Annotated in this window: 52 protein-coding genes, 2 tRNA genes and 1 pseudogene (1 of these 55 cut by a window edge); 32 read left to right on the plus strand and 23 right to left on the minus strand. The window is 66.7% G+C overall.

The annotated features are described in order from the left end of the window. Positions 1-118 precede the first annotated feature (118 nt). On the minus strand, positions 119-1,129 hold the full coding sequence (locus ACCC97_RS16280; RefSeq protein WP_413333878.1) for an HlyD family efflux transporter periplasmic adaptor subunit: 1,011 nt from the start codon (positions 1,127-1,129) through the stop codon (positions 119-121). 103 nt (positions 1,130-1,232) lie between these two features. On the opposite strand from ACCC97_RS16280, the gene ACCC97_RS16285 reads away from it, so the two are divergent. Next, entirely contained in the window at positions 1,233-1,904 is a 672-nt protein-coding gene (locus ACCC97_RS16285; RefSeq protein ID WP_413333880.1) for a TetR/AcrR family transcriptional regulator, read from the plus strand. On the opposite strand, the gene ACCC97_RS16290 is transcribed toward ACCC97_RS16285, so the two are convergent. The 3 genes from ACCC97_RS16290 to ACCC97_RS16300 are packed head-to-tail and all read right to left on the minus strand — an operon-like array spanning position 1,882 to position 5,116. Then, positions 1,882-3,261, minus strand: coding sequence for a phospholipase D-like domain-containing protein (locus tag ACCC97_RS16290; RefSeq protein ID WP_413333882.1), 1,380 nt, complete (start codon positions 3,259-3,261; stop codon positions 1,882-1,884). The genes ACCC97_RS16285 and ACCC97_RS16290 overlap by 23 nt on opposite strands. A gap of 30 nt (positions 3,262-3,291) precedes the next feature. After that, complete coding sequence (locus tag ACCC97_RS16295; RefSeq protein WP_413333883.1) at positions 3,292-3,966, minus strand: glutathione S-transferase family protein; 675 nt, start codon at positions 3,964-3,966, stop codon at positions 3,292-3,294. 28 nt (positions 3,967-3,994) lie between these two features. Next, entirely contained in the window at positions 3,995-5,116 is a 1,122-nt protein-coding gene (locus ACCC97_RS16300; RefSeq protein WP_007830629.1) for a 5-methyltetrahydropteroyltriglutamate--homocysteine S-methyltransferase, read from the minus strand. 277 nt (positions 5,117-5,393) lie between these two features. Between ACCC97_RS16300 and ACCC97_RS16305 the strand changes: the two genes are divergently transcribed. From ACCC97_RS16305 to ACCC97_RS16325, 5 genes are all read left to right on the plus strand, one after another. Continuing rightward, entirely contained in the window at positions 5,394-6,566 is a 1,173-nt protein-coding gene (locus ACCC97_RS16305; protein WP_007830630.1) for an ABC transporter substrate-binding protein, read from the plus strand. Between the two features lie 138 nt (positions 6,567-6,704). Further along, entirely contained in the window at positions 6,705-7,577 is an 873-nt protein-coding gene (locus tag ACCC97_RS16310) for a branched-chain amino acid ABC transporter permease (protein ID WP_007830631.1), read from the plus strand. After that, positions 7,578-8,576 carry a branched-chain amino acid ABC transporter permease gene (locus tag ACCC97_RS16315; protein WP_007830632.1) on the plus strand — a complete coding sequence of 333 codons (999 nt, stop codon included), beginning with the start codon at positions 7,578-7,580 and terminating at the stop codon, positions 8,574-8,576. Next, a complete protein-coding gene (locus ACCC97_RS16320) occupies positions 8,573-9,334 on the plus strand; it encodes an ABC transporter ATP-binding protein (RefSeq protein ID WP_007830634.1) in 762 nt (253 codons plus the stop codon). The genes ACCC97_RS16315 and ACCC97_RS16320 overlap by 4 nt, the downstream gene beginning before the upstream one ends. Further along, complete coding sequence (locus ACCC97_RS16325; protein ID WP_413333886.1) at positions 9,327-10,031, plus strand: ABC transporter ATP-binding protein; 705 nt, start codon at positions 9,327-9,329, stop codon at positions 10,029-10,031. Before ACCC97_RS16320 ends, ACCC97_RS16325 begins: the two co-directional genes overlap by 8 nt. Here the strand turns inward: ACCC97_RS16325 and ACCC97_RS16330 are convergent. The 3 genes and pseudogenes from ACCC97_RS16330 to ACCC97_RS16340 all read right to left on the minus strand — a co-directional run bounded on the left by ACCC97_RS16330 (position 10,028) and on the right by ACCC97_RS16340 (position 12,614). Beyond that, positions 10,028-10,684 (minus strand): DsbA family protein, encoded by a 657-nt coding sequence (locus ACCC97_RS16330; RefSeq protein ID WP_413333888.1) that lies wholly within the window; start codon positions 10,682-10,684, stop codon positions 10,028-10,030. The genes ACCC97_RS16325 and ACCC97_RS16330 overlap by 4 nt on opposite strands. Then, positions 10,678-11,571: pseudogene (locus ACCC97_RS16335) on the minus strand (MBL fold metallo-hydrolase); the annotation flags it as partial. The gene ACCC97_RS16330 and the pseudogene ACCC97_RS16335, both read right to left, overlap by 7 nt. A 140-nt stretch (positions 11,572-11,711) precedes the next feature. Further along, positions 11,712-12,614, minus strand: a complete 903-nt coding sequence (locus ACCC97_RS16340) for a LysR family transcriptional regulator (RefSeq protein ID WP_413333890.1) — start codon at positions 12,612-12,614, stop codon at positions 11,712-11,714. Between the two features lie 100 nt (positions 12,615-12,714). Here ACCC97_RS16340 and ACCC97_RS16345 point away from each other — a divergent pair, with 100 nt between their 5' ends. The 3 genes from ACCC97_RS16345 to ACCC97_RS16355 are packed head-to-tail and all read left to right on the plus strand — an operon-like array spanning position 12,715 to position 15,919. Next, a complete protein-coding gene (locus tag ACCC97_RS16345) occupies positions 12,715-13,662 on the plus strand; it encodes a hydroxymethylglutaryl-CoA lyase (protein WP_007830641.1) in 948 nt (315 codons plus the stop codon). After that, positions 13,659-14,867 carry a CaiB/BaiF CoA transferase family protein gene (locus ACCC97_RS16350; RefSeq protein ID WP_413333892.1) on the plus strand — a complete coding sequence of 403 codons (1,209 nt, stop codon included), beginning with the start codon at positions 13,659-13,661 and terminating at the stop codon, positions 14,865-14,867. Before ACCC97_RS16345 ends, ACCC97_RS16350 begins: the two co-directional genes overlap by 4 nt. Before the next feature lie 41 nt (positions 14,868-14,908). After that, positions 14,909-15,919: a tripartite tricarboxylate transporter substrate binding protein gene (locus ACCC97_RS16355; protein WP_413333894.1), complete on the plus strand. Its 1,011-nt coding sequence runs from the start codon at positions 14,909-14,911 to the stop codon at positions 15,917-15,919. A 130-nt stretch (positions 15,920-16,049) separates the two neighbouring features. On the opposite strand, the gene ACCC97_RS16360 is transcribed toward ACCC97_RS16355, so the two are convergent. The 3 genes from ACCC97_RS16360 to rpoD all read right to left on the minus strand — a co-directional run bounded on the left by ACCC97_RS16360 (position 16,050) and on the right by rpoD (position 20,715). After that, entirely contained in the window at positions 16,050-17,177 is a 1,128-nt protein-coding gene (locus tag ACCC97_RS16360; protein ID WP_413314550.1) for an HPP family protein, read from the minus strand. 14 nt (positions 17,178-17,191) lie between these two features. Beyond that, positions 17,192-18,427: a multidrug effflux MFS transporter gene (locus tag ACCC97_RS16365; protein WP_413333895.1), complete on the minus strand. Its 1,236-nt coding sequence runs from the start codon at positions 18,425-18,427 to the stop codon at positions 17,192-17,194. Between the two features lie 101 nt (positions 18,428-18,528). Beyond that, positions 18,529-20,715 carry an RNA polymerase sigma factor RpoD gene (gene rpoD / locus ACCC97_RS16370; RefSeq protein ID WP_235507900.1) on the minus strand — a complete coding sequence of 729 codons (2,187 nt, stop codon included), beginning with the start codon at positions 20,713-20,715 and terminating at the stop codon, positions 18,529-18,531. Between rpoD and ACCC97_RS16375 the strand changes: the two genes are divergently transcribed. Continuing rightward, positions 20,708-21,040: a hypothetical protein gene (locus tag ACCC97_RS16375; RefSeq protein ID WP_235507901.1), complete on the plus strand. Its 333-nt coding sequence runs from the start codon at positions 20,708-20,710 to the stop codon at positions 21,038-21,040. The two genes, rpoD and ACCC97_RS16375, sit on opposite strands and share 8 nt — an antisense overlap. Positions 21,041-21,163: 123 nt before the next feature. Here the strand turns inward: ACCC97_RS16375 and dnaG are convergent, their stop codons facing one another. Continuing rightward, positions 21,164-23,188 carry a DNA primase gene (gene dnaG / locus ACCC97_RS16380; RefSeq protein WP_007830661.1) on the minus strand — a complete coding sequence of 675 codons (2,025 nt, stop codon included), beginning with the start codon at positions 23,186-23,188 and terminating at the stop codon, positions 21,164-21,166. 80 nt (positions 23,189-23,268) lie between these two features. Here dnaG and ACCC97_RS16385 point away from each other — a divergent pair, with 80 nt between their 5' ends. After that, positions 23,269-24,216 carry a YihY/virulence factor BrkB family protein gene (locus ACCC97_RS16385; RefSeq protein WP_007830662.1) on the plus strand — a complete coding sequence of 316 codons (948 nt, stop codon included), beginning with the start codon at positions 23,269-23,271 and terminating at the stop codon, positions 24,214-24,216. On the opposite strand, the gene ACCC97_RS16390 is transcribed toward ACCC97_RS16385, so the two are convergent. Beyond that, positions 24,164-24,922 carry a 3-hydroxyacyl-CoA dehydrogenase gene (locus ACCC97_RS16390; RefSeq protein WP_413333898.1) on the minus strand — a complete coding sequence of 253 codons (759 nt, stop codon included), beginning with the start codon at positions 24,920-24,922 and terminating at the stop codon, positions 24,164-24,166. The two genes, ACCC97_RS16385 and ACCC97_RS16390, sit on opposite strands and share 53 nt — an antisense overlap. Before the next feature lie 130 nt (positions 24,923-25,052). Further along, positions 25,053-25,604, minus strand: a complete 552-nt coding sequence (locus tag ACCC97_RS16395) for a phasin family protein (protein WP_007830664.1) — start codon at positions 25,602-25,604, stop codon at positions 25,053-25,055. Between the two features lie 186 nt (positions 25,605-25,790). On the opposite strand from ACCC97_RS16395, the gene ACCC97_RS16400 reads away from it, so the two are divergent. Beyond that, positions 25,791-26,234 (plus strand): acyl-CoA thioesterase, encoded by a 444-nt coding sequence (locus ACCC97_RS16400; protein ID WP_007830665.1) that lies wholly within the window; start codon positions 25,791-25,793, stop codon positions 26,232-26,234. On the opposite strand, the gene ACCC97_RS16405 is transcribed toward ACCC97_RS16400, so the two are convergent. Together ACCC97_RS16405 and ACCC97_RS16410 are read right to left on the minus strand one after the other, a co-directional pair. Next, positions 26,224-26,658 carry a hypothetical protein gene (locus ACCC97_RS16405; RefSeq protein WP_007830666.1) on the minus strand — a complete coding sequence of 145 codons (435 nt, stop codon included), beginning with the start codon at positions 26,656-26,658 and terminating at the stop codon, positions 26,224-26,226. The two genes, ACCC97_RS16400 and ACCC97_RS16405, sit on opposite strands and share 11 nt — an antisense overlap. A gap of 41 nt (positions 26,659-26,699) precedes the next feature. Beyond that, positions 26,700-26,933, minus strand: coding sequence for a CsbD family protein (locus ACCC97_RS16410; RefSeq protein ID WP_413333900.1), 234 nt, complete (start codon positions 26,931-26,933; stop codon positions 26,700-26,702). Positions 26,934-27,117: 184 nt separating this feature from the next. Between ACCC97_RS16410 and pncB the strand changes: the two genes are divergently transcribed. The 5 genes from pncB to ACCC97_RS16435 are packed head-to-tail and all read left to right on the plus strand — an operon-like array spanning position 27,118 to position 33,332. Then, positions 27,118-28,338, plus strand: a complete 1,221-nt coding sequence (gene pncB / locus ACCC97_RS16415) for a nicotinate phosphoribosyltransferase (RefSeq protein ID WP_007830668.1) — start codon at positions 27,118-27,120, stop codon at positions 28,336-28,338. Between the two features lie 35 nt (positions 28,339-28,373). Beyond that, positions 28,374-29,786, plus strand: a complete 1,413-nt coding sequence (locus ACCC97_RS16420; RefSeq protein WP_413333901.1) for a sodium:proton antiporter — start codon at positions 28,374-28,376, stop codon at positions 29,784-29,786. Between the two features lie 11 nt (positions 29,787-29,797). Beyond that, complete coding sequence (locus tag ACCC97_RS16425; protein WP_007830683.1) at positions 29,798-30,784, plus strand: 2-hydroxyacid dehydrogenase; 987 nt, start codon at positions 29,798-29,800, stop codon at positions 30,782-30,784. A gap of 20 nt (positions 30,785-30,804) precedes the next feature. After that, complete coding sequence (locus tag ACCC97_RS16430; protein ID WP_007830684.1) at positions 30,805-32,172, plus strand: DNA recombination protein RmuC; 1,368 nt, start codon at positions 30,805-30,807, stop codon at positions 32,170-32,172. Next, the gene (locus ACCC97_RS16435; protein ID WP_007830685.1) at positions 32,169-33,332 is read left to right on the plus strand and encodes an MFS transporter; all 1,164 of its coding nucleotides are present in this window, start codon (positions 32,169-32,171) and stop codon (positions 33,330-33,332) included. Before ACCC97_RS16430 ends, ACCC97_RS16435 begins: the two co-directional genes overlap by 4 nt. Here ACCC97_RS16435 and ACCC97_RS16440 read toward each other — a convergent pair. The 3 genes from ACCC97_RS16440 to earP all read right to left on the minus strand — a co-directional run bounded on the left by ACCC97_RS16440 (position 33,329) and on the right by earP (position 36,108). After that, on the minus strand, positions 33,329-34,192 hold the full coding sequence (locus tag ACCC97_RS16440; RefSeq protein ID WP_007830686.1) for a TIGR00730 family Rossman fold protein: 864 nt from the start codon (positions 34,190-34,192) through the stop codon (positions 33,329-33,331). The genes ACCC97_RS16435 and ACCC97_RS16440 overlap by 4 nt on opposite strands. Positions 34,193-34,311: 119 nt before the next feature. Then, the gene (gene efp / locus ACCC97_RS16445) at positions 34,312-34,866 is read right to left on the minus strand and encodes an elongation factor P (protein ID WP_007830687.1); all 555 of its coding nucleotides are present in this window, start codon (positions 34,864-34,866) and stop codon (positions 34,312-34,314) included. A 153-nt stretch (positions 34,867-35,019) separates the two neighbouring features. Next, entirely contained in the window at positions 35,020-36,108 is a 1,089-nt protein-coding gene (earP, locus tag ACCC97_RS16450) for an elongation factor P maturation arginine rhamnosyltransferase EarP (protein ID WP_413333903.1), read from the minus strand. Positions 36,109-36,183: 75 nt separating this feature from the next. On the opposite strand from earP, the gene ACCC97_RS16455 reads away from it, so the two are divergent. After that, positions 36,184-37,608 carry a M20/M25/M40 family metallo-hydrolase gene (locus ACCC97_RS16455; RefSeq protein WP_007830689.1) on the plus strand — a complete coding sequence of 475 codons (1,425 nt, stop codon included), beginning with the start codon at positions 36,184-36,186 and terminating at the stop codon, positions 37,606-37,608. A gap of 51 nt (positions 37,609-37,659) precedes the next feature. Here ACCC97_RS16455 and ggt read toward each other — a convergent pair whose 3' ends face one another. Continuing rightward, complete coding sequence (ggt, locus tag ACCC97_RS16460; RefSeq protein WP_413333905.1) at positions 37,660-39,717, minus strand: gamma-glutamyltransferase; 2,058 nt, start codon at positions 39,715-39,717, stop codon at positions 37,660-37,662. Between the two features lie 141 nt (positions 39,718-39,858). Here ggt and uvrC point away from each other — a divergent pair, with 141 nt between their 5' ends. The 3 genes from uvrC to ACCC97_RS16475 are packed head-to-tail and all read left to right on the plus strand — an operon-like array spanning position 39,859 to position 43,322. Then, entirely contained in the window at positions 39,859-41,823 is a 1,965-nt protein-coding gene (uvrC, locus tag ACCC97_RS16465; protein ID WP_413314533.1) for an excinuclease ABC subunit UvrC, read from the plus strand. A gap of 48 nt (positions 41,824-41,871) precedes the next feature. Beyond that, positions 41,872-42,438: a CDP-diacylglycerol--glycerol-3-phosphate 3-phosphatidyltransferase gene (gene pgsA, locus ACCC97_RS16470; RefSeq protein ID WP_007830693.1), complete on the plus strand. Its 567-nt coding sequence runs from the start codon at positions 41,872-41,874 to the stop codon at positions 42,436-42,438. Then, on the plus strand, positions 42,435-43,322 hold the full coding sequence (locus tag ACCC97_RS16475) for a DMT family transporter (RefSeq protein WP_007830697.1): 888 nt from the start codon (positions 42,435-42,437) through the stop codon (positions 43,320-43,322). Before pgsA ends, ACCC97_RS16475 begins: the two co-directional genes overlap by 4 nt. A gap of 18 nt (positions 43,323-43,340) precedes the next feature. Here ACCC97_RS16475 and ACCC97_RS16480 read toward each other — a convergent pair whose 3' ends face one another. Next, positions 43,341-44,300, minus strand: a complete 960-nt coding sequence (locus tag ACCC97_RS16480; RefSeq protein ID WP_413333907.1) for a LysR family transcriptional regulator — start codon at positions 44,298-44,300, stop codon at positions 43,341-43,343. 71 nt (positions 44,301-44,371) lie between these two features. Here ACCC97_RS16480 and ACCC97_RS16485 point away from each other — a divergent pair, with 71 nt between their 5' ends. The 6 genes from ACCC97_RS16485 to ACCC97_RS16510 all read left to right on the plus strand — a co-directional run bounded on the left by ACCC97_RS16485 (position 44,372) and on the right by ACCC97_RS16510 (position 49,756). Then, complete coding sequence (locus tag ACCC97_RS16485; RefSeq protein ID WP_042673028.1) at positions 44,372-45,292, plus strand: alpha/beta fold hydrolase; 921 nt, start codon at positions 44,372-44,374, stop codon at positions 45,290-45,292. Continuing rightward, positions 45,289-46,374 carry a tartrate dehydrogenase gene (locus ACCC97_RS16490; protein WP_007830702.1) on the plus strand — a complete coding sequence of 362 codons (1,086 nt, stop codon included), beginning with the start codon at positions 45,289-45,291 and terminating at the stop codon, positions 46,372-46,374. The genes ACCC97_RS16485 and ACCC97_RS16490 overlap by 4 nt, the downstream gene beginning before the upstream one ends. A gap of 219 nt (positions 46,375-46,593) precedes the next feature. Beyond that, positions 46,594-46,866 (plus strand): HU family DNA-binding protein, encoded by a 273-nt coding sequence (locus ACCC97_RS16495; RefSeq protein WP_007830705.1) that lies wholly within the window; start codon positions 46,594-46,596, stop codon positions 46,864-46,866. A gap of 29 nt (positions 46,867-46,895) precedes the next feature. After that, positions 46,896-46,971: transfer RNA gene (locus tag ACCC97_RS16500), tRNA-Val, on the plus strand. Positions 46,972-47,049: 78 nt separating this feature from the next. Further along, complete coding sequence (locus ACCC97_RS16505; protein ID WP_413333910.1) at positions 47,050-48,966, plus strand: SurA N-terminal domain-containing protein; 1,917 nt, start codon at positions 47,050-47,052, stop codon at positions 48,964-48,966. A 115-nt stretch (positions 48,967-49,081) separates the two neighbouring features. Beyond that, positions 49,082-49,756 (plus strand): histidine phosphatase family protein, encoded by a 675-nt coding sequence (locus ACCC97_RS16510; RefSeq protein WP_413333912.1) that lies wholly within the window; start codon positions 49,082-49,084, stop codon positions 49,754-49,756. Between the two features lie 16 nt (positions 49,757-49,772). On the opposite strand, the gene ACCC97_RS16515 is transcribed toward ACCC97_RS16510, so the two are convergent. Beyond that, positions 49,773-50,108, minus strand: coding sequence for a hypothetical protein (locus ACCC97_RS16515; protein ID WP_007830714.1), 336 nt, complete (start codon positions 50,106-50,108; stop codon positions 49,773-49,775). A gap of 40 nt (positions 50,109-50,148) precedes the next feature. Then, the gene (locus ACCC97_RS16520) at positions 50,149-50,397 is read right to left on the minus strand and encodes a GlsB/YeaQ/YmgE family stress response membrane protein (protein WP_413333914.1); all 249 of its coding nucleotides are present in this window, start codon (positions 50,395-50,397) and stop codon (positions 50,149-50,151) included. Positions 50,398-50,672: 275 nt separating this feature from the next. Here ACCC97_RS16520 and ACCC97_RS16525 point away from each other — a divergent pair. Continuing rightward, positions 50,673-50,748, plus strand: a tRNA-His gene (locus tag ACCC97_RS16525). 290 nt (positions 50,749-51,038) lie between these two features. Further along, positions 51,039-51,383 (plus strand): H-NS family nucleoid-associated regulatory protein, encoded by a 345-nt coding sequence (locus ACCC97_RS16530; protein ID WP_007830718.1) that lies wholly within the window; start codon positions 51,039-51,041, stop codon positions 51,381-51,383. A gap of 84 nt (positions 51,384-51,467) precedes the next feature. Here the strand turns inward: ACCC97_RS16530 and ACCC97_RS16535 are convergent, their stop codons facing one another. Beyond that, positions 51,468-52,454, minus strand: a complete 987-nt coding sequence (locus ACCC97_RS16535) for an NADPH:quinone oxidoreductase family protein (protein ID WP_413333916.1) — start codon at positions 52,452-52,454, stop codon at positions 51,468-51,470. A gap of 127 nt (positions 52,455-52,581) precedes the next feature. On the opposite strand from ACCC97_RS16535, the gene surE reads away from it, so the two are divergent. The 3 genes in view from surE to ACCC97_RS16550 are tightly spaced (at most 11 nt apart) and all read left to right on the plus strand, a layout consistent with a single transcriptional unit that may run on beyond the window. Next, positions 52,582-53,340, plus strand: coding sequence for a 5'/3'-nucleotidase SurE (gene surE, locus ACCC97_RS16540; protein WP_007830722.1), 759 nt, complete (start codon positions 52,582-52,584; stop codon positions 53,338-53,340). A 1-nt stretch (position 53,341) separates the two neighbouring features. After that, complete coding sequence (locus ACCC97_RS16545) at positions 53,342-54,115, plus strand: protein-L-isoaspartate(D-aspartate) O-methyltransferase (RefSeq protein WP_413314527.1); 774 nt, start codon at positions 53,342-53,344, stop codon at positions 54,113-54,115. Between the two features lie 11 nt (positions 54,116-54,126). Then, on the plus strand, positions 54,127-54,784 hold the 5' portion of the coding sequence (locus tag ACCC97_RS16550) for a peptidoglycan DD-metalloendopeptidase family protein (protein WP_007830726.1). Its footprint extends 254 nt past the window's final position; 658 of the gene's 912 nt are visible here — the first part of the coding sequence; the start codon lies at positions 54,127-54,129; its stop codon lies beyond the right edge, outside the window.

The following is a 54,784-nucleotide window of genomic DNA, read 5'->3' on the forward strand; positions in this document are numbered from 1 at the left end:
CCCCGGGGGGGGTTGGGGGGGGGGGGGGCCGGGACCCCGGCCGTAGGGGACGGCGTCAGGCCCCACCCCAGCCCTCCCCCAGAGGGGGAGGGAGCAATGCGGGAAGAAGGACGGTCATTCAGGGCCTGCCCGTCGAAGCCAGCTGCAACCGCACCGTGGCCGGCATGCCGAGCCGCAGCCGGTCCTCCTTGTCGTCGACCATCACGCGGATCTCGTAGACGAGGCTGCTGCGCAGCTCCTCCGTCTGCACCGTCTTGGGCGTGAACTCGGCCACCGACGAGATGTAGCCGACCTTGCCCGCGATGGCCTCGCCGGGTTGGCTGTCGGTGCTCACGCGGGCCTCCTGCCCGGCGCGCACGCGGCCGAGGTCGGGTTCGGCCACGTAGGCGCGCACCCACTTGGGATCGGTGATGGCGAGCGTGAAGGCCGGGCGCTGCGGCGAGGCCATCTCGCCCGGTTCGAGCAGCCGGGCGCGCACAACGGCGTCGATGGGCGCCTTGAGCTCGGCCTCCGCGAGCTGGTGGTTCATGAGTGCGAGTTCGGCGCGGGCCGATTCGAGCTGGGCCTGCGCCTGCCCGATGTCTTCCTTGCGCGGCCCGGTGACAACCAGCTGCTGCGCCTTGTGCGCGTTGTCGAGCTGCGCCAGCGCCACCTTGCGCCTGGCCTGCGCGTTGTCGAGATCCTGCTGGCTCACCGCGCGGCCGGCCGTGGTGGCGCCGATGGCCTGCAGGCGCGCGAGCTGCTGCTGCGCCAGATCGGCATCGGCCTGCGCGGCGGCCACCTGGGCGCCGGCCTGCGCCACTTCCTCGGGGCGGCTGCCGGTCTTCAGGCGCAGCAGGACCTGCTCCTGCACGCCGATGCGCGCCTGCGACTGCGCCGCGCGCAGCACCAGCGAGCGGGTGTCGAGCCGGCCCAGTACCTGCCCGGCGTGCACGCGGTCGCCTTCGCGCACCGTCAGCTCGGCCACGCGCTCGTTGGCGTTGAAGGCCAGCGAGACCTGGCGCAGGTCGACGTTGCCGTACAGCACGAGCTGGTCGGAGGGCGTGGCCGAGCGGTGCGCGTACCACCAGCCGCCCGCTGCCGCGATGACTGCCACGGCGGCGATGGCGATAAGCGGTTTCCTGTTCATGGCGTGTGTCCTGACGAGGCTGCTTCTGTTCCTGGCTCCGCGTGATGTTATCAAATTGAAATTTGAATTTGAAGTATTTTTTCGTTTAGGTTAGCCTCGAGGCATGGCAACCCGCACTCCGCGCACCGACGGCAACACCACGCGCCTGCACATCCTCGAGACCGCGGGGCGGCTGTTCGCGGCGCAGGGTTTCGCGCAGAGCACCAGCAAGGAAATCTGCACCCGCGCGGGCACCAACATGGCCGCGATCAACTACCACTTCGGCGGCCGCGACGGGCTCTACGAGGCGGTGCTGATCGAGGCGCACCGGCAACTGGTGAGCCTCGACGAGCTGATGGCGCTGTCCATGGAGTCCACCGATGCGCGGCTCAAGCTGCGCGCCTTCCTCACGCACATGGTCGAGATGAGCGCGCAGCCGAAGGCGCCGTGGGGCTTCCGGGTGGTGCTGCGCGAGGCGCTGTCGCCGTCGCCGGCCATGCCGGCGATGATCCAGCGGGCGGTGCTGCCCAAGGCCAAGCTGCTGCGCGGCATCATCGGCGAGATCATGGGCTTGCCCGGCGACCATCCCTCGGTGCAGCGCAGCCTGCTGCTCACGGTGCTGCCGTGCCTGGTGATGACGGTGGCGCCCAAGGACCTGAGCAGCAAGGTGCTGCCGGCCCTGAAAGACATGCAGGCGCTGGCGGACGACCTGATGCGCTACGTGCTCGCCGGGCTCGACGCCGTGGCAAAGGACGCCAAGGCCGCCGAGCCGACTACAGCTGGAAAGCGACGGTAAGCAGCAGCCCCTCGGCCACGTCGCGCAGCAGCCCCGGTCGCCGCGCGCGGTAGGGTTCGCCGGCCGACGTGGTGGTCTCGATCCACTCGGCCAGCCAGTCAATGTGGTCCTGGCCGTAGAACACCACGGCGGCCTCGTGGTTCAGCAGCAGGCTGCGCAGGTCGAGGTTGATGGAGCCGCAGATGGCGAGTTCGTCGTCCACCACCACGGCCTTGGCGTGCGCCATGAACGGGAGCATGCGAAAGCTCACGCCCGCGCGTGCCAGGTCGCGCATGGCGCGTGCGCGCACGAAGTCGGCCAGTCGGTGGTTCGACTTCGCCGGCATCGCGATGGTCACCTGCACGCCGCGCCGCGCGGCCAGCCGCAGTGCGTCGCGCAGGCCGTCGCCGGGCACGAAGTAGGGCGTGATCGCGAGGATGCGTTGCTCGGCGCGGAAGCACGCGTCGATCAGCAAGGCATGCGCCGTGTCCTCAGTCTGGTCGGGGCCGCTCGGCAGGAACTGGGCCATGGCCGTGCCCGGGCCCTCGGCAACGTCGTCGCACGTGATGGCGCGGGCCTTGCGGCTGCGCACCGAGGTCCAGTCGTGGTCGAACTGGCGCGCCGCCGCCGCGGCCACGCTGCCGCGCAGATCGAACGACAGGTCGTACCAGGCCTCGGGATGCTTGTCGTTGCCGGTGAAATACTCGCCCGCGAGGTTGCGCCCGCCCGACCAGAGCCAGCTGTCGTCGGCAATGGTGAACTTGCGGTGGTTGCGCAGGTTGCGCGGCCCGATGCGGCGCAGGCTGAAGAAGGGGCGGAACACCGCCACCTCGCCGCCCGCCGCGCGCAGCCGGTCGAAGTGATGGCGCGGCAGCGACAGCGCGCCGAAGCCGTCGAGCAGCACCCGCACCTTGAGCCCCTCGCGCGCCCGCCTGGCGAGCCGCTCGATCACCGCATGGCCGAGTGGGTCGTCGCCGATGATGAAGGTGCACACGTCGATGCGCTCGCGCGCGCCGTCGATCACCTGCCACAGCGCCTCGCGCGCGGCCTCGCCTTCGGCATGCATGCGGATCGCGCAGCGCCCCGGCGGAGCGAGGCCGAAGCTCTCGATCAGGTCGGCCGCCCAGTGGCCCGGCGGCACCGAGCGCGGCGGCCGCGGCGAGCCCGCCGGGCGCAGCTTGCGCTGGCCGAACAGCAGGTACATCGGCAGGATGAAATAGGGCATCAGCACCAGCCCCATGACCCAGGCGATGGCCGTGGTGGGTGCGCGCTGCTCGCGGCGCGCGCGCGTGGTCAGGACGTAGACCAGCAATGCGAAAGTGACGACGAGGAAATGCTGCGAAGGGGAGGGCAGCCAGTCGAACCCTGTGATCGGCATGGAGTGATGATGCCTCAGCGCCGCCGGCCTTCAGCGTTGAAGGAAGGCCGGCACGCCGCGCCCCTGCGAGGCCAGGAACCGCATCATCGGGTCGACCACCGCGCGCACCGCGGGGCGGTCGCCCACGCGTTTGCGCCAGGCCAGCAGGCGCGGCATGGTGTCGGTCATGCCGGCGCCCTTGCGGTCGGCGAACACGCAGGCCATGTAGAAGGCGATGTCGGCGAAGGAGTAGGGGCCAGCGAGGTACTCGCGCGTGGCCAGCAGGCCTTCCATTTCTTCATAGAAGCGCGCGCAGCCGGCGCAGGCCGCGATCGCCGCGGCGCTGTGCATGTCGTGCTGCAGGCCGAAGAGCTTGATGACGTTGGGAAAGAAGACCTCGTCGGACTTCTGCTCCAGCTGCCGTGCGCGGGCCCGTTCGGCGATGCCCTCGGGCCACAGCGCAGGGGCGGGGTAGCGGTCTTCGAGGTATTCGAAGATCTGCGTCGAGTCGAACAGCTCGACCCCGCCGTCGATCTCGTCGGTCAGTACGGGCACCTGCTGCTTGACCGGGTTGACCCGCAGCACCACCGGGTGCTTGGGCTCGTAGGCGTCGCCCTCGATGAACGGCACCATGACCAGTTCGAAGGCAAGGCCTTTTTCGCGCGCCGCGATCTCGACCTTGGCGCCGAACATGCTGAGGGGGCCGGAGTAGATGTGAATCGTCATGGGCCCCGACTTCAACAGAAATGGCGCTTCAGGTCGAGCCCCAGACTTCCTGTGCAGTCTCGACCACGAGGCGCAGCTTGGCGCGCTGCGCTTCCACGGCGATGTTGTTGCCGTGCACCGTGCTGGAGAAGCCGCATTGCGGCGATAGCGCGAGCTGTTCGAGCGGGGCGTACTTGGTGGCATCTTCGATCCGGCGCTTGAGCTCGTCCTTGTCCTCCATCTCGCCGAACTTGGTGGTCACGAGGCCGAGCACCACAGTCTTGCCCTTGGGCAGGTAGCGCAGCGGCTTGAAGTCGCCCGAGCGGGCGTCGTCGTATTCCATGAAGTAGGCGTCGAGATCCATCTCTTTCAGCAGCGCCTCGGCCACCGGTTCGTAGTTGCCGGCCGCTGCGTGCGTGCTCTTGAAGTTGCCGCGGCACAGGTGCATGGCCAGCAGCATGCCCGGCGGCTTCTGCGCGACCACCTTGTTGATGAAGGCGGCGTAGCGGTGCGGCAGCTCGTTGGGGTCGTCGCCGCGCTTGCGGGCGGCTTCGCGCATGTGCTCGTCGCACAGGTAGGCCAGGTTGGTGTCGTCCATCTGCACGTAGGTGCAGCCGGCTGCAGCCAGCGAGCGCAGCTCGTCGCCATAGGCCTTGGCCACGTCGTCGTAGAACACCGGGTCGAGCTCGGGATAGTGTTCCTTGCTGATGCCGGCGCGGCCGCCGCGGAAGTGCAGCATGGTCGGCGAGGGGATGGTCACCTTCGGCGTGCGGCCCGCCGAAACCTGGCTCTTGAGGTACTGGAAGTCGGCGAGCTGGATGTCCTTCACGTGGCGCACCTTGTCGATCACGCGCATCGCGGGCGGCGCCAGTTCCTCGGTGCCGTCGGGCTTGCGGATGGTGACCGGAATGTCGGTCTTCACGCCGCCGAGCTGGTCGAGGAAGTCGATGTGGAAGTAGGTGCGGCGGAACTCGCCGTCGGTGATGCTCTTCAGGCCGATGTCTTCCTGGAAGCGGACGATCTCGGTGATGGCCTTGTCTTCGACCAGGCGAAGCTGCTCGGGCGTGATCTCGCCCTTGGCCTTCTGCTCGCGCGCTTCGAGCAGGTACTTGGGGCGCAGGAAACTGCCCACGTGGTCGTAGCGGGCGGGCAAGGCGGCGTGCTGGGACATGGATGACTCCGTCGTGATGGGGGAACGAGCGGAACATCGTATCGCCTTCGAAACATCGGCGGCTTGAATCAAACGACCCGGCGCGGCTGCGCCTACTGCGCCTACAGCCGGCACGCACGCAGGCGGAAGCTGCCATGCGCGATGATCGCGCGGTTCATCTGGTTATCGCGCAACAAAGAATCCCGTCGGAGACCGCTAGGTGATTGCCAGCTCCGCCGGGTGTTGCAAAGTGTTGAAAATAGCCCGGGTTCGCGTTCCGCCCCTCAAAGGAAAAACCATGCAAAGACGCCATCTCATCCAGACCGCCGCCCTGTCGGCGCTAGCGCTTTCAATGTCGCTGGCCAGCGCCCAGGACAACAAGTTCAAGATCGGCCTGATCCTGCCGATGACGGGCCAGTCGGCCTCCACCGGCCGCCAGATCGAAGCTGCCGCGCGCCTCTACATGGCCCAGAACGGCGACACCGTGGCCGGCAAGAAGGTCGAGCTGATCGTCAAGGACGACACCGGCCTGCCCGACGTCACCAAGCGCCTGGCTCAGGAACTGGTGGTGAACGACAAGGTCAACGTGCTGGCCGGCTTCGGCCTCACGCCGCTGGCGCTGGCCGTGGCGCCGATCGCCACGCAGTCGAAGACGCCTGAAGTGGTGATGGCCGCCGCCACGTCGAGCATCACCGAAGCTTCGCCCTACATCATCCGTTCGAGCTTCACGCTGCCGCAGGTGTCGGTGGCCATGGGCGACTGGGCGCCGAAGAACGGCGTGAAGACAGTCGTCACGCTGGTGGCGGACTACGGTCCCGGGAACGACGCCGAGAAGTTCTTCAGCGAGCGCTTCCAGCTCAACGGCGGCAAGGTGCTCGAGAAGCTGCGCGTGCCGCTGCGCAACCCCGACTTCGCCCCGTTCCTGCAGAAGGTTCGCGACGCCAAGCCCGACGCGCTGTTCGTCTTCGTGCCCTCGGGCGCGGGCGCGGCCGTGATGAAGCAGTTCCTCGAGCGCGGCATGGACAAGGCCGGCATCAAGATGATCGCCACCGGCGACGTGACGGACGACGACCAGCTCAACGACATGGGCGACGGCGCGCTGGGCGTGGTCACCTCGCACCACTACTCGGCCGCGCACCCCTCGGCGATGAACAAGAAGTTCGTCGAGGCCTTCCAGAAGGCCAACCCCAAGATGCGCCCCAACTTCATGGCCGTGGGCGGCTATGACGGCATGCGCGTGATCTACGAAGCGCTCAAGACCACCAAGGGCCAGGGCGGCGGCGAAGCGCTGCTGGCGGCCATGAAGGGCCAGGTCTTCGAGAGCCCGCGCGGCCCGGTTCTGATCGATGCGCAGACGCGCGACATCGTGCAGGACGTGTACCTGCGCAAGGTCGAGAAGAAGGACGGACAGCTCTACAACGTCGAGTTCGACGTGATCAAGGGCGTGAAGGATCCGGGAAAAGCTAAATAATGCTCGCCCCCAGGCTGCGCGCACTTCGTGTCGCTTCGCCTTCCCCCTACCGGGGGCAACACCAAAGGCCCGGCAAAGCCGGTTCCTCGGTGTTTCCCGAAGAGACCGCAGCGCGCGGCAAGCTGGTGAATCGCTGATATGTTGACCATTCTTTTCGACGGCATCGCCTACGGCATGCTGCTCTTCGTGCTCGCCGTCGGCTTGGCCGTGACGCTCGGGCTGATGAACTTCATCAACCTCGCGCACGGCGCCTTCGCCATGGCGGGCGGGTACCTCACCGTGTTCGCGATGCAGAAGCTGGGCCTGCCGTTTCTGGCCTGCCTGCCGTTCGCGTTCATCGTCGTCGCGTTGGCCGGGGCTTTGCTCGAACGCACGCTCTATCGGCCGATGTACGGCAAGCCGCACCTCGACCAGGTGCTTTTTTCCATCGGCCTCGCCTTCATGGCCGTGGCGGCCATCGACTACTTCGTGGGATCGTCGCAGCAGAACGTGCAGCTGCCCGAGTGGCTGCGCGGCCGTACCGAAATCGGCGACGGCGCGCTGCTGCTGGGCATGGGGCACTACCGGCTCTTCATCATCGGCGTGTGCGCCGTGCTCACGGTGGTGCTTCAGCTCATCCTGTCGAAGACGCGCTTCGGCAGCCGGCTGCGCGCGGCGGTCGACGACCCGCGCGTGGCGGCGGGGCTGGGCATCAACGTGAACATCGTGTTCCTGCTGACCTTCGCCGTGGGCTCCGGGCTCGCGGGGTTGGGCGGTGCGCTGGGCGCGGAAATTCTCGGGCTCGACCCGACCTTCCCGCTCAAGTACATGATCTATTTCCTGATCGTGGTGTCGGTCGGCGGCACCTCGTCGATCACCGGGCCGCTCGCGGCGGCGCTGCTGCTGGGCATTGCCGACGTGGCGGGCAAGTACTTCATTCCGAAGATGGGTGCGTTCACCGTCTACCTGCTGATGATCCTCATATTGATGTGGCGGCCCCAGGGCCTGTTCACCCGCAAAGGGGGGCGCTGAATGAGCACGCCTTCTTCTGCGACCGATTTCCAGTCGGCCCTGCTGCGCAAGGCGCGCTGGCACTCGCTCGAGTTCGTCGTCTGGGCCGCGGCCTTCGCGCTGCCGCTCGTGATGCCTTCGCACTCGCTGCTGATCAACGAGATCGCCATCGTCGCGCTGTTTGCGATGTCGCTCGACCTGATCCTCGGCTACACCGGCATCGTGTCGCTGGGCCATGCCGCCTTCTTCGGCTTCGGCGCGTATGCGGCGGCGCTGTTCGCCAAGCTCGTGATGCCCGACCCGACCGTGGGGCTCGTGGTCGCCACCGTGCTCTCCGCGCTGCTGGGCCTCGTCGCCAGCGTGACGATCTTGCGCGGCAGCGACCTCACGCGCCTGATGGTCACGCTCGGCACCGCGCTGCTGCTGCTCGAACTCGCCAACAAGCTCGACTGGCTGACCGGCGGTGCCGACGGCCTGCAGGGCGTGGTGATGGGACCGGTGCTCGGCCTGTTCGACTTCGACCTGTACGGCCGCACGGCCGCCTGGTATTCGCTGGCCGTGATGCTGCTGCTGTTCCTGCTGATGCGCCGGCTGGTGCATTCGCCGTTCGGCGCGACGCTCAAGGCCATTCGCGACAACCGGCTGCGCGCCATGGCCATCGGCATCCCGGTGGTGTCGCGCCTTGCGGTCATCTACACCGTGGCAGCCGGCATCGCCGGAGCCGCGGGCGCGCTGCTGGCGCAGACCACCGGCTTCGCCTCGCTCGACGTGCTGGCCTTCGACCGCTCGGCCGACGTGCTGCTGATGCTCGTCATCGGCGGCGTGGGCTGGCTCTATGGCGGCGTGGCGGGCGCCATCGTGTTCAAGCTGCTGCAGACCTGGCTGTCGGCCGTGACGCCGCAGTACTGGATGTTCTGGATCGGCCTGATCCTGGTGCTGCTGGTGCTGGTCGGGCGCGACCGGCTGCTGAAGCCCTGGACGTGGTTCGGCGCCGGCAAGAAGAAGGGTGGAGCGGCATGAGCGACACCGTTCTTTCCACCCACGGCCTCGTGATGCGCTTCGGCGGCATCACGGCCACCAACAACGTGTCGATGGAGCTCAAGCGCGGCGCGCGCCATGCGCTGATCGGCCCCAACGGCGCGGGCAAGACCACGCTGATCAACCAGCTCACGGGCGTGCTCACGCCGACCGAAGGCCGCATCACGCTGCTGGGCGAAGACATCACGACGCTCGCGCCGCACAAGCGCGTGGCGCGCGGGTTGGTGCGCACGTTCCAGATCAACCAGTTGTTCGATTCGATGACGCCGCTCGAAACGCTGGCGCTCGTGGTGTCGCAGCACCAGGGCATCGGCGCGCAATGGTGGCGTCCGCTGGGCGCCAGCAAGGCCATCGCCGAGCGCGCGACGCAACTGCTCGAGCAATTCCACCTGAGCGACGTGGCACAACAGCAGGTGAAGCACCTGGCTTATGGCAAGCGCCGCCTGCTGGAGATCGCCATCGCGCTGGCCTGCGAGCCGCGCGTGCTGCTGCTCGACGAGCCGGTGGCGGGCGTGCCCGCCGGCGAGCGCGAGGAGCTGCTGCAAACCGTGGCCGCGCTGCCGGCCGACGTGTCGGTGCTGCTCATCGAGCACGACATGGACCTGGTGTTCAGCTTTGCCGACCGCATGACGGTGCTGGTCAACGGCACGCTGCTGACCGAAGGCGACCCTGAAACCATCGCCAACGATCCCAAGGTGAAAGAGGTCTATCTGGGCCACGGAGAAACCGCCCATGTCTGAGCTGCTGCGCATCGAGAACCTGAGTGCCGGCTACGGCGAGGCCGTGGTGCTGCACGACGTGGCGTTCGCGCTCGGCGAGGGCCAGACGCTGGCGCTGCTGGGTCGCAATGGCACGGGCAAGACCACGCTGATCAATACGCTCGCGGGCGCCACGCGCCAGCATGGCGGCAGCATCGCGCTGAGCGGACAGGCGCTGCACAAGCTGGCGCCGCACCAGCGCGCGGCAGCCGGCATCGGCTGGGTGCCGCAGGAGCGCAACATCTTCAAGTCGCTCACCGTGCACGAGAACCTCACGGCCGTGGAACGGCTGGGCAAGTGGAATCCGCAACGGGTCTACGAGATGTTCCCGCGTCTCGCAGAGCGCAAGACCAACCTCGGCACGCAGCTGTCGGGCGGCGAGCAGCAGATGCTGGCCGTGGGCCGCGCGCTGGTGCTGAACCCCAAGCTGCTGCTGCTCGACGAGCCACTCGAAGGGCTCGCGCCGATCATTGTGGAAGAGCTGCTGCGCGCCATCCGCCGCATCACGCAGGACGAGGGGCTGGCCGCGATCATCGTGGAGCAGCATCCGCAGGCGATCCTCGCGATCTCCGACGAAGCAGTGGTGTTGGACCACGGCACCATCGTGCACAAGGACAGCGCCGCGGCGCTGCGCACCCAGCCGCAGGTGCTGGACCGGCTGCTGGGCGTGGCGCGCTAGACGAGTTCCGCGAGGCGCGCCTTCCAGTCTTCGGTACGGCCCAGCCACGGGCCGACCTCGATGCGGCTGGCGCTGCCATCGGCCCGCGTCAGCACGAAGGTCGGGAATCCCTGGCCGCCCGCACGTTGCAGCAGCTGGCGGCTTTCGGCGATGTGTTGCGCGGTCGCTTCTCCCGCCAGGCGCTCGACGGCTGCAGCAAAGGCTTCGGTATCGAAACCGAGTTCCGCGGCCACCGCCTTCAGCACTTGCGCGTCGGCGATGCGTCGGCCTTCGACATAGTGCGCACGCTGCAGGCGATGCACCATGTCCAGCCCACCGCCTGAGCGCAGCGATTCGGCCGCGAGGATGGCGGTGATCGGCGGCTCGGAATCCATCACCGCGCCGGTGTCGCGCAGCAGTCCTTCGAAGTAGCCTTCGCCGAAGGGCTGGCCCGTCATCTCGGCGATGCGCCGGTCGTGCGGTATCACGTACTCGCGCCACTGCGGCGTGATTGCGCGGCGGTTGGCGCCGGTCATCATGCCGCCGCCATGGAACGCGACCTGCAGGCCCGGCATGTTGCGCGCCGCGTCGACCAGCGGCGCCGCGGCGTAGCACCAGCCGCACAGCGGATCGAAGATGTAGTGCAGGGTGATGGTGTCGTTCACTGCGGCCATTTCATTTCTCCCTTGATGACCTTGGCGCCGAGTTCCAGCGACGAAGTGCCTTCCAGCTTCGGGTAGCGCTTCTTCATCGCGGCGATCAGCGCGACCGAGTCCTTGGCCTTGGCGGCTTCGACTTCGAAGGCCTTCAGGTAGTCGCGCGTGACCTTCACAGAGGCCAGCGTGTACGGCGCCGACCCGTTGGCATTCGGCAGGTAGTGGCCGGGCACCACGGTCTTCGGGTGCAGTGCCTCGATGCGGCCGAGCGTCTTGATCCATTCCTGGCGCGATTCGGGCGTCTGCGTGTCGGCCACCCACACGTGGATGTTGGCCGAGACGGGGATGCCGCCGACCACGGCCTTCAGCGAAGGAATCCAGCCGAAGGTGCGTTCGGGCGTGGGGCCGTCGAGGCCGACGACCTGGATCTTGCGGCCTTCGAGCGTGAGGCTGTCACCGGCCAGCGGCTCGGGCACGACCAGCGCCTTGGGCGCGTTGTCCTTGAGGATCGGGCCCCAGTGCGCGAGCTTGCCGTCCTTCGAGGCCTGGATCGCGGCCACGGTCTGCGGCGTGGCGACGATCTTTGCGTCGGGGAAGGCGGCCTGGATCACATCGAGGCCGAAGTAGTAGTCGGGATCGCTGTGGCTGATGTAGACCGTGGTGAGCTTCTTGCCCGTGGCCTTGATCTTCTGCACCAGCGCCTCGGCGTCGTTGCGCTGGAACTGGGCGTCGATCAGCACGGCGTCGGTCTGGCCCGTGACGATTTCCGAAGAGACCGGGAACATCGATTTCGTGCCGGGGTTGTAGACGTCGAGCTTGAGCGGCTGGGCCGCCTGCGCGGCAAGCGGGGCGAGGCTCAGCGTGGTGGCGAGGGCAGCGGCGGAGAGGAGGGCTCTGCGGAACATGGCGGCGATCTTTCTGAATGTGTGATGCGAAGAGGTGACAGCGCTGAATGCCCCGAATGTTAGGTTGCGAGAATCGAAACAAAAACCTGATGATTCACAACGAATAGTTTCGGATTTCGGTCGAATGAGCTTCCGGGTCGTCAGTCCGTGGCGCATCTCTCGAGGTGCGCGACCAGCAGTTGCGCCGACGGCGACAGCGCCGCCTCGCCGCGAAAGCAGATCGCGAAACGCCGCCGCGCCCACGCGTCGGTGAGCGGCATCAGCCGCAGGCCGAAGGCATCGGTGAAGGGCCGCGCCACCTCCGCCGGCACCACGCTGATCGCCAGTCCGGCCCGCACCACCCGCAGTGCCGCGTCGAAGTTGGAGACCAGCACTCGGTACACCAGCGGCTTGCCCGCCACCGCTGCCTCGCGCGCCAGCATCAACTGCACGGCGCTCAGCGCCGGCATGCCGACGAATTCGTGGTCGAGCACCTGCTCGAAGCGCACGTGCTCGTGCCTTGCGACGGGATGCGACGGGTGCGCGACGATGGCGAGGTGGTCGGAGCGGTAGTTGCGCCGCTCCAGGCCGTCGAGGTCGGCGGCATCCCAGCACAGGCCGATGGAAGCGCTGCCCTCGCGGATGCCGCGCACGATCTCGGGGCTTACGCGCTCTTCCATGTCGACGCGGATGTTGCGGTGGGCCGGGTCCTTCAAAAAGCCCGCCACGTCTTCCGCCAGCGACTCGGCCATGACCGAGGCCGAGGCCAGGATGCGCACGTGCCCGCGAGCGCCGCCCGCATAGGCGGCCATGTCGCGCTCGATGCGGTTAACGCTGCCGAGCATCGCGCGGGCGTGCTCCAGCAGGGTTTCGCCGGCCGGCGTGGGCACCACGCCGCGGCGCTTGCGCAGCAGCAGCGGCGTGCCCACCGCTTCTTCGAGCTGGGCCAGCCGCTTGCTGATGGCCGAGCCGACGATGCTGGCCTGCTCGCCGGCGCGCGCGATGCTGCGCGTTTCGCAGACGGCGACGAACAGGCGCAGGGTGGTGAGGTCGAGGTCTCTCATGGTGTTCCGCTTCGGAAGCAAATGGCTTCCAAAATATACCTTCTGGGTCGAATCGGAACTTCTAATATTCACGCCGTACCCTCACGACGGAGACAAAGTCTTGATTCACCCCTTCCTGCCGCCATGCGCGGTCGTTCGCGAAGTGGGCCTGCGCGACGGCCTGCAGAGCATTGCCCGCGTGCTGCCCACCGCACGCAAGCTCGAATGGATCCGCGACGCGCATGCGGCCGGCCAGCGCGAGATCGAAGTCGGCTCCTTCGTGCCGGCGCACCTGCTGCCGCAGCTGGCGGACACGGCCGAGCTGCTGGCCTATGCGAAGACCTTGCCCGGGCTCTTCGCCTCGGTGCTGGTGCCCAACCTGAAGGGCGCGGAGCGCGCCATCGCGGGCGAGGCCGACCTGATGATCGTGCCGCTCTCGGCCAGCCACGCACACAGCCTCGCCAACCTGCGCAAGACGCCCGACGAGGTGGTGGCCGAGGTGGGCCGCATCCGCGCCGCGCGCGATGCGGCGGGCTCGAAGACGCTCATCGACGGCGGCGTGGGCACGGCCTTCGGCTGCACGCTCCAGGGCCACGTCGACGCCGACGAAGTGCTGCGGCTGATGCAGGCGCTGCTCGACGCGGGCGCCGACCGCGTGAGCCTTGCCGACACCGTCGGCTATGCCGATCCGGCGATGGTCCGCAGCCTGTTCGAGCGCGCGCTGCGCATTGCGGGCGACCGACTGTGGTGCGGCCACTTCCATGACACGCGCGGCCTCGGGCTGGCCAATGTCTACGCGGCGCTGGAAGTCGGCGTGACGCGCTTCGACGCCTGCCTCGCCGGCATCGGCGGCTGCCCGCATGCGCCCGGGGCCAGCGGCAACGTCGACACCGAAGACCTCGTCTTCATGCTCGAGAGCATGGGCGTCGCGACGGGCGTCGATCTGCCGAAGCTGCTCGAGCTGCGCAAGCGCGTGGCGGGCTGGCTCGAAGGCGAAACGCTGCAGGGCACGGTATGGCGCGCGGGCTTTCCAAAGACCTTCGCGGCCACGGCGGGGGTCGCGGCATGAGCACCGCAGGCACCGAAGAAAAGCGCCTGCCGCTGGCTGGCATCCGCGTGGTCGAGTTCACGCACATGGTCATGGGGCCGACCTGCGGCATGGTGCTCGCGGACCTGGGCGCCGAGGTCATCAAGGTCGAGCCGATCGAGGGCGACCGCACGCGGCACCTGCTGGGTGCGGGGGCTGGCTTCTTTCCCATGTTCAACCGCAACAAGAAGAGCATTGCGCTCGACCTCAAGAAGCCCGAGGGGCTCGAGGCCGCGCTGCGCCTGTGCGCCACGGCCGACGTGGTGGCGCAGAACTTCAAGCCAGGCACCATGGACAAGTACGGCCTGGGCTATGCCGCCCTCGGCAAGCTCAACCCGCGCCTCGTGTACGTGAACCACACCGGCTTCCTGCCCGGCCCGTACGAGCACCGCACTGCGCTCGACGAGGTGGTGCAGATGATGGGCGGCCTCGCCTACATGACCGGCCGCCCCGGCGACCCGCTGCGCGCGGGCACGAGCGTGAACGACATCATGGGCGGCATGTTCGGCGCCATCGGCGCGATCGCCGCGCTGATGCAGCGCGCCGAGACCGGCAAGGGGCAGGAGGTGCAGTCCGCGCTGTTCGAGAACAACGTGTTCCTGGTCGGCCAGCACATGCTGCAGTACGCGATCACGGGGCAGGCCGCCGCGCCGATGCCCGAGCGCATCTCGGCGTGGGCGCTGTACGACGTGTTCACCGTGAAGGACGGCGAGCAGATCTTCCTGGCCGCGGTGAGCGACGCGCAGTGGAAGACCTTCTGTGACGCGCTCGGCTTCGACGACCTGAAGGCCGACCCGGCCCTGCGCACCAACAACGACCGGGTGCGTTTGCGGCCCACGCTGCTGGCCGATCTGCGCCAGCGCCTGGCCGATCGTTCGGCGGCGGAACTGTCGGCGATCTTCGAGGCCAAGGGCCTGCCGTTCGCGCCGATCACGCGGCCGGAAGACCTGTACGAAGACCCGCACCTGAAGGCCACCGGCGGGCTCGTGGACATCCGCCTGCCCGACGGCGAGCGTGCCGGTGAAACGGCGCAGACGACGCTGTTCCCGATCACGCTCGGCGGCGAGCGCCTTGGCGTGCGCCTGAATCCGCCCACGCTCGGCGAGCACACGCGCGAACTGCTGGCCGAACTGGGCTATGCACGCGAGCAGGTGGACGCCCTGCACGCCGATTCGGCAGTGGCCTGAGCCTGCGATCCTTTTTCCAAGACATAAAGAGAGACAAGACCATGACGAAGACATTCCCTGCGACGAACCTGGATCGCCTGAACCGCCGCGCGGTGCTCGGCCTCGGCGCGTGCGCCGCCGCGGTGGCCGCGATGGGTGCGCGCCCGGCGCTCGCGCAGGGCTCCGACAAGCCCATCCGCTTCATCCTGCCGATCAGCGCCGGCTCGGGCGTCGACACCATCGTGCGCGCGGCGGCGCCCGCGCTCGGCAAGGCCTTCGGCCAGCCGGTGGTGATCGAGAACCTGCCGGGTGCGGGCGGCATCACCGGCGCGGCGGCCATCGTCAAGGCCGCGCCCGACGGACTCACGCTGGGCATGGTGTCGAACAACCACGTCATCAATCCGGCGGTGTTCAAGAAGATGCCCTTCGACGCGATCAACGACGTCACGCCGATCAGCGTGGTGGGCGCGACGCCGCTGGTGCTGCTGGTGAACCCGAAGGTGCCCGCGAAGAACGTGAAGGAGCTGGTGGCGCTGCTGCGCGCCAAACCCGAGGGCTACAACTACGCCTCGTCGGGCAACGGCACCATCATCCATCTTGCCGGCGAGATGTTCATGGACGAGGCCGGCGTGAAGGCGCGGCACATCCCCTACAAGGGCACCGGGCCGATGGTGACCGACATGATCGGCGGGCAGGTCGAGATGGGCGTGGTCGCGCTGCCGGCCGTGCAGCAGCACATCCGGAGCGGTGCGCTGCGCGCCATCGGCCTGTGCGGCGCGACGCGCTCGCCGGCAGCGCCGGAGATTCCGACCATCGCGGAGCAGGGGCTGCCGAACTACGCGGTCGAAGGCTGGTTCGCGGTGATCGGCCCGCCGAAGATGCAGGCGGCCGACGTGCAGCGCGTGCACGATGCGGTGGCCGCCGCTTTCGCGAGCCCCGAAGTGCGCGAGGCGATGGACAAGCAGGGCAACGTCGTCAGGCCCACGACGCCCGAGCAGGCCGCGAGCTATTTCCGCAGCGAGGCCGCGCGCTATGCGGCGCTGGTGAAGAAAGCGAACGTGGTGCTGGAGTAAGGGCCTTGCTCCTTCCCCCTCTGGCGAAGGCTGGGATGGGGGCTGGCGGCCGTCGACGAGGCGCTGCGTCGTGGTCGATGCCGTCGTGCCCCCCCACCCCGACCCTCCCCCGGCAGGGGACGAGGAAAAATCAAGCCGGCCCGACGGCGCGGTACAACGCCCGCACGAAGTCCGACTGCGTGATCATCCCCGTCAACCGCTTCTCGCCGTCGATGATCGGGATATGGTGATGCCCGCCCTCGGAGAACAGCGGCACCAGGTCGACCACGGGCCGGTCGGCGCTGGCCACGCGCACCTGTCGCGTCATGATCTGGCCAACCACTTCGGGCTTGTTCGACATCACCGTGCGCGTGGCGCGGATCAGGTCGCGCAGCTTGCCGGCGATGCCGTCATGGTGCTGCAGGTCGAGCTGGCGGAAGAAGTCGGCCTGCGTGACGATGCCGACCACGCGGCGCGTGCGGTCTGTGACGGGCAGGGCCTTGATGTGTCGTTCGTGCATCAGCGCCCAGGCTTCCTGCAGCGGCGTGCCGAACTCCACCGAGATGGGCACGCTGGACATGATGTCGGCACAGGTCAGCGTACCGAGGCGCCGCTTGTACGACTCGAGCTCGGTTTCGCGGATCAGCGATTCGAGGTCGTCGCGGCTGATGTCGAGCACCTGGTTGTAGCGGGCCAGCACCGCGTCGATGTCGGCCTGGCTGAAGCGCGCATCGGCCGCGGGCGGACGCACCACCTGCACGTGCGGGTAGCGCCGCCCGGTGAGCGTGTTGTAGGCCACGCCGGCCAGCACCAGCAGCAGCGAGTTGGTGAAGAAGGGGAAGAGGGCGGACGAGAAATGCGTGGTGTGCGTCAGCACCGCCAGCAGCGCCGCGGCGCCGCCGGGCGGATGCAGGCAGCGCGCGCTGAACATCAGGCCGATGGCGCCCGCCACGGCCACGGCGGCGGCCAGCGCGGAGTCGGGAATCCAGTTGACGGCCGCGATGCCGACCACCGCCGACAGCGTGTTGCCGCCGATGACCGACCACGGCTGCGCCAACGGGCTCGCCGGCACCGCGAACACCAGCACGGCGCTGGCGCCCAGCGGTGCGATCAGCCAGACGGTCGCGGCCAGCGGGCCGGCCAGCCACCGGCACAGCAGCGCCGTGACCAGCAGCCCGAGGCCGGCGCCCGCAACCGCGCGCAGCCGCTCGCGCGCATCGACGGTGGTGCGGCCCGGCAGCCAGGCGCGCGCATGATTCAGGAGTGCCTCGAACCGCATCGCAGCCTCCGTCCTCAGCCTTCGTGAGCCACCAGGCGCCCGATCTCGGGCCAGCGGCCATGCAGCCACACCCATGCGACCAGGCCGATGCCGAGCATGCCCATGGAGGTCAGCGCCAGCGCGAGCGTCGAGTGCATCACCAGCGGCGCCACCGCGCCGGCCACCACGCCGTTGGCGGTGGAGCCGATCACCGCCTGCAGCGACGAGGCCATGCCGCGGCGCTCCGGGTGCAGGTCGAGCACCAGCAACGTGACCACCGGCACCATCAGCGCCCAGCCGAAGGCGAACACCGCGAGCGGCCACAGCGCCCAGGCCACGTGCGCCTCGAAGAAGGTGTTGGCCACCACGTTGATCACCGAGGTCGCCAGCATGATGACGAAGCCGTCGCGGATCTGCCGCTTGGGCGCCACCTTGCCGGCCATGCGGCCGCTGGCGCGCGCGCCGAGCATGATGCCGCCGATGGTCAGCAGGAAGAACCAGAAGAACTGCTGCGGCTGCAGCGCGAGGTGGTCGCCCAGGAACGCGGGCGCGGCCAGCACGTAGAGGAACATGCCGTTGAAGGGCACGCCGCTGGCAAAGGCCAGCAGCAGGAAGCGCGGATCGGAGCACAGGTCCCAGTAGCCGCGCAGCAGGTGCCGCACCTGGAAGGGCTGGCGGTGGTCCTTGTGCAGCGTCTCGGGCAGCAGCTTGTAGTTGGCGGCGAACAGCACCACGCCCACCGCCACCAGGAACCAGAACACCGCATGCCAGCCTGCGTGCACGAACAGGAAGCCGCCGATGATCGGTGCGATGGCCGGGGCCACGCCGAAGTAGATCGTCACCTGGCTCATCACCCGCTGCGCCTCGGCCGGCGGGAACATGTCGCGGATCACTGCGCGCGAGACCACGATGCCGGCGCCGGTCGAGAGGCCCTGCAGCCCTCGGAACAGCACGAGCTGCGTGATGTTCTGCGACAGCGCGCAGCCCAGCGAGGCGAGCGTGAACACGGCCAGTCCCCACAGCACCACAGGCCGGCGGCCGAAGCTGTCCGACAGCGCACCGTGGAACAGGTTCATGAACGCGAAGCCGAACAGGTAGGCCGAGAGCGTTTGCTGCATCTCGGCCGGCGTGGCACCGATGGAGCGCGCAATGCCTGAGAAGGCCGGGATGTAGGTGTCGATGGAGAAGGGCCCGAGCATGCCGAGCACTGCGAGCAGCACGGCAAGCGCCCAGCGCGGGGCCTGCCAGAGTTTGTCTGCATCGGGATTCATGGAAGTTGCTCCATTCTTCTTGTCGTGTGCGGCTCCCAAAAGAGAGCGCCCGCCGCCCGGTGAGGGGCGAGGCGGGCGCTTGTGGCTTCAGGGAACCCGGATTACAGAGTATCGATGAAGCTGCGCAGCTTGTCGGAGCGGCTCGGGTGCTTCAGCTTGCGCAGCGCCTTGGCCTCGATCTGGCGGATGCGCTCACGCGTCACGTCGAACTGCTTGCCGACTTCTTCCAGCGTGTGGTCCGTGCTCATCTCGATGCCGAAGCGCATGCGCAGCACCTTGGCTTCGCGCGGCGTGAGCGAGTCCAGGATGTCCTTCACCACGTCGCGCAGGCCGGCCTGCATGGCGGCCTCGATGGGCGCCGTGTTGCTGCTGTCCTCGATGAAGTCGCCCAGATGCGAATCGTCGTCGTCGCCGATGGGGGTTTCCATCGAGATCGGCTCCTTCGCGATCTTCATGATCTTGCGGATCTTGTCTTCCGGGATCTCCATCTTCGCGGCCAGGATGCCGGCGTCGGGCTCGAAGCCGAACTCCTGCAAGTGCTGGCGCGAGATGCGGTTCATCTTGTTGATCGTCTCGATCATGTGCACCGGGATGCGGATGGTGCGCGCCTGGTCGGCGATCGAGCGCGTGATGGCCTGGCGGATCCACCACGTCGCATAGGTCGAGAACTTGTAGCCGCGGCGGTATTCGAACTTGTCGACCGCCTTCATGAGGCCGATGTTGCCTTCCTGGATCAGGTCCAGGAACTGCAGGCCGCGGTTGGTGTACTTCTTGGCGATGGAAATCACGAGGCGCAGGTTGGCCTCGATCATTTCCTTCTTGGCATCGCGCGAAGACGATTCGCCTTCGTTCATGCGCTTGTTGATGTCCTTGAGCTGGGTCAGCGGCACCACCACGCGCGACTGGATGTCGGTCAGGCGTTGCTGCAGTTCCTGCACCGGCGGAATGTTGCGCGCGAGCACGGCGCTCCAGGGCTTGCCGGCGGCAGCCTGCTTCTCGACCCACTTGAGGTTCAGGAGGTTCGACGCGATGCGGTTGCCGTTCTTGTCGTAGCCGCTGAAGTCGCGGATGAACTCGTCCTGCGGGAAGCCGCACTTGTCCACGATGATGCGGCGAAGCTCGCGCTCCTTCTTGCGCACGTCGTCGACCTGCGTGCGCACCAGGTCGCACAGCTTCTCGATGGTCTTGGCCGTGAAGCGGATGGTCATCAGCTCTGCGGACAGGGCCTCCTGGGCCTTGACGTACGCGGGGGTGCCGTAGCCTTCCTTGTCGTAGATCTTGTGGACCTTCTCGAACATTCCGGCGATGCGGTCGAAGCGCTCGAGCGCTTCGCGCTTGAGTTCCTCGAGCTTCTTGGTCAGGGCCTTGGAGCCGCCCTTGCCGTCATCGTCGTCTTCCTCGTCGAATTCGTCGAAGTCTTCTTCGGCCACGTAGTCGTCGGCCTCGTTGGGATTCGAGAAGCCGTCGACGATGGTCGAGATGACGACCTTGCCTTCGCGGATCTCGGCGGCCAGGCGCAGGATCTCGGCGATGGTGGCAGGGGAGGCCGAGATGGCTTCCATCATGGCCATCAGGCCGCCTTCGATGCGCTTGGCGATTTCGATTTCGCCTTCGCGCGTCAGCAGCTCGACCGTGCCCATCTCGCGCATGTACATGCGAACCGGGTCGGTGGTGCGGCCGAATTCGCTGTCCACCGTGGACAGGGCCGCTTCGGCTTCTTCCTCGGCTTCTTCCACCGTGGTGGCGGTGGGCGCGGTGTTGTTCAGCAGCAGGGTTTCGGCGTCGGGCGTCTGCTCGTACACCGCCACGCCCATGTCGTTGAGCATGGTGACCACGACTTCCATGGTCTCGGCGTCGACCAGCTTGTCGGGCAGGTGGTCGGAGATTTCGCCGTGCGTGAGGTAGCCGCGCGTCTTGCCCAGCGTGATCAGGGTCTTCAGGCGCGAACGGCGCTTGGCCAGGTCTTCTTCGGAGAGCACGGTCTCGTCGAGGCCGAATTCCTTCATCAAGGCGCGTTCCTTCGCCTTGCTGATCTTCATGCGCAGCGGCTTGACCTTTTCTTCGGTGGTCGTGGCAGCCGCGGGCTCGTCGCCGGCCAGATCTTCCTCGATGTCCGACAGGTCGATGTCGTTCTCGGGCGCATCCTTGTCAGCCTTGGGCTTGCGGCCGCGCTTGGCGCCGGTGGCAGGCGTGGCGGCACCGGCGGCCTTGGGCGGGCGGCCGACTTTCTTGGCTGCCGGGGCGGCTGCTTTTTTGGGATCGTCGAGAGAGGTCGATTTCGTGGGCACGGTTTTCACTTTCGTTGCGGCTGCCGATCTGGATGCGGCGGCGGCCGTCTTGGTTGCCGGCTTCGCGCCGGCTTTCAACGGTTTCTCTGCTGCGGGCTTGGTGGCGACGCTTTTGGCAAGTGAAGGAGCAGGCTTCTTTGAACTGGGCATACGACCTCGTTACGGCAAGAAAGAACAAGCGAAATCACAGGCGCACCGTCACACGGACAGCGCCACCACAGCCCGTGCACAGGCACGGACTAAAAACAATTGGGAAAGAGGAATGAATTCCTCAGCAGGCAAGATGTCGGGCGAACATTTGGTATGCAGTCCTTGCGGTTATTGACCCTTTCCGCCGGAATTTACCGTTGGAGTGCGTTGCGCTAGGGGTCGGCCCGGAGGTGCTGCTGTCGCTCTTGCCTAATTTCGCCAGTTGCGAAGCCCTACATTATAGCGTGTTGCGCAAATTTCAAGCAGTTTCTGAACCCGAGGCGCGCAGGCGGGCGCGCAATTCGAGCCGCCGGGTCTCCAGCGCCTTGTAGCGCTCCAGGGCTTTCGGGTCTTTCCCGACGGCCGCGATGGCTTCGCTCTGCTGGGCCTTGAGGCGGTCGTCGAGCATGAAATCGAGCACGCTGGCGAGTTCGCGGGCGGCGTCGGCCAGGTGCTGCGCTTCTTCGCCCTCGGGGATGGGACCGGCTTCGGAGACGGACATCAACCGCTCGGCCAGCGGCTCGAAGCCGAGTCCGCGCAGGCCTTCGCGCAGGGCTGCCCAGGGCTGGACACCGTGCTCGTGCAGCTGGCTGTCGAGCCAGGTGAAGAGGGCACCGTGATGGCCGGGCAGTTCGCAGAGCATCAGGTGAAGCTCGTGCGACAGGGCTTCCCACTGCGCCATGTTCGACAGCAGCAGCCGCACCGCCACGTCGGGGCGGCTGGGCGGGGCGCCGCGTCCGCGCAGGGGCTCGATGGGTTCCTCGAATTTGCCGCCCCAGCGCTTGCCCTTGGTGAACTTGCCGCGCTGCTGGAACTTGGGCTTGCTATCGCTTTCATAGCGAGGCGGTTCGTAGTCCTGGGGCGGGGGCATGTCCGGGTAGTAGTCATCACTGTCGCCACCGCTGAAGCCCGAGGGCTCGCTGTGGCGCTGCGGCGCCGGTGCGCCCCCGGCCTTGCGCGGGCCGGGTGTGGAGGCCCAGAGATCCGACAGCGCCGCCGCATCGAGCTGCACCAGCGTTGCGATCTCGCTCAGCAACTGGCGCTTGAGTGCGCCGTCGGGCATGGCGCTCCAAAGCGGGCGCACGTTGCTCGTCATGTGGGCGCGGCCCTCGGCGGAAGTCAGGTCGCAGCCTTCGCGGGCGGCTTCGAGCATGAAGCGCGACAGCGGCGTTGCCTCGTTCACGAAGCGGGCGAAAGCCTCGGCGCCGTGCTCGCGGATGAAGCTGTCGGGGTCGTGCTCGGCCGGCAGGAACAGGAACTTGATGCTGCGCACATCGGTGGCGTAGGGCAGCGCGCCGTCGAGCGCCTTGCGCGCAGCGCGCCGGCCCGCGGCGTCGCCGTCGAAGCTGAACACCACCGATTCGGTGAAGCGGAAGAGCTTCTGCACGTGCTCCGTGGTGCAGGCCGTGCCGAGCGTGGCCACCGCGTTCGGAAAACCGAGCTGCGCCAGCGCCACCACGTCCATGTAGCCTTCGGTGACCAGCGCATAGCCGCGGTCGCGGAAGGCGGCGCGGGCTTCGTAGAGCCCGTAGAGCTCGCGGCCCTTGCTGAAAACGGGCGTTTCGGGCGAGTTCAGGTACTTGGGCTTCTCGTCGCCCAGCACCCGGCCGCCGAAGCCGATGCATTCGCCCTTCACATTGCGGATCGGGAACATCACGCGGTCGCGGAAGCGGTCGTAGCGCTTGGCCTCGGCCTCGCTGAGCTGGCCTTCCTCGTTGTTGACGATCACCAGCCCGCTCTCGGCGAGCAGGGGGTCGTCATAGTCGGGAAACACGCTGGCGAGCGCGCGCCAGCCGGCCGGCGCATAGCCGATGCCGAACTGCTTGGCCACTTCGCCCGACACCCCCCGGCCCTTCAGGTATTCGATGGCGCCGGGCGCCTGCCGCAGGTGCTTGCGGTAGGCGTCGCCGGCCTTTTCGAGCACGTCGCTCAGCGTGGCCTGCTTCTGGCGCTGGCTGGCGGCGCGGGCGCGCTCGGCGGGGGAGGCGTCGTCTTCCGGCACCTGCAGGCCGTACTGGCCGGCCAGGTCGTGCACCGCCTCGACGAAGCCCATGCCGGCATGCTCCATCAGAAAGCCGATGGCGTTGCCATGCACCCCGCAGCCGAAGCAGTGATAGAACTGCTTGGTCGGGCTGACGGAGAAGGAGGGCGATTTCTCGCCGTGGAACGGGCACAGGCCCATGAAATTGGCGCCGGCCTTCTTGAGCTGCACATAGCGGCCGACGATCTCGACCACATCGGCGCGTGCGATGAGTTCCTGGATGAATGAAGCGGGGATGGTCATGTAGGCGAAGAGCGGCAAATCATACGCAAGCGGGCGAAGCCTCGCGCCCCGGCGGCATACTGAAAGCGACCGGATCACGCATGACGATGCCCAAACCCCTGCAACACATCGCGCCGCTGCTGCGCCACCCCCTGCGGTTCGCCTGGGACGCGCTCAAGGAATTTCGCGCCAACCAGGGCCTGCTGCTCGCGGGGGCAGTGGCGTACTACGCCTTGCTGTCCATCGTGCCGCTGCTGATCGTGAGCGTGATCGCCCTGTCGCACGTCATCGAGCAGGCCGAGCTGCTGCGCACCATCGGGCGGTACCTCGAATGGCTGCTTCCGGGGCAGTCGAAAGCCATCGTGGCCGAGCTGTCGAGCTTCCTGGACCATCGCGACGTGCTGGGGCCGGTGTTGCTGGTGACGATGATCTTCTTCAGCTCCCTGGCCTTCAGCGTGCTCGAAAGTGCCATGGCGGTGATCTTTCACCACCGCAAGGCGGACCACAAACGCCATTTCCTGGTATCGGTGGCCATGCCCTATGTCTACATCCTGTGCCTGTGCGTCGGGTTGCTGCTCGTCACGCTGGTGTCGGGCGCGCTGCAACTGGTGGGGCAGGAAAGCGTCGACCTGCTGGGGCGCAGCTGGTCGCTGTCGGGTGTTTCGGGGCTGCTGCTGTACCTGCTGGGGCTGGGCGGCGAGATCTTCATGCTGACTTCGCTCTACCTCGTGATGCCGGCCGGGCGCATGTCGCTGCGCCATGCGCTGCTGGGCGGCGTGACGGCCGCGCTGCTGTGGGAGGCCACGCGGCGCGTGCTGATCTGGTACTTCTCGACGCTGTCGCAGGTGAATGTGGTCTACGGCTCGCTCACCACGGCCATCGTGGTGCTGCTGAGCCTGGAGATCGCCGCCACGCTGGTGCTGCTGGGCGCCCAGGTGATCGCGAACTACGAGCGCCTGGACCGCACCGGCAGCACGAAGCCGCCCAAATCCGCTCTCAGCGGGGAGCCAATCGAATCGCTCCGTCCAGACGAATCACCTCGCCGTTGAGCATGTCGTTCTCGATGATGTGCTTCGCCAGCTTGGCGTAGTCCTCGGGCGTGCCCAGGCGGGAAGGGAAGGGCACGCTGGCGGCCAGGGCATCCTGCACTTCCTGCGGCATGCCGAACAGCATGGGCGTGCCGAAGATGCCGGGGGCGATGGTCATGTTGCGGATGCCGCTGCGTGCGAGGTCGCGGGCAATGGGCAGCGTCATGCCGACCACGCCGCCTTTCGAGGCGCTGTAGGCGGCCTGGCCGATCTGGCCGTCGTAGGCCGCGACCGAGGCGGTCGAGATCAGCACGCCGCGCTCGCCGGTGGCTTCGGGCTCGTTCCTGCCCATGGCGTCGGCCGCCAGGCGGATCATGTTGAAGCTGCCGATCAGGTTGACCGTGACGGTCTTGCTGAACACGGCCAGCGCGTGCGGGCCGTTCTTGCCCACCGTCTTCTCGGCCGGTGCGATGCCGGCGCAATTGACGAGGCCGACCAGCTTGCCGAGCTTGAGCGCGGCGGCCACCGCGGCCTGGCCGTCGGCTTCCTGGCTCACGTCGCACTTGACGAACACGCCGCCGGTTTCCCTGGCAACGGCTTCGCCCTTGTCAGCCTGCATGTCGGCGATCACCACCTTGGCGCCATTGGCCGCCAGCATGCGCGCCGTGCCTTCGCCGAGGCCCGAAGCGCCACCGGTCACGATAAAAACCTTGCCGTCGATCTGCATGGAGAGTCTCCTGAAATGAGACCCGCATTATCGAAGAGGCCCGCCAGACGAAAAAAAGGCCTCGTCGTGAGACGAGGCCCTGAATTGGATCCGTGAGGACCCAAGGAGACAACTGGTGGTGGTCGCCAGCTTAGCGCTTGCGCGAAGCGGTTGCGGTCTTTGCGGCGGCAACGGCTTGCGTCGACACGGCATTGAAGTTGGCTTCGGCGACGTCCGATGCTTGCTTGACGGCCTTCTGGACCGATTCGAAAGCGTTGTTGGCGGCAGCCACGGCGCTCTTCAGCACGGCAACGGCGGTTTCCGAACCGGCGGGGGCGTTCTTGGAAGCGCTGTCGACCAGGCCGACGAAGGCTTGCTGGGCTTCGGCAGCCTTGGCTTCGAAGGCCTTGCCGAATTCGGCGCCGGTGCCTTGGGCGATGTCGTACAGGTGACGGCTGTAGGCAGCGGTCTTTTCAGCCAGGGGCTGGAACAGGCTGGCTTGCAGCGTCAGCAGCTCTTGGGCGTCCTTGACGCTCAGGGCGGCCTGGGCGGTGCTCTGGGCTTCGACCAGGGCAGCCTTCGAGGCGGTCACGTTCAGTTCGACGAGCTTCTCGACGCCTTCGAAAGCCTTGGTGGTCAGGCCGAAGAGGGTTTCGAGGTTTGCCTTTTGGGCGGCGAGGATTTGGTCAGCGGTCAGGGCCATTTGGGAAATCTCCAGAAGGGGATGATTGAGTGGTCGGTTCACGTTGCGCTGTCTCGCCGTCTATGTTGCGGTGCAGCATGGCCTCAAGTATAGGCAGCTGAGTTTTGCGATCAAGGGGTTTTTGCTGCCATGCAGCAATTTAGAAGCCATCTTCTAAATTCGGCTTCCCGGGCAAAATGCCGCGCGATGAGCGCCCCGACCAAACCAATCCCCCAGGCGCGCGGCAGCTACCGCGCCTTCCGCAGCATTCCCACGCGCTGGGCCGACAACGACATGTACGGCCACGTCAACAACGTCGTCTACTACAGCTGGTTCGACACCGCGGTGAATGCACTGCTGATCGAGCGCGGCGCGCTCGATATCCACCAGGGCTCCACGATCGGCTTCGTGGTGGAGACGCAGTGCAACTATTTCGCGCCCATTGCGTTCCCGCAAACCGTCGAGGCGGGCATCCGGGTGGCACAGGCGGGCCGGTCGAGCGTGCGATATGAAATCGCGCTGTTCGCCGAGGGCGCGGACAGCGCTGCAGCACAGGGCCACTTCATCCACGTCTACGTGGATCGCGTCACGCAGCGCCCGGTACCGCTACCCGAGGCGCTGCAACGCGTGGTCGATTCGCTCAAGGCTTGACCGGCGCGGTCCGTTCTGAAGCGGTCTTCTTCATCGCCTTGATGTCGGCCTTGCCCTGGGCTTCGTCGGCCTTGGCCTGCTTCACGCAGGCGGCCTTCGCATCGCCCTTCTGGTCGTCGCATTTTTCCTTCGCGACTTCATAGGTGGCCTTCACCTTCTCTTCAGCCACGTTGCGGGCGTGGCTGTCGCTCGGCTGGTACTGCTGCTCCAGCTCGGCCTTGGCGACGTTTTCCTTGCCCTTGGCTTCCTTCTGGCAGACGTCCTTGGCGTTGTCCTTCATCGTGTCGCACTGGGCCTTCGCGACCTTGTAGTCGGCCTCGATCTTTTCCTTGGCGACCTTGTATTCATCCTTGGTCATGGCGCTGGCCTGCGTGGCCACGAAGCAGGTGGAGGCGAGGGCCAGCATGAGGAGATGCTTTTTCATGGGATGTTTTCCTTCGGGAATGGATGAAATTCAGGAGCTGCTCAATAGCGTTCGAACCAGAGCGCGTCCGGCGTGCGGCCATCGCGCGATTCCCAGTCCTTGACCTGCTTCTCGGCTTCTTCGCGGCTGATGCCATGGCGCTCCTGGATGCGGCCGAGCAGCTGGTCGCGCTTGCCCGCGATGACGTCGAAGTCGTCGTCGGTCAGCTTCCCCCATTGCTCCTTGACCTTGCCCTTGAGCTGTTTCCAGTTGCCTTTGACGATGTCCTTGTTCATGCAAACCTCCTTTGACTTTGAGCCAGGTTGATCCGGCGGGCCGTGTGCTTCGCCGTGGAATCACTGTCATCGGGGGGATTCACCCTCACGGTAGGACGTGCAGTTCAGGCCCCGTAGGCAGAGGCCGACTCACCCCGTGATAATCAAACGGACGCCGAAAGTTTGAGACACCGCGCACAGCACCATGATCATTCACAGCCTGCTCGACACCGACCTCTACAAGTTCACGATGATGCAGGTGGTCCTGCATCACTTCCCCGGGGCCCGGGTCGAGTACCGCTTCAAGTGCCGCAACCCCGGCGTCGACCTGGCGCAGTTCGCGGGACAGATCCGGGACGAGGTGCGCAGCCTGTGCTCGCTGCAGTTCCGCGACGCCGAGCTGGCCTACCTGCGCTCGATGCGTTTCATCAAGAGCGACTTCGTCGACTTCCTCGGGCTCTTCCGGCTCAATGAGAAGTACATCAACATCGTTCCCCAGCCCTCGGGCGAGCTCGAGATCCGCATCAAGGGGCCATGGCTGCACACCATCCTGTTCGAGATCCCGGTGCTGGCCATCGTCAACGAGGTGTACTTCCGCAATACGCAGAAGAAGCCCGACTTCGAGGAAGGCCGCCGCCGGCTCGAAACCAAGATCACCCAGCTGCAGGACGCAGGCCTCGCCGACCTGAAGATCGCCGACTACGGCACGCGCCGCCGCTTCTCCAAGGACTGGCACGAAGAGGTGCTGCGCACGCTGACCGCCCGACTCGGCGCCGTCACCTCGCCGCCAGTGCAGGCGCCGCCCGGCACGCGGCTGCCGCAGCTCGCGGGCACCAGCAACGTGCTGTACGCGATGAAGCTGGGCCTGATCCCGCTGGGCACCATGGCCCACGAATACCTGCAGGCCTGCCAGGCGCTCGGCCCGCGGCTGCGTGACAGCCAGATCTTCGGCTTCGAGAGCTGGGCGCGCGAGTACCGAGGCGACCTGGGCATCGCTCTGTCCGACGTGTACGGCATGAACGCGTTCCTGCGCGACTTCGACATGTATTTCTGCAAGCTCTTCGATGGCGCCCGCCACGACAGCGGCGACCCGTTCCAGTGGGGCGAGCGCATGCTGGCGCACTACGTCGCCAACCGGGTCGATCCGCGCACCAAGACGCTGATCTTCAGCGACGGCCTCACGGTGCCGCGCACCATCGAGCTCTACCAGCAGTTCCGCGGCCGCTGCCAGCTGGCCTTCGGCATCGGCACCAACCTCACCAACGACCTGGGCTACGAGCCGCTGCAGATCGTCATCAAGATGATCCACTGCAACGACCAGCCGGTGGCCAAGCTGTCGGACACGCCATCCAAGAACATGTGCGAGGACGAAAAATACCTGGCCTACCTGCGCCAGGTCTTCGAGATCGAACAACCCCCGGCTTGAAGGCTGTACTGACCCCTCTGGTACGGTACGGCCCCATGAAAAACCCCCTTCGCCTTGCGGCGGCCGCGGTGCTGCCGCTGACGTTTCCCGCCCTGGCGATGGCTGCCGACTTCGACGGCGCCACGCTCTCGCCGCTGTGGGGCGTGCCATTCGCCGGCATCCTGTTGTCGATCGCGCTGTTCCCGCTGCTGGCGCCGGGCTTCTGGCACCACCACTACGGCAAGGTCTCGGCGGCCTGGGCGCTGGCCTTCCTGCTGCCCCTTGCCGCCACCTTCGGCGTTTCGCTGGCCGGCGCCCAGCTCGTGCATGCGCTGGTGGAGGAGTACATCCCCTTCATCATCCTGCTCACGGCGCTGTTCACCGTGGCGGGCGGCATCCACATCCGGGGCAACCTGCATGGGGCGCCCGGCCTCAACACCGGGCTGCTCGCCATCGGCGCGGTGCTCGCGAGCTTCATGGGAACCACCGGCGCGTCGATGCTGCTGATCCGGCCGCTCATTCGTGCCAACGACAACCGCAGGCACCGGGTCCACGTGGTCGTGTTCTTCATCTTCATCGTTTCCAACGTGGGTGGCTCGCTCACGCCGCTGGGCGATCCGCCGCTGTTCCTCGGCTTCCTGAAGGGCGTCGACTTCTTCTGGACCGCGAAGAACATCCTGCCCGACACGCTCTTCCTCCTGGCCGTGCTGCTCGCGCTGTTCTACGCCATCGACCGCCACTACTATCGCAAGGAGGGCGTGCTGCCGGTCGACCCGACGCCCGACACGAAGCGCATCGGCTTCGATGGCGCCGTCAACTTCTGGCTTCTGGGCGGCGTGGTCGCCTTCGTGCTGCTCAGCGGCTTCTGGAAGTCGCCCGTCGGCTTCGACGTCTTCGGCACCCGGGTGGGCCTGCCGGGCCTGGTGCGCGACGCGGGCCTGGTCGCCATCACGCTGCTCTCGCTGACGATCACGCCGGCCAAGGTGCATGCCGACAACCAGTTCGAGTGGGGCCCCATGGCCGAGGTGGCCAAGCTGTTCGCGGGCATCTTCCTGACCATCATCCCGGTGATCGCGATGCTCAAGGCCGGCACGCAGGGGCCGTTCGGCGCCGTCGTCTCGGCCGTGACGCGCGCCGACGGCCAGCCCGATCCGGCGATGTATTTCTGGGCCACCGGCATGCTGAGCTCCTTCCTCGACAACGCGCCGACCTACCTGGTGTTCTTCAACACCGCGGGCGGCGACCCGGCCGCGCTGATGACCACCTACGCCACCACGCTGGCCGCCATCTCGGCTGGCGCCGTGTTCATGGGCGCCAACACCTACATCGGCAACGCACCCAACCTCATGGTCAAGGCCATCGCCGAGAGCCGCGGCGTGCGCATGCCGAGCTTCTTCGGCTACATGGCGTGGTCGGTGGCCATCCTGGTTCCGCTGTTCGTTCTTTCCACCTTCATCTTCTTTCGCTGAGTGCAAACATCATGAGCAAGCCCAAGATACTGGTCGCGCGCGCGATCTTTCCCGAAACCATCGAGCGCCTCTCGCAGCACTTCGAGGTCGAGTCGAACCAGTCCGACGAGAGCTGGAGCAAGGAACAGCTGATCGCGAAGCTGCAGGGCAAGCAGGGCGCCTTCACCACCGGCAGTGAGCGCATCGACGCCGCGGTGCTCGATGCCTGCCCCGGCCTGAAGATCTGCGCCAACATGGCGGTGGGCTACAACAACTTCGACGTCGACGCGATGGCCGCGCACGGCGTGCTCGGCACCAACGCGCCCGACGTGCTGACCGAGACCACGGCCGACTTCGGCTTTGCGCTGCTGATGGCCACGGCGCGCCGCATCACGGAGAGCGAACACTTTCTGCGCGCGGGCAAGTGGCAGAAGTGGAGCTTCGACATGTTCGCCGGCTCCGACATCCACGGTTCCACGCTCGGCATCATCGGCATGGGCCGCATCGGGCAGGGCATCGCGAAGCGCGGTGCGCACGGCTTCGGCATGAAGGTGGTCTATCACAACCGCTCCAGGCTCGACGCCGCGCTCGAGGCCGAATGCAAGGCCAGCTACCTGAGCAAGGAGGAGTTGCTCAGGACGGCGGACCACGTGGTGCTTGTGGTGCCTTATTCGCCGGCCTCGCACCACACGATCGGCGCGGCCGAGATCGCGCTGATGAAGCCGACCGCCACGCTCGTCAACATCGCGCGCGGCGGCATCGTCGACGACGCGGCATTGGCCGTGGCCTTGCGCGAGAAACGCATCGCCGCCGCGGGCCTCGACGTGTTCGAGGGCGAGCCCAAGGTGCACCCCGACCTGCTGACCGTGCCCAATGTGGTGCTGACGCCGCACATCGCCAGCGCCACCGTACCCACGCGCCGCGCCATGGCCGACCTTGCGGCGGACAACCTCATCGCGTACTTCGGCGGCAAGGGGCCGCTGACGCCCGTGACGCCCGTTCCTTCGGCAAGCAAATAGGCAGAGGCAGTACCGCAACCTTGGACACCTCGCTGATCCTCATCGGACTGGCCGTACTCGCGGTCGTCCAGCTCGTGCTGGTGATCTGGCTGCTGGCCCGCCGGCAGCCCTCGTCCGACCACGGCGACGTCCTGCGCGTGCTGGCCGCCCTGGGCTCGGCCAACGAACGCACCGAGCGCGAACTGCGCCACGACATCGGCGAAAGCTCGCGCGGCGTGCGGCAGGAAACCGCGCAGGCCTTCGCCACTTTCCAGCAGGCGCTGGTGCAGCAGGGCGCCGAAGCCACGCGCACGCAGAATGCGCAGCTCGACGCGTTCTCCCTGCAGCTCGCGTCCTTGCAGAAGACGTTGGCTGACACGCTCAGCACGCAGCTGCAGGGTTTGAGCGAATCGAATGCGCGCCGCCTGTCCGAAGTGCGCGCGACCATGGAAACGCAGCTCGCGCAGCTGCAGCAGACCAACGCCGTCAAGCTCGACGAGATGCGCAAGACGGTCGACGAGAAGCTGCAGAGCACGCTCGAGGCGCGCCTCGGCGAAAGCTTCAAGCAGGTGGCCGACCGGCTCGAACAGGTGCACAAGGGACTCGGCGAAATGCAGACGCTGGCCGTGGGCGTGGGCAGCCTGCAGCGCGTGCTGACCAACGTGAAGACACGCGGCGTGTTCGGCGAAGTGCAGCTCGAGGCGCTGCTCGAACAGGTGCTCACGCCCGACCAGTACGCCAAGCAGATCGAGACCAAGCCGCGCAGCGGGCAGCGTGTCGATTTCGCGATCCGCTTTCCGGGGCGGGGCGAGGACGGTGCGCCGGTGTGGCTGCCCATCGACGCCAAGTTCCCGCGCGACGACTACGAGCGGCTCATCGACGCGCACGAACGCGCCGATGCCGTGGGTGCCGACCTGGCGGCCAAGGCGCTCGAAGCGCGCATCCGCACCGAGGCCAGGTCGATCGCCGACAACTACCTCGCCGCGCCGCACACCACCGATTTCGCCATCCTCTTCCTCCCGGTCGAGAGCCTCTATGCCGAGGTGCTGCGCCGGCCGGGCCTGATGGATGCCATCCAGCGCCAGCACCGCGTGACGCTGGCGGGCCCGACCACCTTGCTCGCGATGCTCAACAGCCTGCACATGGGCTTTCGCACGCTGGCGCTGGAGCAGCAGGCCTCCGAAGTCTGGAAGGTGCTGGGCGCAGTGAAGACCGAGTTCGAGCGTTACGGCGAATGGGTCGCGCGCGTCAAGGAGCAGGTGGCCAAGGCTTCCGACACGCTCGACAAGGCCGACACGCGCGCCAAGCAGATGCGCCTGGCGCTGCGCAAGGTGGAGGCGCTGCCCGAGGCGCAGTCGCAGGCGCTTCTGCCGCCCACCGCCGACAGCGAGGCCGAAGACACCCCGTGAAAGGTTCCGAACTGCTGCGCGTGATCGGGGCCCAGGTGTGCCTGCACGCGACCATGGCCGGCATGCGGCTCGCCACGCCGCTGCTGGCGCTGCAGCAGGGCTACAGCGCCGCGGCGGTCGGCCTGCTGATCTCGCTGTTTGCGCTGACGCAGGTCTTCCTTGCATTGCCTGCCGGACGCTTTGCCGACCGCTACGGTTTCAAGCGGCCGCTGTGGCTGTCGGTCATTGCGGCAGTCGTCGGTGCGGGGCTCGTGGTGATCTTTCCGATCTTTCCGGTGATGTGCATTGCCGCCCTGCTGACAGGCGGCGCCACGGGCGCGACGGTCATCGCGCTGCAGCGGCACGTCGGCCGCTCGGCCACTGACGCGACGCAGCTCAAGCGCGTGTTCAGCTGGCTCGCCATCGCGCCGGCCGTGGCCAATTTCGTCGGGCCCTTCCTGGCCGGCATGCTGATCGACCATGCAGGCCGCTCGCCCGCGGACATGCTTGCGTTCCGCATCTGCTTCGCGGTGATGGCGGCGCTGCCCATCCTCTGCTGGATGCTCGCGCGCGGCGCGCACGAGCCACCGCCCGCCGCGCCCGTGCCGGGCGCCACGCCGACCCGCGCCTGGGACCTGCTGCGCGAACCGATGTTCCGCCGCCTGCTGTTCGTGAACTGGCTGCAGTCGTCGAGCTGGGACGTGCACGCCTTCGTGCTGCCGGTGCTGGGGCACGACCGGGGCATCAGCGCCTCGGTGATCGGCTCGATCCTCGGCGCCTTCGCGATCGCGGCGGCGGTCGTTCGCGTGGTGCTGCCGGTGATCGCCTCGCGCGCTTCGGAGCGAAGCGTGATCCTCAGTTCCACGGCGGTCACTGCGATGGTGTTCGCGGTCTATCCGCTGCTGGACTCGGCGCTGAGCATGGGAGTGTGCTCGGTGGTGCTCGGCTTCGCGCTGGGCGCGGTGCAGCCGATGGTGATGAGCATGCTCCACCAGATCACGCCGCACACCCGCCACGGCGAGGCGTTGGGCCTGCGGCTCATGACCATCAACGCGTCGAGCGTGGCGATGCCAATGCTGTTCGGCTCGCTCGGTGCACTGATCGGCATCGGCGGCGTGTTCTGGGTAGTGGGAGGCGTGGTGGCGCTCGGCGCGCGCGCCACCTGGGGCCTCAAGGTCTAGAGCTTGTAGAAGCGCTTGATCGCGCTCCATGCGTCTTCGGGCGCGTCGACATATTCGAAGAGCTTCACGTCGCCCGGCGATATCACGCCTTCGTCGACCAGAAAGTCGAAATCGATCAGCCGCTTCCAGTAGTCCGAGCCGAACAGCACGATCGGCACCGGCTTCGACTTCTTCGTCTGCACCAGCGTGATCACCTCGAACAGCTCGTCGAGCGTGCCGAAGCCGCCCGGAAACGCCACCAGCGCCTTCGCACGCATCATGAAATGCATCTTGCGGATGGCGAAGTAATGGAACTTGAAGCTCAGCGCCGGTGTGACGTACGGGTTGGCTTCTTCTTCCATCGGCAGCGCGATGGCCAGGCCGACCGAGAGGCCGCCGCCTTCGTGCGCGCCGCGGTTGGCCGCCTGCATGATGCCGGGGCCGCCGCCGGTGCAGACGAAGAGCTTGTCCTGCGGTTCCTTGTCGTTGCTGTACTGCGCGACCATCTTGCCGAAGGCGCGCGCCTTCTCGTAGTAGTGCGAATTGCGCGCCAGCCGGCGCCAGCGCTCGGATGCCGCGGCGTCGCCAGCGGCGTCGGCCTGCGCGATCATGGCGGAGGCGTCTTCCTCGCTGCGAAAGCGTGCGCTGCCGAACACCACCACCGTGTTCTCGATGCCATGGGCGCGCTGCTCGAGATCGGGCTTCATCAGCTCGAGCTGCATGCGGATGCCGCGCGTCTCGCGGCGCAGCAGGAACTCGGGGTCGGCGAAGGCGATGCGCGAGGGATCGGGGTCGAGCGGCAGGCCCTTGTCCGCATGGGACTGGAGCGTGGCCCAGGCATCGGCCAGGCGTTTGTCGTGAATGTTGTGCGTGTTGTTCATGAGGAAACCAGACGGAAGGACCTTGGGAGATTGTGCAGCGTTGCAACTGCCATGCCCATCAACAAAAAAAGCTCCTTGCGGAGCTTTTTTCGAGGGTGGCGGTCAGCCGGGAAAGAGGCTCAGACGCGCTTGCGGTATTCGCCGGTGCGCGTGTCGATTTCGATCTTGTCGCCTTGCGACACGAAGAGGGGCACGGGCACTTCGAAGCCGGTGGCGATCTTGGCGGGCTTGAGCACCTTGCCCGAGGTATCGCCCTTGACGGCGGGTTCGGTCCAGGTGATTTCGCGCTCGACGCTGGTCGGCAGTTCGACCGAGATGGCCTTGCCGTCGTAGAACACCACTTCGACGGCCATGCCGTCTTCGAGGTAGTTCAGGGCGTCGCCCATGTTTTCGGCTTCGACTTCGTACTGGTTGTAGTCGGCGTCCATGCAGACGTACATCGGGTCGGCGAAGTAGGAGTAGGTGCAATCCTTCTTCTCGAGCACGATCTGGTCGATCTTGTCGTCGGCCTTGAAGACCACTTCGGTGTTGAAGTTGGCGATCAGGCTCTTCATCTTCATGCGCACGGTGGCGGAGTTGCGGCCGCCGCGGCTGTATTCGGTCTTGAGGACGACCATCGGGTCCTTGCCGTGCATGATGACGTTGCCGGCGCGGATTTCTTGAGCGATTTTCATAACAGGGTCTCTGGATGTTGGCCGCTCGGTGCACGGGGCTGCCGGCGACGCTTGCCGGCATTGTTGGCCCCGCGGTACAGGTCCCGCGGCAGGTTTAGCGGAGAGCATCTCGAATCGTTGAGATCCGGGCCGAAATCCGCAAAGCCCGCTATTTTAGCTTTTTTGGCCGATCAGTTTCCGCAGTTGCGTGACCAGATCGTCCTGGGCGAGCAGCCGCGTGCGGGCGTCCAGTGCTGTTTCGAGCCACGGGCCCTGTGTTTCAGGCAGTGGCAGGGCACCGTCGACGAAGCCGTTCCAGGCGTGGTGGAAAAGCCGCAGCGAGGGCGGGGCGCCGAGCCAGTCCAGCCAGGCGTTCAGCTTGACGTGGTGGGCATCGTCGTCCTGCGGGTAGATCTGCCAGACCAGCGGCGCGCCGGCCCAGAGGGCGCGCACCAGCGAATCCTCGCCGCGCACGAAATTCAACTCGCAGGCCCAGAGCAGGTGATCGAAATCGGGCTGCGTGAGATAGGGGAGGTATGAAATTGATAGCGCACCGCGCTCGTGGGTCGATGGGGCGCCCCCAAAACAAGCCTGGACCGCCTGGGTGGCGCGGCCCGCCGTCACCAGCAGGCGCGTGGGTTCGGGGCCTTCCGCCAGCCGGGTCAGCAAGGCGGCCAGCGCAGGCGGCTCGTAGCAGAAGAGGGAGAGCAGGCGTTCGTCGGCTCGCCACGGGATCTGCCGTTCGGCCAGCCACTGCACCCGGTCGAAGCGCGCCCGGCGTTCCATCAGGCCGGGCTCGCGCAGCAGCCCGCCCGTGGCTGGCGTGAAGCCTGGATAGAAGAAGCGCTTGGTCAACCTGGCGCCGGGACCCCTGAACACCGGCGACGGCAGCCCATGCAGCCGCTCCACGTACGGTTCGGCCGACAGGTATTCGAGGTTGATCCACGCACTGCCCGGCCCTTCGGCGAAACGGGCGATCGATTCCGGCGCCGGCTCGCAGCCGAAGGCTTCTATCAATACGTCGGGCGCCGGCCCCGCTACGGCAGCCCGAAGCGCAGCGGCGTCGAGCCAGTCGATCACCTCCACGCCGTCGCGACCAGTGCGAGCCTCGGGCGCCATCCAGCGCAGCGCCGCCGCATCGTCGATCCACAGCCGCACGCGTTCGCCGAGCGCGGCCAGCTGGCGGGCCAGCCGCCAGCAGACGCCGAGGTCGCCGTGGTTGTCGATGACCTTGCAGAAGATGTCCCATTGCCTCGATTGCATGGGCGCGAGTGTGCCCGTGTTCGCGGGCGGTGCTTGCTATGCTGTCCGGCACAACCACCACCGGAGAGAGAACCCATGAGGATGAAGACCTTCCGTGTAGCGAGAACCGTGCTCGCCGCCTCGCTGGCCCTGTGCGGCATGACCGCTGCCATGGCGCAGACGCAGACCCCGCCGGCCCTCACGCCGCAGCAGCAGCGCTTTCACGACATCTACAAGGAGTTGATCGAGATCAACACCAGCCATTCGGTGGGCGACAACACGGTGGCCGCGCGCGCCATGGAAAAGCGCTTGATCGAATCGGGCTTCGCGCCCGGCGACATCCAGATCTTCGAACCCTTCCCGAAGAAGGGTAACCTGGTGCTGCGCTTCAAGGGCGACGGCAGCAAGAAGCCGCTGCTGCTGCTGGCCCACATCGACGTGGTCGAGGCCCGGCGCGAAGACTGGAAGACCGACCCCTTCAAGCTGCAGGAAACCGGCGGCTACTTCACCGCGCGCGGCGCCATCGACGACAAGGCGATGGCCTCGGCGCTGGTCTCGGTGATGGGGCAGCTGAAGCAGGAGGGCTTCAAGCCCAAGCGCGACATCATCCTGGCGCTGACGGCTGACGAAGAGCGCGGCGATGCGCTCAGCAACGGCGCCTTCTGGCTCATCAACAACAAGCCCGAGCTCCTGCAGGCGGAGTTCGGCATCAACGAAGGCGGCGGCGGCGAGCTGCGCGGCGGCAAGCCCAACCTGCACCGCATGCAGGTGGCCGAGAAGATGTACACCACCTACATGCTGGAGGCGCGCGACGTGGGTGGCCACAGCTCGGTGCCGACCAAGACCAACCCGATCTATGCGCTGTCCGCCGGCCTGGAACGGCTGGGCAACTTCAGCTTTCCGGTGAAGCTCGCGGAGGTCACGAAGACGTACTTCGCGCGCAGCGCACCGTTCGCCACCGGCCAACTGGCCGACGACATGCGCGCGGTAGGCGCGGGCAACCCCGACGCAGCGGTCATCGAGCGCATGTCGGCCAACCCGGCCTACAGCGCGCAGTTCCGCACCACCTGCGTCGCGACGATGGTGCAGGCCGGCCATGCCGAGAACGCGCTGCCGCAATCGGCCAAGGCCACGGTCAACTGCCGCATCCTGCCGCACGACGATCCCGAGGAAGTGGAGCGCCTGCTGACCCAGGCGGTCGGCAACGACAAGATCGTGGTGCGCAACATGGGCAAGCCGCTGCGCAGCCCGGCGTCGCCGCTGAACGGCGACCTTGTGAAGACCGTGGAGTCGCTCACGCAGCAGATGTGGCCCGGCGTGCCCGTGGTGCCTGCGATGAGCACAGGCGCCACCGACAGCCGCTTCATGCGCAACGCGGGCATTCCGATGTACGGCGTGAGCGGCATTTTCCTGGAGCCGTCCGATGCGCGCGCGCACGGGCTCGACGAGCGCATCGAGATCCAGCGGCTTTATGACGGCCGCGAGTTCCTGTACCGGCTGGTGTCGGAGCTGGCGAAGTAGGCGCGCCGATGAGCGGCGCCTGCGAGCACCACTTCGTCCAGGCCAACGCCCTCAGGGCGTGAAGGTATCGCCCAGCACGATGCCTTCGCGCCGGGGGTCGGCGCCGCCTGTCAGCACGGTCTTGCCACCGACGCTGGTGCGGATGATGGTGCTCACGCCGCTGGACTGCGCCGAGACCGACACCTTGTGACCCAGTCCGATCAGCCCGGCGACCAGCGGGTCGTTGAGGCCCGAGTTCGTCGCGTCGATGTTCGGATGCTCGCCGCCGACATTGGTGGTCACGCTGTTGGAGGCACCGAAGTCGACCAGTGACGTGGCCTGCTGGGCGTCGAGCCCCCAGTCGAGCGCGCCGACCAGCGTCTTCACGACGTACTGGATGATGGTGCCGCCGCCCGGCGAACCGGTGCCCATGACGAACTCGCCCATGCTGCCATCGGCCTGCTTCCTGAATACCAGCGTCGGCGCCATCGTGCTGCGCGGGCGCTTGCCGGGTGCGACCCGGTTGGCCACCTTGATGCTCGGATCGACCGTGTCGTTCGGGTTGGCCGAGAAGTCGGTCAGCTGGTTGTTCAGCATGAAGCCCTGCGTCATGTGGAACGAGCCGAGCGTACTTTCCACCGTGGTGGTCATCACCACCACATTGCCCTGCTTGTCGACGATGGTGAAGTGCGTGGTGCCATGCTCCTCGGTCTTGTCGATGCCCAGCGGCACCGCGCCCAGGTTGCCGGCCTGGGCAACGCCCATGCTCTTCGCCAGGCTGATGAGGCTGGCGCGGCTCTGCAGATAGGGCTTGTTGATCATGGTGTCGACCGAGCCGCCCGGCAGCGGAACGAAGTCGGTGTCGGCCACGTACTTGTCGCGGTCTGCATAGGCCAGGCGCTCGGCCTCGCTCACCAGGTGCACGCCCATCACGGTCGGCTTGCCTCCCTCGATGCCGATGGCGGTCGGCTTGTACAGGCCCATGTTGAAGGTCTCGAGGATGCCCAGGCTCGCCACCACCGCGATGCCGCCCGAGGACGGCGGCGACATGCTGCACACGTAGTAGTCGCGATAGGTGCCGCAGACCGGGTCGCGCCGCTTGGCCTTGTAGTTGGCCAGGTCGGCCAGCGTGGTCTTGCCGGGCGTGATGGCCGAGCCGTCGTTCGCGGCGACCGTGACGCCGATCTTGTCGACGATGCCCTGGGCGATGTCGCCCGTGTAGAAGGCGTTGGCGCCTTGCGTCGCGATGGTGGCCAGCGTCTTGGCGTAGGCCGGGTTCTGCAGGCGGGTGCCCAGCGCCTTCGGCGTGCCGTCGGCGTTGAAGAAGTAGGCCGTGGCCTCGGCGTCGCGCTTGAGGCTGGCGGCCGACGACGAGATGGCGGCGGTCATGCGCCCGCCGATCAGGAAGCCGTCGGAGGCCAGCGTGATGCCGTAGCTGAAGAGGTCTTTCCAGGGCAGCTTGCCGTGGTCCTGGTAGGCGATGTCGAGCATGCGCACCGCGCCTGGCGTGCCGATCGAGCGGCCGCTGGCGCGCGCGCCGCCGGGCTTGGGCAGGCTGGTGTCGGTGGCGTCGTCCACGTAGCGCAGGTAGTTCTCGGTGGCCGCGGCGGGCGCGGTCTCACGGCCGTCGTAGGCCTGCACCTTCTTCGTCGCGGCGTCGTAATAGAGCATGAAGGCGCCGCCGCCCAGACCGCTCGATTGCGGCTCGACCAGCCCCAGCACGGCCTGCACGGCCACCGCCGCATCGACTGCGCTGCCGCCGGCCTTCAGCACGTCGCAGCCGGCGCGCGTGGCCAACGGGTGGTTGGCGACGACCATGTAATTCTTCGCGTAGACCAGCTTGTGCCCCGGCGCGTAGCCCGAGGCCGCCTCGGGCGCGGCCGGATCGCCGGCATCTCCCGAGCCGACCACCACGGAGGAGTTGCCGGTCGAGGTGAGGCAGCCGTTGTCGGGTGCGCTCGGGGCAGGCTGCTGGGCCGGTTGATTGGCCGCGTTGATCGCGGCGATGGTTGCAAGAATCGTTGTCGTGTCTTGCGCGTCATTGCGGGAGGCGCCGCCGCAGCCCGCGAGGCTCAGCGAGAGCGCGATGGGTGAGAGCGCCCACCAGGCGCGCCTGTTGTTCTTGTTCATGCAGATTTCCCGAATAGGTATGTTGAAAAAACCGGGCGCTCCTCGCGCCCGTGGCTATCTTCAGCAGGTTTCATTCCAGCCGCGTCGGGGTTTGCGCGCAGGCGGGCGCCGGGCCGCGTGCCGCGCGCCACAATAGCCGCCATGTCAGACGTGCATTCCGATCAATTGCTCAGCGAAGTCGCGGCCCTGCCGCAGCTGCCGGGCGTCTACCGCTACTTCGACGCGGCCGGCGCCGTGCTCTATGTGGGCAAGGCGCGCAACCTCAAGAAGCGGGTCGCCAACTACTTCCAGAAGAACCACGGCGGCACCCGCATCGGCCACATGATCTCGAAGATCGTGCGCATGGAGACCACGGTGGTGCGCTCCGAGGCCGAGGCGCTGCTGCTCGAGAACAACCTGATCAAGACGCTCAAGCCGCGCTACAACATCCTGTTTCGCGACGACAAGAGCTACCCCTATCTCAAGATCGCGTCGCACCAGTTCCCCCGGCTGGCGTACTACCGCGGTGCGGTCGACAAGAAGCACCGCTACTTCGGGCCGTACCCGAGCGCCTGGGCGGTGAAGGAATCGATCCAGCTGCTGCAGAAGGTGTTCCGCCTGCGCACCTGCGAAGACACGGTGTACGCCAACCGCACGCGGCCTTGCCTGCTGTACCAGATCAAGCGCTGCAGCGGGCCGTGCGTCGGCTACGTCGCGCCCGATGTCTATGCGCAGGACGTGGCCAGCGCCGAGGCCTTCCTGATGGGCGATACGCAGCTCGTGCTCTCCAAGCTCGAACAGCGCATGACTGCGCACGCCGAGAAGCTCGAGTTCGAGCAGGCGGCCGAGCTGCGCAACCAGATGTCCGCCATCTCGCGCGTGCTGCACCAGCAGTCGATCGAGATCGCGTCCGACAAGGACGTGGACATCCTGGCCGTGAAGGTGCAAGGCGGCAAGGCCTGCGTGAACCTGGCGATGGTGCGCGGCGGCCGCCACCTGGGCGACCGGCCGTACTTTCCCGTGCATGTGGAAGACGCGGCGCAGATCCACCACGGTGAACTCGACGATGAAGAAGAGGGTGGTCCGCCCGCCGCGACCGACCCGATCGAGGTGCAGGTGCTCGAGGCCTTCATCGCCCAGCACTACATCGACGTGCCGGTGCCGGCCACGCTGGTGCTGAGCGAGCAGGTGGGCCGCGAGCTGATCGAGGCGATTTCGCTGCAGGCCGGCACGCGCGTGACGGCGGTGTTCCAGCCGCGCGAGCAGCGCCGGCACTGGCTCGAAATGGCCGAGACCAACGCCAAGCTGCAGCTGGCCCGGCTGCTCGCCGAGGAGGGCTCGCAGCAGGCGCGCACGCGCGCGCTGGCCGATGCGCTGGAGCTGGCATCGGACGATCTCGACAATTTCCGCGTCGAATGCTTCGACATCTCGCACACCGCGGGTGAGGCGACGCAGGCTTCATGCGTGGTGTTCGAGCACCACGCCATGCAGAACAAGGAGTACCGCCGCTACAACATCGAGGGCATCACGCCCGGCGACGACTACGCGGCCATGCGCCAGGTGCTGCACCGCCGCTATGGCAAGCTGGCCGAGGCGATGGCGGCCGAGACCGACGCCCTGCCTCCGGGCGATGCCGAGAGCGACGGCAGCGAGGCGCCGGTGAAGATCAAGGCCGCGCGCATGCCCGACCTGGTGCTGGTCGACGGCGGCAAGGGGCAGGTGTCGATGGCGCGCGAGGTGTTCAGCGAACTGGGCCTGCCGCTGTCGCTGATCGTCGGGGTCGAGAAGGGCGAGGGCCGCAAGGTCGGGCTCGAGGAACTCGTGTTCGCCGACGGCCGCGAGAAGGTCTACCTGGGCAAGGACTCGGCCGCGCTGATGCTGGTGGCCCAGATCCGCGACGAGGCGCATCGCTTCGCCATCACCGGCATGCGGGCCAAGCGCGCCAAGGTGCGGGTCGGCGGCAGCCAGCTCGAGGACATCCCGGGCATCGGACCGAAGCGGCGCGCGCGGCTGCTGCAGCGCTTCGGCGGCATCCGGGGTGTGGCGGCGGCGAGCGTGGAGGACATCGCGTCGGTCGAGGGGATCGCCTCCGACCTGGCGGAGGAAATCTACAAGGCGCTGCACTGAGGGCGCGACCCCCGTTGGGGGTTAATGCCGCCATGACACAATCAAGCGATGTTCTGGACCCTGCCGACCATCATGACCTGGACGCGCATCGTCGCGATCCCCCTGATCGTCGGCGTGTTCTACCTTCCGATCAGCGAGCCGATGCGCAACCTGATCGCCACGGTGATGTTCATCGTCTTCGCCGCCACCGACTGGCTCGACGGCTTCCTGGCGCGCCGGCTCAACCAGACCTCGGCTTTCGGCGCCTTCCTCGATCCGGTGGCCGACAAGTTCCTGGTGTGCGCCTCGCTGCTGGTGCTGGTGCACCTGAACCGGGCCGACGTGTTCGTGGCGCTGATCATCATCGGCCGCGAGATCGCCATCTCGGCGCTGCGCGAATGGATGGCACAGATCGGCGCAAGCAAGAGCGTGGCGGTCCACATGATCGGCAAGGTCAAGACGACCGTGCAGATGATCGCCATTCCGTTCCTGCTTTTTGACGGGCACCTGTTCCGGGTGATCGACACCGGCGTCTGGGGCCAGTGGCTGATCTGGATCTCGGCCGTGCTCACGATCTGGTCGATGGTGTACTACCTGCAGAAGGCCATTCCCGAAATCCGGGCCCGCACCAAATGACCGCGGCAGCCGCGGCCCGCAACGCGGGCTGGCTGCGGGCAATGCCGGCGGTCTTCGTGTTGATCTGGAGCACGGGCTTCATCGTCGCGCGCTACGGCATGCCGTATGCGCCACCCCTCAAGTTCCTGGCCGTGCGCTATGCGTTGTCGCTGGCTTGCTTCGGCGTGTGGGTCGCGCTCGCGCGGGTCGCGTGGCCAAAGCAGCGCGCGCAGTGGGGGCACCTGGCGGCCACGGGCATCCTGATGCAGGCCGGCTACCTGGGCGGTGTGTGGGCCGCGGTGCGGGAAGGCATGGGCGCGGGGCTGGTGGCGCTGCTGGTCGGCATCCAGCCGGTGCTGACGGCGGTCTGGCTGTCTTTCCACGGCGGCCGCATCTCGCAGCGGCAGTGGGTCGGGCTGGGGCTTGGTTTCGCGGGCCTGGTGCTCGTGGTGCTGCGCAAGCTCGGGCAGGGCGGCGAGGTGAGCGTGCTGACGATGGGGCTCACGCTGATGGCGCTGGTCTCGATCACGGCGGGAACGCTGTACCAGAAGCGCTTTGTCGCGCCATGCGACGTGCGCAGTGCGAGCGCGGTGCAGATGGCGGCCGCGCTGCTTGTCACATTGCCTTTCGCGGCGTTGGAGTCGGAGAGCATCCAGTGGAACCTGCACTCCGGCGGCGCAATGGCGTGGTCGGTGCTGGCGCTGTCGCTGGGCGGCAGTTCGCTGCTCTACATGCTGATCCAGCGCGGCACAGCCACGGCCGTCACGAGCCTGCTGTACCTGGTGCCGCCCTGCACGGCCGTGATGGCGTGGCTGTTGTTCTCCGAGCCGATCACGCTGGTGACGGTGCTGGGCATTGCGCTCACTGCGGTGGGGGTGAGCCTCGTGGTGCGCAACGGCCGCTGAGCGCCGGCGCTTTTCTCTTCAGCGCGTATCGGCCTTGCCCGGCTTCCAGGGCTCGCCGCGGAACTGTTCCACCAGGTGATCGACCAGCAGGCGCACCCGCCGAGGCGTCTTCGGCCGCCAGGGCGCGATCCAGTGGATGTCCGCTTCCGCCATCGCGTATTGCGGCAGCACGCGCACCAGTTCGCCGCTCGCGAGTTGGGGTGCGATGTCCCACAGGCTGCGCAGCATGACGCCATGCCCGGCCACGCACCAGTCGCGCACCATCTCGCCCGAGTTGCTGGCCAGCGGCCCCTGCACACGCACGCGCGCCGTGCTGCCGTCGCGCACATGGCGCAGGGTCCAGAGTGCGTACTGGCGCTGGCTGGCATCGCCGTTCTCGCGCGCGACCAGGCAATCGTGCGAAGCCAGCGCCTCGACGGTGCCGGGCGTGCCGCGGCGCTTCAGGTAGGCGGGCGAGGCGGCCAGCACGCGCTGGTTGCGCGCGATGCGCCGCGAGATCCAGTCGGCCGCACGGCGCTGCTGCACCGCCCAGAGCCAGACCGCGCCATCGTAACCCTCGGCGCCGAGGTCCGGCAGTTGCTCGGTCAGCAGCAGTTCGATCTGCAGTGCAGGGTGCCGCGCCTGGAAAGTGGCCAGCGCCGGCCCCAGCCAGCGGCGGCCGAAGCCGAAGGTCGCGGCCAGGCGGACGGTGCCGGTCAGTTCGTTCTGGCGTTCTCCGAGTTCGCTTTCGAGGGCGGCGAAGCCGTCGAGCAGCGCTCGCGCATGCAGGCAGACCGCCTCGCCCTCGGCCGTGACGCTGAGCCGCCGGGTGGTGCGCTCGAAAAGGCGCTGGCCCAGGCGCGCCTCCAGCGCGCCCAGCCGCTTGGTGATGACCGAGGGCACGACGTTGAGCGTGGCCGCAGCGCTCGCCAGGCTGCCCTGGTCGCGAATGGCCAGCACCAGTGCCAGGTCGCCACGATCCATCGAGAGAGGACTCATGCCATATCGGAAAGTATGAATTGGCTGATTGTTGCTTGATGATCGTCCGGGCGCAACGCACAATCGTTTGCGTGACAGCCTCCTTCCTTTCCTTTCCCACTTTCGATATTGAGCGCGATAGCGTGCGCATCCACGGCCGCATCGGCGGGCGCGGTGCTCCCTTGCTGCTGCTGCACGGCCATCCGCAGACGCATGCGATCTGGCATCGCGTGGCTCCGACGCTGGCCGAGCGGTTCACCGTGGTCGCCGTCGACCTGCGCGGGTATGGCGATTCGGGCCGGCCTGCAGTTGATGCCGAACACGTGGTCTACAGCAAGCGCGAGATGGCGCTCGACGCGCTCGCCGCCATGCGGCACCACGGCTTCGAACATTTCGGCGTGCTGGCCCATGACCGCGGCGCGCGCGTGGCGCACCGGCTCGCCGCGGACCACCCCGACGCAGTCGAGCGGATGCTGCTGCTGGACATCGCACCCACGCTCGCGATGTACGAGCACACCTCCGAAGCCTTCGCCAAGGCCTACTGGCACTGGTTCTTCCTGATCCAGCCGCCGCCGCTGCCCGAGGCGCTGATCGCATCCGACCCCGCACGCTACGTGCGCAGCGTGATGGGCGGGCGGCATGCCGGCCTCGCGCCCTTCGCGCCCGAGGTGCTGGCCGAATACGAGCGCTGCGCCGGCATCGCGGGCACGGCCGAATCCATCTGCGAGGACTATCGCGCCTCCGCCACCATCGATCTCGTGCACGACCGCGCCGACATCGCCGCCGGCCAGCGCCTGGCACAGCCGCTGCGCGTGCTGTGGGGCGAGCACGGCGCGGTCGGCAAGGCCTTCGACGTGCTCGCGCTGTGGCGCGAACGCGCGGCCGAAGTGTCGGGCCGCGCGTTGCCGTGCGGTCACTACGTTCCCGAAGAAGCGCCGGGCGAGTTGCTCGCCGAGGCGCAGGCATTCTTTTCGCCTTTCACCCATCTCGAACGAGCAGGAGCCACACCATGAGCACCCACAGAATCGCAGTCATCGCCGGTGACGGCATCGGCAAGGAAACCATGCCCGAGGGCCTGCGCGTGCTCGATGCTGCGGCGCGCAAGTTTGGCATCGACCTGAAATTCGACCACTTCGACTTCTCGAGCTGGGACTACTACGAGAAGCATGGCCAGATGCTGCCCGACAACTGGAAGGACCAGATCGGCGGGCACGACGCCATCTTCTTCGGCGCGGTCGGCTGGCCCGAGAAGATCGCCGACCACGTCTCCCTGTGGGGCTCGCTGCTGATGTTCCGCCGCGAGTTCGACCAGTACATCAACCTGCGTCCCGCGCGCCTGATGCCCGGCATCATCGCGCCCGTGGTGCGGCGCGACGGCACGCCGCGCGAGCCCGGCGAGATCGACATGTACATCGTGCGGGAGAACACCGAGGGCGAGTACTCCAGCATCGGCGGGCGCATGTACCAAGGCACGCCGCGCGAGATCGTGGTGCAGGAAACCGTGATGTCGCGCATCGGCGTCGACCGGGTGCTGAAGTTCGCCTTCGAGCTCGCGCAGTCGCGGCCGAAGAAGCACCTGACCAGCGCCACCAAGTCGAACGGCATCTCGATCACCATGCCGTACTGGGACGAGCGCGTGGCCGAGATGGGCAAGAACTACCCGGGCGTCAAGCTCGACAAGTTCCACATCGACATCCTCACGGCGCACTTCGTGCAGCGGCCCGACTTCTTCGACGTGGTGGTGGCGAGCAACCTGTTCGGCGACATCCTGTCGGACCTGGGGCCGGCCTGCACCGGCACCATCGGCATCGCGCCGAGCGCCAACCTGAATCCCGATCGCACCGCGCCGTCGCTGTTCGAGCCGGTGCATGGCTCGGCGCCCGACATCGCCGGCAAGGGCATCGCCAACCCGATCGGGCAGATCTGGTGCGGCGCGATGATGCTGGAGTTCCTGGGCCACAAGCAGGCGCACGACGCCATTCTTTCGACCATCGAAAAGGTGCTTGCGCCCCAAAGCGGAGCGCCGCGCACCCCCGACATCGGCGGAACGGGCAGCACCAGCGACGTGGGCAAGGCGATCGCCGCCGCCCTTTGAGCCGCCCTGAAAAAGGGCTTCACGAAAGGCCTCTAAAATCGCGCGCTCCGCTGATCGGCATGGCTTCGCGTCTTATTGACACCCTGCAGACCAGTGGTTGTAATCCTCGCTGGCAGCGCGCTGCCGAGGCGTCAGTCTTGCCAGGCTCTGGGGTCGCATCGTTTGCGGCCAGGTCGCAGCTGACGGAAGCCGACCAACTTTTTCCTACAAGGGGCCCTTGTGAACAAGACCGAACTGATTGAGCACATCGCAAAGAACGCCGATATTTCCAAAGCCGCAGCGACGCGTGCACTCGAATCCACTATTGGCGCCATTCGCACCACGCTCAAGAAAGGCGGCTCCGTTTCGCTCGTCGGTTTCGGCACTTTTGCAGTAGGCAAGCGCGCGGCCCGCACCGGCCGAAATCCCCGCACCGGCGACGCGATTAAAATCAAGGCAGCCAAGATCCCGAAGTTCCGTCCGGGCAAGGCGCTGAAAGACGCGCTGAACTAAGACGTTAGACTCGGAAAGTATTCCCGGTGGGGTGCTTAGCTCAGTTGGTAGAGCGGCGCCCTTACAAGGCGTAGGTCGGGGGTTCGAGCCCCTCAGCACCCACCACCCACCCGATGCAAAGGCGAACCGCAAGTTCGCCTTTTTTATTGCCGTCCGACAGCCGTCGAAAAAGAGTGTTCAAGCATGTTTGATACCTTCCGCAAGTACAACAAGGTCGTCATGATTTTCTTGTTCTTGCTGATCATTCCCTCGTTCGTGTTCTTCGGCGTCGAGCGCTATCAGGGATTCGGGCGCGACGAGAAGGTCGCCCGCATCGAAGGGCACGACATCACGAAGCCCGAATGGGATCAGCAGCACCGCGTTGAGACGGACCGTATTCGCCAGCAGTCGCCCAACGTCGACCCGACCTTGCTCGAGTCGGATGCATTGCGCTACGCCACGCTGGAGCGCATGGTGCGCGACCGCGTGCTGGCCGCCGCGGCGGCCAAGGTCAACATGACGGTGTCCGAAGAGCGCCTGTCGCGCATCTTCGCGCAGGACCCGGGCCTGGCCGCGTTCCGTACACCCGACGGCAAGTTCGACCGCGAGGCCTTCCAGCGCGTGACCGGCCGCACGCCGGAGCAGTACGAAGCTTCGGTGCGCTCCGACATGGCAACGCAGCAGGTGCTGCTGGGCGTCTCCGGCACGGCCTTCACGCCGCCTGCATTGGCCGCCACGACCATCAATGCCTTCTACGACAGCCGCGAAATCCAGGTGGCGCGCTTCGGCCCCGACAGCTTTGCTTCGAAGGTGACGGTGAGCGATGCCGACATCGAGGCCTACTACAAGGGCCACACGGCGCAGTTCCAGGTGCCCGAGCAGGCCAGCATCGAATACCTCGTGCTCGACCTCGACGCGGCCAAGAAGAACGTCGTCGTGAACGAGGCCGACCTCAAGACCTACTACGAACAGAATGCCGCGCGCTTCGGCACCAAGGAAGAGCGCCGTGCAAGCCACATCCTGATCACCGCGCCGTCCAGCATGCCCGCGGCGGATCGCGAAAAGGCCAAGGCCAAGGCCGAGCAGTTGCTGGCCGAAGTGAAGAAGTCGCCTGCCAGCTTCGCCGACGTTGCACGCAAGAATTCGCAGGACCCGGGTTCGGCGGAGAAGGGCGGCGACCTCGACTTCGTGACGAAGGGCGCCATGGTCAAGCCTTTCGAAGACGCGATGTTCGCGCTCAAGAAGGGCGAAACCAGCGGCGTCGTCGAAACCGAATTCGGCTATCACATCATTCGCCTGACCGACATCAAGCCGGCCGTGGTGCCGCCTTTCGAGCAGGTGCGCGCGACCATCGAGAACGACATGCGCTCGCAGCAGGCCACGCAGGAGTTCGCGAAGGCCGCCGAAGCATTCACCGACGCCGTCTACCAGTCGCCCGACAGCCTCAAGCCCGCTGCCGAGAAGCTGAAGCTCACGATCCAGACGGCCAACAATGTTGCGCGCGTGCCCGCACCGGGCAGCACCGGCCCGATGGCCAGCCGCAATTTCCTGAGCGCGCTTTTCGCAACCGATTCGCTTGAACGCAAGCAGAACACCGAGGCGATCGAAGTCGGTCCGAGCCAACTCGCATCGGGCCGCGTGACGAAGTACACGCCTGGACATCCGGTGCCGCTGGCCGACGTCAAGGACAAGATCCGTGCGCAACTCATTGCCGAACGCGCCTCGGTGCTCGCCAAGACCGAAGGCGAAGCCAGGCTCGCCGCGTGGACTGCCAAGGCGGACGGTGCGACTTTCGGCGCGCCTCTGACCGTTTCGCGCCGCGAAGCGCAGTCGCAGCCACTGCCGGTCATCGATGCCGCGTTGCGTGCCGACCCTTCCAAGCTGCCCGCACTCGTGGGCGTGGACCTCGGCGCGCAAGGCTATGCCGTGGTCCGCGTGACCAAGGTCGTTCCGCGCACGCCGCCGGCGCCCGAACTCGCGAAGCAGGAACAGGCACAGGTCGGCCAGTCCGTGGCTGCCGCAGAAGACGCCGCTTACTACAACCTGCTGAAGGACCGTTTCAAGGCCGAGATCCTGGTGCCGAAGCCGACGGAGCCGCTGCCGCCCGCCGCGGGCCGCTGACGTACACAGCGTTGCCAGAGACAGCCCGAGCCGACCGCTCGGGCTTTTTTTGGCCCCCATGAATCGGTCGCCCGAGGGACAAGCTGTGGCTCGGCTTCTTGCCAGAATCCCGTGCATGGGAACCCTCTACCTCGTGCGCCACGGACAGGCCAGTTTTGGCGCTGCCGACTATGACAACCTGAGCGAACTCGGGCACCGGCAGTCCGTTCGCCTCGGCGAGTACTGGCGCGAGCGTGGCATGAAGTTCGATGCCGTCATCACCGGCACGTTGAAGCGCCATCGCCAGACTTGGGAGGGTATCGCCAAGGGCCTCGGCCTGGAGCGCGACGACGTGCTGCCGTGGCCCGGTCTCAACGAATACGACAGCGAGGCGGTCATCGCCACCATCCACGAAGGCAAGCTGGAAAAGCCCGATTCGCCTGAGATGTACCGCCATCACTTTCGCCTGCTGCGCGAGGGGCTGGGCGCGTGGATGCAGGGCAGGACGACGCCGGCCGGAATGCCGAGCTATGTCGACTTCATGGCGGGCGTGACGACGGCGCTCGACCATGTCCGCGGTAAGCACCATGGCGCAAAGGTGCTGGTGGTGTCGAGCGGAGGGCCGATCAGCACGGCGGTGGGCCATGTGTTGGGGACGAGCGCGGAGACGACGATCGAAATCAACCTGCGTATTCGCAACACGTCGGTGACCGAGTTCGCCTTTACACCCAAGCGGCACATGCTCGTGACCTACAACACGCTGCCGCATCTGGACGGCCCTGCCTACGAAAGTTGGGTCACCTACTCCTGAAGTACTTGCCGCCGCGTCAGGCCTGCCACACGCCGTAGCCGGCCTTGCGCAGCGCGATGCCGAGATCGACCTCCATCAGGCGCGCGTCCTCGTAGGTCATGGGGTTGTAGCGTTCGTAGAGCGCCGGCAGCAGGTGCAGGCCGAACTCCTGTACGAAGCTGTTGGCCTGGATGCCGGCCTTGTGCTTGTCGAAGCGGATATCGGGGTCCAGGCCGGTCATGCCGACGTAGACGAAGGGCTTGCCGAGTTGGTAGTCGGGGTTGGCCCGCCTGAAGCGGCGGTTGTTCCATACGCGGTCATCGAGCTCGACCACGTAGACATGATGCTTGGCGCGCGCTTTGCGGGGCATCATGATGGCCGTGCGCGTGAGGCGGCACGGCCCATTCTTCGCATCAGCTCTTGCGCTTGATCAGGCCGTAGATGATGAGCAGCACGATCGCGCCCAGCACCGATGCGATGAAACCCGCGCCCTGGCCGGCGGTGTACCAGCCCAGCGATTGGCCGACGTAGGTGACGATCAGCGAACCGGCGATGCCGATGATGGTCGTGACGATGAAGCCGGCGGAGTCATCGCCTGGCTTGACGGCCCGCGCCACAAGACCCACGACGAACCCGATCAGGATGGTCCAGACGATGCTCATGAAGAAATTCCTTTGAGATGTGGTGAAGTGGAGATGGCCAGAAGCCATGCCCGTTGGCGCGGGTCGCATTCATGATAGCGGAGCGATATGCCTGTCGGTGCCGGCGATGAAGATCGGACAGGCGGGCGAGAATTTTTGCCGATCACCGCGATCGCGACAGGCATCGAAGCGCCGGCGCCGATCCCGGCGGGGAGGCGAAATGTAGCTTTCGAGCCTCGCCATTGATTGCCTTCGTCAAAACAGCGATTTTTAACGCTACAATCGTAGGCTCTACGGTGGCTGTAGCTCAGCTGGTAGAGTCCCAGATTGTGATTCTGGTCGTCGTGGGTTCGAGTCCCATCAGCCACCCCAAAATATCTCCTTTGTGCTATTGCGCAATAGCGCTCAAAAAGGACCACAACGCCGGGTTTACCCGGCGTTGTCATTTCCGGCCGCCGCATCTTCTTCTGCCCGCGCGCCGCTCCCCTTTCTCTCTTTTTTTCTCGTCTTGCCCGTATATAAAGCGCCCGTCGCGGATGGCTTTATGTTGCGAGTTGTTGCAATGACGCAATGCGCCGCCGTTTTTTTCGCCGGGCAGGATGCTTGTGGCAAATGTAAACTGAATTAAAATCCACCCGTTTTCAATTTTCAGGAGTCCAACAATGGCTTCGACCCTCGCCGATATCAATTCCCAGATCAAGAAGCATGACGAGCAGATTGCGCAATTGCGCAAGCAGGCCGAAGACCTGCGCAACCAGGAACGCGCGGGCGTGGTCGAAGAGTTGCGCAAGAAGATCGCCGAATACGGTTTGACGGCCTCCGATCTGAAACTCACCGGCCGTGCGGGCGCCGTCAAGCGCAGTGCAGGCGTCGCGCCCGCCAAGGCTGCCGCCAAATACCGCGGCCCGACGGGCGAAACCTGGTCGGGTGGCCGTGGCCGCAAGCCGCGCTGGGTGACCGAGGCATTGGCTGCGGGCAAGTCGCTTTCCGAGTACGAGATCAAGTAAGCGCCCCTGGCTTCTCCGGGCTGTGGCCCAATAAAAAAGCCCGCATGTGCGGGCTTTTTTATTGGGCGTTCGCTGGTGGTGCGCTCAGTTCACCATCACCAGTTTTCCTTTGACGCCGCGCGAGCCCATGTGGGCGTAGGCAGCCTTCAATTCCGCCATGGGCATCGTGCTGTCGATCACCGGCTTGATCTTTCCCTGGCCGTACCACTGCGCCAATTCGGCCATCATCTGTGCATTGGCCTTGGGCTCGCGCCTGGCGAAATCCCCCCAGAACACGCCGACCAGCGAAGCGCCTTTCAGCAGTGTCAGGTTCAATGGCAGTGATGGAATCGGGCCGGACGCAAAACCGACAACCAAATAACGGCCGCGCCACCCAATGGAGCGAAAGGCGGGCTCTGCAAAATCACCCCCCACCGGGTCGTAAATGACATCCGGTCCTTTACCGTCGGTGGCGGCCCTGACGGCATCGCGAAAACCGTTGGGCAGTGCATGCGTCGTGTAGTTGATCGTCGCGTCGGCGCCGATGGAGCGGCAAAGCTCGCATTTTTCATCGGTGGAGGCTGCTGCAATCACTCTGGCCCCGGCAGCCTTTGCGATCTGGATGGCCGCCGTGCCCACGCCGCCTGCCGCGCCGAGCACCAGCACGGTTTCGCCGGCCTTGAGTTGCGCTCGGTCCATCAGTGCGTGCCACGAGGTGGCGTAGATCATGATGAAAGCCGCGGCATCGACGTGGCCGAAACCTTCGGGCAACGGCATGCACAAGGCCGCGGGTGCCAGTGTGTGGGTGCCAAAGCCGCCCGTGCCCGACAGGCAGGCCACGTTTTGCCCGACCTTGAGGTGCGTGACGCCGTCGCCGACCGCCTGGACCACGCCCGCGTATTCGGAGCCCGGCACGAAGGGCAGGGGCGGCTTCATCTGGTATTTGTTCTGCACGATCAGCAGATCGGGGAAATTCAGGCTCGCAGCCTTGATTTCGATCAGCACCTGGCCCGGGCCCGGGGTCGGGGTCGGCAGTTCCTTCCAGGTCAGCGCGTCGACGCCGGTGGGGTTTTCGCAAAGCCATGCGTGCATGCTCGAGTCTCCTTCGTGTGAGTCGGATGGGGCCAAAGAATGCGGGCGATGATAGGCGGCGCGGCAGGGTGGGCTTGTCCCTGCTGCGACGCACCCGGCGCCTACAATCCCGGGCATCCAGGACACCATGAAGATACTAATTTCCAACGACGATGGCTTTCAGGCGCCGGGCATCGTCGCACTGCATGACGCGCTCAGGGACATCGCCGATGTCGAGGTGGTCGCGCCCGAGCACAACAACAGTGCCAAATCGAACGCGCTGACCCTGGCGGCACCGCTCTATGTGCGCGAGGCGCACAACGGCTTTCGCTACGTGACGGGCACGCCGGCCGATTGCGTGCACATCGCGCTCAAGGGCCTGCTCGACTACCGGCCCGACCTGGTGGTCTCCGGCATCAACAACGGCGCCAACATGGGCGACGACACCATTTATTCGGGCACGGTCGGCGCGGCGATGGAGGCCTACCTGTTCGGCATTCCGGCCATCGCGTTCTCGCAGATCGAAAAGGGCTGGGCGCATGTGGATGCGGCCGCCCAGGTGGCGCGGCGGCTGGTGCAGCAGATCGAGCGCGAGCGCATGCTGGGAGGCGCCGCCTTCCTGCTCAACGTGAACGTGCCGAACCTGCCTTTCGACGAGCTGAAGCCCGTCAAGGTCTGCAGGCTCGGCCGCCGCCATGCGGCGGAGAAGGTAATCACCCAGGACAGCCCGCGAGGCGAAACCATGTACTGGATCGCCGGCGCAGGCGGCGCCAAGGACAGCGGCGAAGGCACCGACTTCCATGCCACCGCAGCCGGCCACATCGCGCTGACACCGCTGCAGATCGACCTGACCGACCACGCCAACCTTGGCCAATGGCGCGAGACGGTGGCCCGTCTCGGCAGTTGACATGGCCACGCAGCGGCCGAGTTTCCCCGTTCGCCTGACACCCACCGCTTCGGCCGCCACGCGAGGGCGCATGCCCGCCGTGCCGGCCAAGCCCATGGTGCCGTCCACGCCTTCGATGGCTTCCGATGCCGTGCGCGCGCGCATGGTGCAGAGGCTCGCGGCGCAGGGCATCTCCGATCCGCGGGTGCTGCGCGCAATGGGCGCCGTGGAGCGGCATCGCTTTGTCGACAGTGCGCTGGTCAACCAGGCCTACGAAGACACGAGCCTGCCGATCGGGTTGGGACAGACCATTTCGAAGCCCAACGTGGTGGCCCGCATGATCGAGCTGCTGATGGGCGCACCCGCGCTGGCTGGAAAGCCGCAGGACAAGCTCGGCCGCGTGCTCGAGATCGGCACCGGTTGCGGCTATCAGGCTGCGGTGCTGAATCATGTGGCCACCGAGGTCTACAGCATCGAGCGCCTGCGCGGCCTGCACGAACGCGCGCGCGCCAATCTGCGGCACTTCCGGCTGGCGACGGTACATCTGATGCTGGGCGACGGGATGATCGGCTATGCCAAGGGCGCGCCCTACGCCGGCATCATTGCCGCGGCTGGCGGCGAAGCCGTGCCCGAGGCCTGGATTGCGCAGCTCGCGGTGGGTGGCCGCATCGTGGCACCGACCCAGTCCGCAAGTGGTGGCCAGGCCCTTGTCGTCATCGACAAGACCCCGCGGGGACTGGAGCGCCTCATTCTTGAGGCGGTTCACTTTGTCCCCCTAAAATCAGGCATCGCTTGAAGGAATAACAAATGCAGGGTTTTGGCAATCGGAGTTGGTTCGCTGGCGTCACGTTGGCCTTTGTGCTCGTGATCGCGGGCTGTTCCACACCGCGCGGGCCGGCGCCGGTCGAAGACCGCGGCACTATGTCGCGCGCGCCTGGCGCAGCAGTGCCCGGCGGCCCGCCCATCACCACCGACGCCAACGGCAAGCCGCTCGCCGGCATCGAAAACTATGGCAAGCCCGGCTACTACGCCGTGCGTCCCGGCGACACCATTCGCCGCATCGGTGCCGACACCGGCCAGCGCTGGCAGGACATCGTTCGCTGGAACAGCATCGAGAACCCCGACCTGATCGAAGTCGGCCAGGTGCTGCGCGTGATTCCGCCGGCAGGTTCGGGAACGGTCGTCGCGGCCGCGCCTGCAACACCGCCCGCCGCTTCACCCGAAGGTGTGGTCACGAAGCCCGTGACGCCGCAGCCTGCGGTGGTGCCCTCGGCGCCCGCCAGCAGCGCGACGACCAAGCCGCCGGTCACGGCTTCGCCGGCCGGTCCCGGCAGCGGAAATGTGGGTGATGAAGACATCGGCTGGATCTGGCCTGCGAGCGGTTCGCTGATCGCGGGCTTCGATGAGGCCAAGAACAAGGGCTACGACATCAGCGGCAAGGCGGGCGACCCTGTGCTGGCCGCCG

Source organism: Variovorax sp. Varisp85 (assembly GCF_047304045.1).
Classification (GTDB): Bacteria; Pseudomonadota; Gammaproteobacteria; order Burkholderiales; family Burkholderiaceae_C; genus Variovorax.

What these genes read in the sequence shown, in the direction of transcription:
- ACCC97_RS16280 (WP_413333878.1), bottom strand. Translation starts at nt 1,129, where the DNA reads ATGAACAGGAAACCGCTTATCGCCATCGCCGCCGTGGCAGTCATCGCG.
- ACCC97_RS16285 (WP_413333880.1), top strand. Translation starts at nt 1,233, where the DNA reads ATGGCAACCCGCACTCCGCGCACCGACGGCAACACCACGCGCCTGCAC.
- ACCC97_RS16290 (WP_413333882.1), bottom strand. Translation starts at nt 3,261, where the DNA reads ATGCCGATCACAGGGTTCGACTGGCTGCCCTCCCCTTCGCAGCATTTC.
- ACCC97_RS16295 (WP_413333883.1), bottom strand. Translation starts at nt 3,966, where the DNA reads ATGACGATTCACATCTACTCCGGCCCCCTCAGCATGTTCGGCGCCAAG.
- ACCC97_RS16300 (WP_007830629.1), bottom strand. Translation starts at nt 5,116, where the DNA reads ATGTCCCAGCACGCCGCCTTGCCCGCCCGCTACGACCACGTGGGCAGT.
- ACCC97_RS16305 (WP_007830630.1), top strand. Translation starts at nt 5,394, where the DNA reads ATGCAAAGACGCCATCTCATCCAGACCGCCGCCCTGTCGGCGCTAGCG.
- ACCC97_RS16310 (WP_007830631.1), top strand. Translation starts at nt 6,705, where the DNA reads ATGTTGACCATTCTTTTCGACGGCATCGCCTACGGCATGCTGCTCTTC.
- ACCC97_RS16315 (WP_007830632.1), top strand. Translation starts at nt 7,578, where the DNA reads ATGAGCACGCCTTCTTCTGCGACCGATTTCCAGTCGGCCCTGCTGCGC.
- ACCC97_RS16320 (WP_007830634.1), top strand. Translation starts at nt 8,573, where the DNA reads ATGAGCGACACCGTTCTTTCCACCCACGGCCTCGTGATGCGCTTCGGC.
- ACCC97_RS16325 (WP_413333886.1), top strand. Translation starts at nt 9,327, where the DNA reads ATGTCTGAGCTGCTGCGCATCGAGAACCTGAGTGCCGGCTACGGCGAG.
- ACCC97_RS16330 (WP_413333888.1), bottom strand. Translation starts at nt 10,684, where the DNA reads ATGGCCGCAGTGAACGACACCATCACCCTGCACTACATCTTCGATCCG.
- ACCC97_RS16340 (WP_413333890.1), bottom strand. Translation starts at nt 12,614, where the DNA reads ATGAGAGACCTCGACCTCACCACCCTGCGCCTGTTCGTCGCCGTCTGC.
- ACCC97_RS16350 (WP_413333892.1), top strand. Translation starts at nt 13,659, where the DNA reads ATGAGCACCGCAGGCACCGAAGAAAAGCGCCTGCCGCTGGCTGGCATC.
- ACCC97_RS16355 (WP_413333894.1), top strand. Translation starts at nt 14,909, where the DNA reads ATGACGAAGACATTCCCTGCGACGAACCTGGATCGCCTGAACCGCCGC.
- ACCC97_RS16360 (WP_413314550.1), bottom strand. Translation starts at nt 17,177, where the DNA reads ATGCGGTTCGAGGCACTCCTGAATCATGCGCGCGCCTGGCTGCCGGGC.
- ACCC97_RS16365 (WP_413333895.1), bottom strand. Translation starts at nt 18,427, where the DNA reads ATGAATCCCGATGCAGACAAACTCTGGCAGGCCCCGCGCTGGGCGCTT.
- dnaG (WP_007830661.1), bottom strand. Translation starts at nt 23,188, where the DNA reads ATGACCATCCCCGCTTCATTCATCCAGGAACTCATCGCACGCGCCGAT.
- ACCC97_RS16385 (WP_007830662.1), top strand. Translation starts at nt 23,269, where the DNA reads ATGACGATGCCCAAACCCCTGCAACACATCGCGCCGCTGCTGCGCCAC.
- ACCC97_RS16390 (WP_413333898.1), bottom strand. Translation starts at nt 24,922, where the DNA reads ATGCAGATCGACGGCAAGGTTTTTATCGTGACCGGTGGCGCTTCGGGC.
- ACCC97_RS16395 (WP_007830664.1), bottom strand. Translation starts at nt 25,604, where the DNA reads ATGGCCCTGACCGCTGACCAAATCCTCGCCGCCCAAAAGGCAAACCTC.
- ACCC97_RS16400 (WP_007830665.1), top strand. Translation starts at nt 25,791, where the DNA reads ATGAGCGCCCCGACCAAACCAATCCCCCAGGCGCGCGGCAGCTACCGC.
- ACCC97_RS16405 (WP_007830666.1), bottom strand. Translation starts at nt 26,658, where the DNA reads ATGAAAAAGCATCTCCTCATGCTGGCCCTCGCCTCCACCTGCTTCGTG.
- ACCC97_RS16410 (WP_413333900.1), bottom strand. Translation starts at nt 26,933, where the DNA reads ATGAACAAGGACATCGTCAAAGGCAACTGGAAACAGCTCAAGGGCAAG.
- pncB (WP_007830668.1), top strand. Translation starts at nt 27,118, where the DNA reads ATGATCATTCACAGCCTGCTCGACACCGACCTCTACAAGTTCACGATG.
- ACCC97_RS16420 (WP_413333901.1), top strand. Translation starts at nt 28,374, where the DNA reads ATGAAAAACCCCCTTCGCCTTGCGGCGGCCGCGGTGCTGCCGCTGACG.
- ACCC97_RS16425 (WP_007830683.1), top strand. Translation starts at nt 29,798, where the DNA reads ATGAGCAAGCCCAAGATACTGGTCGCGCGCGCGATCTTTCCCGAAACC.
- ACCC97_RS16440 (WP_007830686.1), bottom strand. Translation starts at nt 34,192, where the DNA reads ATGAACAACACGCACAACATTCACGACAAACGCCTGGCCGATGCCTGG.
- efp (WP_007830687.1), bottom strand. Translation starts at nt 34,866, where the DNA reads ATGAAAATCGCTCAAGAAATCCGCGCCGGCAACGTCATCATGCACGGC.
- earP (WP_413333903.1), bottom strand. Translation starts at nt 36,108, where the DNA reads ATGCAATCGAGGCAATGGGACATCTTCTGCAAGGTCATCGACAACCAC.
- ACCC97_RS16455 (WP_007830689.1), top strand. Translation starts at nt 36,184, where the DNA reads ATGAGGATGAAGACCTTCCGTGTAGCGAGAACCGTGCTCGCCGCCTCG.
- ggt (WP_413333905.1), bottom strand. Translation starts at nt 39,717, where the DNA reads ATGAACAAGAACAACAGGCGCGCCTGGTGGGCGCTCTCACCCATCGCG.
- uvrC (WP_413314533.1), top strand. Translation starts at nt 39,859, where the DNA reads ATGTCAGACGTGCATTCCGATCAATTGCTCAGCGAAGTCGCGGCCCTG.
- pgsA (WP_007830693.1), top strand. Translation starts at nt 41,872, where the DNA reads ATGTTCTGGACCCTGCCGACCATCATGACCTGGACGCGCATCGTCGCG.
- ACCC97_RS16475 (WP_007830697.1), top strand. Translation starts at nt 42,435, where the DNA reads ATGACCGCGGCAGCCGCGGCCCGCAACGCGGGCTGGCTGCGGGCAATG.
- ACCC97_RS16480 (WP_413333907.1), bottom strand. Translation starts at nt 44,300, where the DNA reads ATGAGTCCTCTCTCGATGGATCGTGGCGACCTGGCACTGGTGCTGGCC.
- ACCC97_RS16490 (WP_007830702.1), top strand. Translation starts at nt 45,289, where the DNA reads ATGAGCACCCACAGAATCGCAGTCATCGCCGGTGACGGCATCGGCAAG.
- ACCC97_RS16505 (WP_413333910.1), top strand. Translation starts at nt 47,050, where the DNA reads ATGTTTGATACCTTCCGCAAGTACAACAAGGTCGTCATGATTTTCTTG.
- ACCC97_RS16510 (WP_413333912.1), top strand. Translation starts at nt 49,082, where the DNA reads ATGGGAACCCTCTACCTCGTGCGCCACGGACAGGCCAGTTTTGGCGCT.
- ACCC97_RS16515 (WP_007830714.1), bottom strand. Translation starts at nt 50,108, where the DNA reads ATGATGCCCCGCAAAGCGCGCGCCAAGCATCATGTCTACGTGGTCGAG.
- ACCC97_RS16520 (WP_413333914.1), bottom strand. Translation starts at nt 50,397, where the DNA reads ATGAGCATCGTCTGGACCATCCTGATCGGGTTCGTCGTGGGTCTTGTG.
- ACCC97_RS16530 (WP_007830718.1), top strand. Translation starts at nt 51,039, where the DNA reads ATGGCTTCGACCCTCGCCGATATCAATTCCCAGATCAAGAAGCATGAC.
- ACCC97_RS16535 (WP_413333916.1), bottom strand. Translation starts at nt 52,454, where the DNA reads ATGCACGCATGGCTTTGCGAAAACCCCACCGGCGTCGACGCGCTGACC.
- surE (WP_007830722.1), top strand. Translation starts at nt 52,582, where the DNA reads ATGAAGATACTAATTTCCAACGACGATGGCTTTCAGGCGCCGGGCATC.
- ACCC97_RS16545 (WP_413314527.1), top strand. Translation starts at nt 53,342, where the DNA reads ATGGCCACGCAGCGGCCGAGTTTCCCCGTTCGCCTGACACCCACCGCT.